Genomic DNA, 43,409 nt, shown 5'->3' with positions numbered 1-43,409 from the left:
TTGTTCGCGGCTTTGGGTAAACGAGATTCGATCGCGATTTTTGGCACGGATTACGAGACTCCTGACGGTACTTGCATTCGGGATTACATTCACGTTAACGATTTGGCATCTGGTCACATTTTAGGATTAGTATATTTGCTAAATGGTGGCAAATCTGATTTCTTTAATTTGGGCAATGGCGGCGCGTTTTCGGTGAAAGAGGTGATAGAAACGGCTCGTCAAGTGACGGGAAAAGAGATTAAGGCGGTTTCGTGCGGCGTCCGGGAGACCCACCTGCTTTGGTTGGCAGCAGCGAGAAAGCCATCAAAACCTTGGGCTGGTCTCCTGAATATCCCGACATTAAGAACATTATCTCCCATGCTTGGCAGTGGCACCAAAAACGCCACAACTCTTAGTCTGTAAGGTGCAGCGCACCTTACCATTACAGCAAAGTTTGATTGAATTCTTGTGGGGAGTAGGGGTTGGGCGTCCCGCCCGCCCCCAAAATACAATATGCTAATAATATCTGCTAAATCGGGACAACTGGGCAACCGACTGCTGCTTTTTGCTAATTTCATCGCTTGGGCGATCGAGCATAATTTGACTGTTCTCAATCCTGCTTTTGACGAATATGCAGAATTCTTTGTGGGAACCGCAGGGGATTTTTTGTGTTGTTATCCTCCTCCATATTTTACCGCAGCAGGTAACAAGTTTGTCAGAAGGAAATATTATAATTTTATTAAGTATTTAAGCAAACAAAAAATATTAAAAACGCAAGAAATAACCCGAAAACAACCTTTTAGTTGGCTCAAATATCAGGAGATCGAACAAATCAAGCAGGGTTCAATTGTTTTTTTTCAAGGCTGGCTATTTCGAGATGGCTGGTTTGTAGAAGATATCCCCTATTTACACAAGTACGCCGACCCGATTAGAGCATACTTTGCACCATTAGAGCGATATAGAATCAATGTAGATCGTTTGATATTGACTTTAAAAAATAACTCTGATATCCTAGTCGGAATTCACATCCGCCAAGGGGATTATGTTCAGCATCAAAAGGGTAGATACTTTTACACAAGTGAGCAATATTTAGAAGTCATGAATTATGTGATGAGGCTATTTGAAGGCAAAAAAATAAACTTTTTGATTTGTTCTAATGTTTCGCAAAATCCGAGTTTTTTTGACGATTTTAACTGTGGATTTGGCAGCGGTCATTTAATTGAAGATATGTATGCTTTGGCTGAGTGCGACTATGTTGTCGGGCCGCCTAGCAGTTATACTATGTGGGCTTCTTTTTATGGAGATAAACCTCTTTATATGATCCGCGATGTCAATAAAACAATTAACCTGAAAGATTTTGTACATTTTTATGAATGGCAAGGAATTTTTCACGGTCGAGATGACTGGAGTGAGAGCTTTTGGGAGTGGACACACTGAGGGAAATATAGCATTTCTCAGTAACATGAGGTACCCGACGTGCATGGGGCATAGGCCTCCGTGGGCATACCTCACCACGCTTGAGAACCGCTATAGCAATCCTAAATGATTCGTGTAATTCTTGTAGGGGCAAAACCCACGCCCGGTTGCCCCGCCTTGACTGGGGTAGGCACGGGGAGTAGGGGTAGCACTACCCCTACATATTTTTACAAATGATTTAGGATTGCTATATAAGTAAATCAATAAGTAAATTAATGAATTCAAATAAATTAGCAGTCAAGGGATTTATCACTATTTTAACTGGTCTTTACTCTTTCCAGGATTGCGTTCATTTTCTGGCGTCTGTCAGGAAGTTTCACCGGGAACCCATTATTATTTTAATAGATAGAGTTCCTCTAATTTTATATCCTTTACTTCACGTGTTCGGAAATGTCATATTGAAACCTGCGCCCTCTAATGAAAATCCTGTTTTAGCGTCGCGGCTAGCTAAGCTGGCTTTGTACGGGGAATCTCTGTTTGAGAAAACTATTTATATGGATTGTGATATTTGTTTGCTGTCGCCAATAGATGAGGTGTTTGATTTTCTTGATGGGGTGGATTTGTTGGTGACGGAAGATGTGCAGCCTGCGATTGCTAAAGCGGCAAATTTATTAAGAGTCAAGCAGGATATTCTGTCAACTTTGCAGTCGGTCGGGTTGCCGCTAAATGAAAATAGCATTCAATACAATGGCGGATTTATCGCTTTTACGAAAAGCAGTAAAACTCAGGAATTGTTTACAAACTTTAAGAAATATTTCGAGATGGTAGTGGCGCATCAAAATGTGCTACTGTTAAAAGACCAGGGCGCTTTTGCGGCTGCTGTGGAATCGGTGAAACCGAAAATGACAACTTTGTCCCCGGTTTACAACTACTTAGATAAGTGGAAAGATGTTTATACGATCGACAAACCGATTAAAGTAATGCACTGCACTTATCCTTACCGCCCTCAATACGCGAAGAACGTGACGCGATCGCTCTTTACTAGAATAGTCGATCGCACGGCTCAAATATTTTTACCAAATCAACTTAACAATCCCTGGCGTTTAAAATAATTAAAGTTTGTTGGCCAACTGCATCAAAAGCAACAAAATTCAGCCCACCATAAAAAAAATTAGCCTCAACATATCCGAAAATTTACCTATAAGAATTATTGCTGGCTTGAATAACAGTCCTGGGTGCATCACTGGTTGATTTTTACCAAAAGACGCGTTGCTGTCCTTTCCCCTGGTTAAAAACCCGGTTGCTTTGGTCGGGAGTGCGTGAGTCCCTATCGCCTTGACAAAAGCTCGGTTAAGCAGGAAAATTAAACAAATGTTTTAAACAAAATACTCAGTGAAAGTTTCATTAGTAGTGAGCGATTTGTCAGGAGGAGGTGCAATTCGTGCTTTTTTATTAGCTCAAGTCTTGATAGAGCTTAAATGTGATGTAGAAGTAGTGGGATTTCAGTTTGGCAAGGACTTGTATGCTATTCCTCCCAGAGACATCCCCGTATGTGCGATACCAGCTCAAAATTATCCGGGGTTTTTGATGGATGCTCAAAAACTTTGGAAAAAAATAGATGGGGATATTATTTATGCAGTCAAACCTAAACCGACAAGCTTTGGGTTATCGCTGCTAAAAAAACTGGCGAGTCGCCACTTTATAATTTTAGATATAGACGACTGGGAACTGAGCTGGTACGGGGGAGATGAATGGCAATACCGTCCCTCTTTCAAACAACTTTATCGAGATATTTTTAAACACAATGGTCAATTGAGAGAACCCGATAATCCCCTCTATCTCAAGTGGATGGAAAGTCTCATTCACCGTGCGGATGCAGTCACCGTTGATACTGAGTTTTTAAAACAGCGTTTTGGTGGTGTATATTTGCCTAATGGTAAGGATACTGCAATGTTCGACCCTGCTAAATACAATCCTGAATTGAGCAGACAGCGTTACGGCTTGTCCGGGTATAGAATCTTAATGTTCCCCGGTGCGCCGCGACCTCACAAAGGTGTTGAGGATGTTTTGATGGCCCTCGAACAGTTAAATGAACCCGATTTAAAATTAGCGATCGTCGGCGGGAGTCCTTATGATGATTATGATGATAAACTTGTGAAACAATGGGGGCGTTGGATTATTAAACTGCCAAGGTTTCCAGTGGAGATGATGCCGTCGGTTGTAGCGGCGGCTCATGTTGTCGTTGTTCCTCAGCGAGAAACTCTCACAGCCGTGGCTCAGTTTCCGCTCAAGCTGACAGATGGCATGGCAATGGCTAAGCCTGTTTTGTCTACGCGAGTGGGGGATATTCCAGAAATTTTAGGAGGAACGGGTTATTTAGTCGATCCTAGTTCTCCCGCTCAAATTTCACAAAAAATTCAATGGATATTTCAAAATTTTACAGTGGCTAATTTACAAGGAATGAAAGCTCGGGAAAAATGTGTAAAAGAATATAGTATTGAAGCAATGAAACCGATACTTTCAGATATAATCGCAGGTATGTAAATGTTATTTAAAAAAAAACTCACGGGAGGAAGAAAAGCTGGCTGTTATTAAAGAATATTTTGAGATGCCGTACTGTTTAGCTGGGAATGCTTCATGTCTGCCAATAAGCTACTCCTAAAATTTGCCAGACGATATCCCGGCAGGATTCTCTTAACTGTGATGCTGGGCTTTTCTGGCGCTTTATTCAACGGTATCAGCACTACTCTGATTGTACCAGTGCTTTTAAGTTTTTTAGAGCACGCTATCGAGCTGCGTGGTGCTCCACCTCTAATTAAAACTTTGATGTATCCCTTTGAGGGAATGCCCGAAAATCAGCGTTTAATGTTGATGACCGGGGCGGTTGTGCTGGCAATTTTCTTAAAAAATGTTGCGAGTTATATCAATACTTTAGTAGCTACTTCTCTGACGCGCTCTCTGACTTTTGATTTGCGAGAAGCAGGTTTGCGGTTGTTGTTAGAAGTAGATTTAGATTTTTACTCGAAAACTAAAGTCGGGGATTTAATTAATAGATTGGGCGGAGAGATTGGTCGGACTGCTAGTGCAGTTGGTACGGCCATCGGAATGTTTACTACGTCAATCACCGTTTTGGTGTTTGTGGGTCTGCTACTTTCTATCTCGTGGAAACTGACGGTGACAGCTACACTTTTGCTGGCCTTAGTTGCTTGGGCAAATCAATATATTATTAACCGTTCCAAGTATTTTGGCTACCTGCTTTCTGAAATGTCGAAAGATTATTCGGTTAGGGTGTTGGAAACGATTACTGGGATTCGGCTGGTCAAGTCAACGGGGAACGAGGAAAGGGAGTATCAGCGGATCAAGCATTTAATTCAAAGGCGAGAACAAGCGGATTTTCAGGCTCAGGTAAATTATGCGGCGATCGCCCCAATTAACGAAGTTGTTAATTTAATAGTTGTAATTTTGATTGTATTTATAGGTCGCACAATATTTGCTAATGAGATAGAGTCTATTTCGACAATTTTATTAACCTACTTATTGGTACTTTTTAGGTTAATTCCTTTAATTTCTCAGTTGAATAGCGGGCGCAGTCAATTTGCTAATACGTCGGCTAGTGTAGAGGTGGTTAATGATTTTTTGAGCTGCGAGGACAAGCCATTTATGCTGAACGGTTCTGTGCCTTACACTCATTTGCGATCGGGAATTCATTTTAATAAAATATCTTTTAGTTATCCTAACCACAAAAATTTAGTTTTGCAAGGAATTGATTTATTTCTACCTCACGGTACTACTTTGGCTTTGGTAGGAACTTCGGGTTCGGGCAAGTCAACTTTGGCAGATTTACTGCCGAGATTTTACGATCCTACTGAAGGTCATATCTCGCTAGATGGCAGGGATTTGCGCGAATTTGAGCTGAAAAGTCTCAGGCAAGCGATGGGTATTGTTAGCCAAGATACGTTTTTATTTAATGCTTCAGTGCGGGAAAATATTGCTTATGCTAAACCCCAAGCGACTGAGGAAGAAATTGTGGAAGCGGCGAAGGGGGCGAATGCTTACGAGTTTATCCAACTATTGCCGGAGGGGTTGGATACTCAAATTGGCGATCGGGGCGTGATCTTATCGGGAGGGCAGCGTCAGAGAATTTCAATTGCTAGAGCCCTGCTGCAAAATCCGGAAATCTTAATTTTAGATGAGGCAACGAGTTCGCTGGATACGGTTTCGGAAAGGTACGTGCAAGCGGCGATCGAGAAATTGAGCTGCGATCGCACAACGTTGGTAATTGCCCACCGCCTCTCCACAGTCCAAAAAGCCCACAAAATCGCCGTGATCGATCGCGGACAAGTAGTAGAAATGGGTTCCCACGAAGAATTGCTAGCCAAAGGAGGGTACTACACTCGCTTGTATTCAGTGCAATTTGCCGAAGAAACCGCTCGCGATGAAGCTCTAATTAGAGGTTCTTACGAAATTCGCACTCGCCTGACTCCCATGATAGCTTACCTCAAATTGCTCGTAGATGAAATGGTAGACTCTCCCGAAGAAAGAGACGAGTTAATCAGAGAATCATTTCACTCGGCTGCTAATATTTTCACTACTTTAGAATTTATAGAAAATACTATTAAGCGTCAGGCTGTTAAAAAGTAGTCAGTTGGCAGTTGGCAGTTGGCAGTTGGCAGTTGTCAGTTGGCAGTTGTCAACAGTCAACAGTCAACAGTCTGCACAGTCAACAATTACTAATTACCAATTACTAACTACCAATTACCATGTCCAAATATTATGTATTTTTTACCCGAAATATCTTGCCGCAACCCAATGTAGCGAGCTTAGTTCAAGTTGCACACTCTGCAAATGCCGCAGCAAATCTCGGTTTACCAGCAGTTTTGGTATATCTCCGCAAAGGCTGGAGTGCTTTGAATCCGGTTGATTTGCTTTTTCCTTTTCAACCCCGGAAACCCGATGACAAACTTGCCACAATTTACAATATTCAAGATAAATTAAAAGTAGCAGATTTACCGATGCCGTGGCCGATCGACTTTTGGGACAGCAAGTGGACGAGTTCCAGTACAATAGTATCAAAATACTATTTACCGATTCACCTGCTTAAATCCACTAAAATTGTCCACACCCGCGACTGGAACTTTGTCAAAGCAGCAGTTAAAAACGGAATTCCCGCTATCTACGAACAGCACCACCATGAAAACAAGCAATTTGAATCAGAAATTGTCCGCAATCCTCTGTTTCAGATTTCCGTAACTGTTGCAGATACAGTCCGAGACAGCATGATTAAGAATGGAATGCCGTCGGAAAAAGTAATTACGCTGCACAACGGTTTTAACCATTTGTTTCTCGCCCGACAAACAGAAGCAGCCCAGAATTGGCGAAAGCAATTATTAGAAGATGACAGACAGCATTTAGCAGTTTATGCAGGGGGACTTTACCCGTTTAAAGGTGTTGATATGTTGGTGGATGTGGCTAAGGAATTGCCACTGGTTCAATTTGCGATCGCGGGCGGTGATTCATCCCAAGTAACAGCATACCAGCAGTTAGCCAAATCCCAGCAAGTTAACAACATTAAATTTCTCGGCTACCTGCCTCAAAATCAACTGGCTAGCTTGCTGCAAGCAGCCGATGTTTTGACTCATCCTCACTGTTTGACAGAGGCCGCGACGTTCACATCTCCTTTAAAATTCTTTGATTACATGGCATCGGGAACTCCGATTGTGGCGACGGAGATTGCATCTTTAATGGAATTTAAATCGGGAAATATAGCAGCAACTTGGTGCGAACCGGATAACCCGCACCAGTTCGCGCAAAGCATTCGAGATTGTTTAACCAAATACCCGAGGAAAAGCGAAGGCTATGCAGAAACAATGGATTTTGTCAAGCAATTTTCCTGGGAAAATAGGATACAGAAAATTATGGGTTATGTAGATGAGCAAGTGCGATATCCGATAATTCAAAATTCAGTAGGGGCGGGTTTTACAAACAATCATCGCCTCAAATAAACAATCTCATAAACCCGCCCTGCCCACACGCAAAAACCACATTTATTATCAGTAGGGGCGGGTTTTACAAACAATCATCGCCTCAAATTAATAATCTCATAAACCCGCCCCGCCCACACGCAAAAACCCGATTTATTATTAGATATGAACCCAAAAATTATCGGTACAATCACCACATACCCAGGCATGAACCAAAGCGACTGGCTGTGGCAACAAACCCCCCACAACTTCGGCAAATGGGGAAACATTCAAATGCTAGCCAGCCACCCAGAACCCGACTTTTTACTCATGTATCAATTCGACTTTCCCCAACCGCATAAAAAGCAATCGTGGCTCGATAAAATACGTCGCTACAGGCATCAAAACCAAGAAAACGACTTTCAAGAAAAATTGCGCGGCGTCCCCCAGGAACGGATAATTTACCTAATCCGCGAGCCACCATTACCAGAAGTTATTGAAATTACCAAAGCCAACTACGAACAAGCCAAATTTTATTGCGGTTACGTTTCCGGGCCAGACGATTTCGCACCAAAACCCGATTATATGCCCGCGATTTGGTATCACTCTAACTCGTTTCGAGAACTAGATGAAATGCCTGCGCCACTAAAAACTAAATCCTGTTCTTGGATTACTTCAGGTGTTAGCCGCAGCGCCAATCACCGCCAGAGATTAGACTTTATCAAATTGCTGCAATCAGAAGAATTGGATTTTGACCTTTACGGGCGAAACTTGCCAACTTGGGCGCGCGGGAACGGGACTGTCAACAATAAATGGCACGCCGTGGCACCATACTATTACAACTTAGCTATTGAAAATTATGCCGAAAACGATTGGTATGTCAGCGAGAAGCTTTGGGATGCTTTGTTAGCTTGGTGTTTGCCGATTTATTACGGCGGTTCGGCGGCGGATAAATTGTTGCCGGCGGGGAGTTTTCTGAGGCTGCCGAGTTTGGATGAGAAAGGAGTAGAATTTATTAAAGAGGTTGTAGCTACTGCGGATTATTGGCATGAAGCGAGGGATAAAATTGCTGAAGCTAGACAAATCATTCTCCACGAATTGAACCTGCTTAATTGGCTGTCTAACTTTGTATCTTAGGAAATAGCGCAATGACAGAAAACCAAAATCAACCCAGAGAATACGATGCCGTCAAGGGCGGTGAATCTCAAGTGCCATTCGCTGCGGCTGTTTTAGGCGGGATTCCCGGTGTTAAGAGTCGTTTGGCTTCACCGATTGTCGAGGTGAAAATTGCTGCACTGTCTGAAGCGCTCAAATATGGAGATGCAGGTTTAGATTTAATAATTGGGACACTGCAAGATGAATCAATGAAGGTGAAGTTGGCTGCATACTTCCTCCTGCAAAAGATAGAAGATTTAAAGGAAAAGTTGCATTTACCAAACAATTTGCCTATCTTTGAGTTTGATGTCATCACAGTTGATCCTAAAGGAACAGAAAACAGTCGTAATACGTCCTCTGCTCGCTTCTTCCCAGAAGACTTAGGTAACGGAGTTATGCTGGAAATGGTTTATATTTCAGGTGGCACATTTATAATGGGTTCGCCAGTAACAGAGAAACTTATAGATGATTTTGCAAGGCCGCAGCATGAAGTCACAGTACCGGCTTTTTATGCAGGCAAATATCCCATCACCCAAGCACAGTGGCAAGCAGTGATGGGAAACCAACCCTCCTATTTCAAAAGTGAAAAACTTCCTGTAGAACAAGTATCCTGGAATGATGCCGTCGAATTCTGTAGCAAACTATCGCAAAAAACCGGGAAAAAGTATCGCCTCCTGAGTGAAGCAGAATGGGAATACGCCTGTCGAGCCGGCACAACAACCCCATTTCATTTTGGGGAAACTATTACATTCAATCTAGCGAATTACAAGCAAAATGAGTTCTGTCGTGTTCCAAAATCGCCAGTTAACCGTCGAAAAACAACTAATGTCGGGAGTTTTCCTCCGAATGCTTTTGGACTTTACGATATGCACGGGAACGTTTGTGAATGGTGCAGTGATAGGCGGCACAGTAGCTACATCGACGCGCCTTCTGACGGGAGTTCTTGGGAAACTGGTACAGATGATAACCGAGTTCTGCGTGGTGGTTCCTGGGAAGATGAGGCTCCCTATTGCCGTAGCATGAGTCGTTATTGGTATTTGGCAGGTGAGGGTCACAGATACTGGGGTTTTCGTGTAGCTTGTTCTTTGGATATTCCTATTTCCTAGCCTCCCCCCGATCGCCCTCCTCTACCATTTTACTAAATGATTCGGCGGTTGAAACCGCTTCTACACAAACAAAGTCCGCCTACGCGGACTAATAGATATGAATGGAATTTGCACGCTTGCCAACGATACAGTTTACGACCAACTAATTGCCTTGCTCAACAGTATTGAAGTTATCTTAGGCTCAAATACTCCTGTCTGTATTTATCCTTTCGACGACCAAATAGAGCAAATCAAAGCTGAAATTGTTAACCGTCCCAACGTCTTTATTTATGAAGATAGCGCATCTATTCAGCGATGGGACAAATTCATGCTAGCAGCCGCACCCGATCGTTTGAATCGCCAAAAATTCCGGCTTTACGGCGCACACCGGCGCTTTTGCGCTTTCGACGGCCCGTTTGAAAAGTTTATCTACATGGATGCCGATACTTTGGTGATGAATTCCCTTGATGCGGTTTTTCAGAAGTTAGAGAAATCAGATTTTGTGGTTTATGATTTTCAATTTCTATCCCCAACTAAAGTATACAATATTCACTCACCAAAACTCCTCGAAGTTTTTGAGCCAAATCGGATCGACTCGGAAATATTTTGTTCGGGATTTTATGCCAGCAAGCAAGGATTGTTTGAGCAAAACACTAGGGAATGGCTGTTAGCTCAACTGCAATCGGGCGAGGCGGAAATGCTGTATGAAGGTGCGGGAGAACAGCCGTTGCTCAATTATATGGTGATGAAAACGGGGATGAATAGCTATAATTTTGCTTACAGCCTCCCGGATGGCGAAAAAACTGGGTGTAGCGTCACTTCTAAACATTTTGAAGAGCAAGATAGAATTTTGTACGACAAGGGAAACCGACTTACTTACATTCATTATATTGGTGTGCCGCCGGATTTAATTCGGAGAGTTTGTGCGGGCGAAAATATTGAGTTTCCATATCGCGATTTGTTCCTGCATTACCGCTATCTCCGGGAACCGTCCAAGCGTCCGATTTTTGCCCAAGCGCCAAAGTCTTATACTGAGGTTTGTGCGCCGAATTTGTTAACAAGGGTATTGAGAAGGTTGAGGATAAATGTATGAATCGCGGTATTTATATTGTTGCGAATGATAAAGTGCTCGAAAGTGCGATCGCCCTTTTAAACAGCATACGTCTGTACAATTGTCAAGTACCAATTTTTCTGATTCCCTTCGACGACAATTATCAGCAAGTCGCAGCCGCACTCAGCAGTCTCCACGGGGTGCGATTGTTCCCAAATCTGGAGTTTGTGGAACAGTTTACCAGAGAAATTGGCCAAATGTTCGATCGCAACTTTTTAGCCCTCCCCAACAAAATGCGAAAACTCGCCGCCTGGTTTGGCCCCCTCGATGAATTTCTGTACATCGATACCGATATCATCGTCTTTGAAGACATCGCAGCCAACTTAAACAAACTATCAGAAGTAGACTTTTTTTGCTGCGACTACCACCACCTCAGCGAAAAACTGCGAAATGTATTTTCACCCGCTGTAAAAGAACAGAATATCTTTACCGACTCACAGCTTCAAGATGTATTCAACAGCGGTTTTTGGGCTTCCAGAAAAGGAAATATTACAGAATCGCAAATGTATGAAATTTTGCGAGAATGTTCGCAGCATCGAGAATATTTTGACTTTACTCAAAATGTCACAGACCAACCTATACTAAATTATATTACTCTTAAGCTGATTCCCAAGCGCTGCAACCTTGTTAAAGCTTCACCAAGCGAACCTGGAAGCTGGGCTGGTTCCAAACATTTTCAAGAAATAGATTATGTTCTTTATGACAAAGGCAAAAGGTTAAAATATATTCACTGGGCGGGAATACCAATTAAATCGGGTAGTCCTTATTGGCAACTTTGGAAACATTATCGTTATCTCAATGAGGAACAACCAAATTTAGTGCAAAAAATATTTCGGGTTTTCAGTAGGTGAGGATAAAATCATATGTGGTATCATGATCAACCAGCTTTGCAGAACAGGCAAGATGCCTGTTCCACAATTCATAATTTTGGGGGTGCTTTTGACACCCGACAAGCTTTGAATAACAGGCAAGATGCCTGTTCCACAATTCATAAATTCGGGGGTTTTTCTGACAGCCAACAAGCTGTGAATAACAGGCAAGATGCCTGTTCCACAATTCATAAATTTTCTTGTGTTTTTGACACTAAACAAGCTTTGGAGAACAGGCAAGATGCCTGTTCCACAATTCATAAATTCGGGGGTTTTTCTGACAGCCAACAAGCTTTGAATAACAGGCAAGATGCCTGTTCCACAATTCATAAATTTTGGCGTTTTTCTGACAGCCAACAAGCTTTGAATAACAGGCAAGATGCCTGTTCCACAATCAATAAATTTTATTTCTTGTGGTGTGGGCATCTTGCCCGCACCTAAAAAGCAATATATATGCGCTGGGTTACTTATTAACTAAAAAACTATGGCTGACGGCATTTATATTCTGGCAAACGATGTTGTTTTCGACCACTTAGTCGCTTTATTAAACAGCCTCGAAGTCAATGGGGCAAAAGATATTCCAGTTTGCATCATTCCCTATGATGACAGAATCACAAAAGTGCGAGTAGAAATTGCAACTCGTCCTCATGTCAGCCTGTTTGAAAATAGCGATTCCATCCATTTCTGGGAAGACTTTGCGACTCAAGTTTGGAAAACTCATGCAAAAGCTCAAAAAGTATGGAAATCTAAAGGTTTGAAACCTGTTCAATGTTTGGAGATGCACCGAAAATTATGTTGTTTCGACGGCCCTTTTGATAAATTTATCTATTTTGACGCAGACACTCTGTTAATGGGTTCTCTAGATTATATTTATCAAAAACTAGATGAATTTGATTGGGTAGCCAACGATTTTCAATACAAATCCGACCTCAATTATATATTTGATTTGTCCTCCGCCAAATTACCTCACATTTTCAATATTGACGAACTGCCATCTCATACTTTTTGTGCGGGTTGGTTTGCGTCAAAAGCCGGGGTTTTTAATCGAAATAATGCTTCTCTATTTTTAGAAAAATTAACATTAGGAGAAGCGGAAATTATGTCTTTGCGGGGCGCTGACCAATCTTTACTTAACTATTTAGTTGCCCGCAGCAAAATATCTTTTTACAACTTTGCATATACTCAACCCGAACAGGTGACGGGGAATCATTGGTCTTCTCAATTTGATGTGATAGATTATGTTCTATATGACAAAGGACTGCGGCTTACTTATTTGCATTACATGAGTATTTCGGCTGCAAAGTTTACTCGATTGTGTGCTGGTGAAGATGTGGAGATTCCCTACCGAGATGTATTTCTGCATTACCGTTATTTGAAGTCGCCGGAAAAATGCCCCAAACTCACATCCCCAAGTTTGCTAGTGCGCGGATACAGAAATGCCAAAACCTTTGTCAGGCAAAAAAATATCAACTTTAGGTATAGATTGGCAAATACAGAAATGAATATTTTCCGAAAAGCTGGCCGAAAAATTCGCAGTTTACAACTCGAAAAAAAAGTTTACCAACAGTATTACAAAATTATGATGGACTTGCGGACAAGCCTTCTAGGCGTTCGCTTAACTTCAATTCGGCGTCCGTCTGTGGCTAACAGAAGTAAAATATCTCTAGCTATTACCCATTTTAACCGTTCTAGTTTGGTTGTAGGGGCATTGTGCAATGCTTTGTATGACGATCGGATTGATGATATTATTATTTACGATGATGCTTCCTCCCCCGAAGAGTTTTCTAGGATGCAAGCAAATATAGCAAACTTGTCACCTAAGATTTCTATCTGCAGAGGTGAGCAAAATTTTGGTGCGTATAAAAGCAAAATTATGGCGATTTCCCACTGCAAAAATGAGTGGGCAATTATTCTTGACTCTGACAATGCCTTGAGCGAAACTTATGTCGATAGACTATACCACATAACTGCATGGAATCCCAACCTAATTTACTGTCCGACATCCGCAAATCCCTACTTTAATTTTAAATTATTTTCGGACACAGAAATCAATCTTGAAAAAGCACGAGAATTAATTCTAAATAATCCCAATCCTAAATTATTTCGCAATTTTATTAATGATGGAAACTACTTCGTCAATGTACAGAAATACCTGGATTGTGCCGAGGATAATCAAGATATTTGCGTGCAAGCTTCCGATGTCGCCGCTTTCAATTATTTGTGGTTAAAAAGTGGCGCCAGCTTGTATGCTGTGAGTAATTTAAGTTATTATCATCGGCTACATTCAGGCAGTTATTGGCTAAGTACAATGACTGATTCTAAAAAAGTTTTGAATAAAATTATCGAAGCCATTACTACTCACAACAAGTGCGATTTTTTCTAAAATATAATGCTATAATCGCAGCATTTCGATTGCAGATAAACCTCAAAAGTTGGCGAATTCAAAAAATCAACAATGTTCAATTTAAGTTGCGGAATTTCTGGGATAGATAGCATCTAACTGTACTCTAACTGTACTCTAACTGTACACAGACTGAATCCACTCCCATTCGCGCCTTAATCCTTCTTCTAAAGCAACCTGTGGCTGATAACCTAAGATTTTCTGGGCTTTAGACACATCCGCGCTAGTGTGCCGCGCGTCTCCCCTCGCAGCTTCGGTAAAATCTATCCGAATAGGTCGATCGACAATCCTCTCTATTGTATCAATAACTTCTTTCAAAACTACCCGACTTCCCCCACCAATATTAAAAACTTCCCCCGCAGCTTCCGCAACCTCAGCCGCCGCTAAATTCGCCGCAACGCAATCGCTGATAAACGTAAAATCCCGCGTTTGCAATCCGTCGCCGAAAATTGAAATCGCCTCGTCAAACAAAATCGACTTAAAAAACTTGTGAAAAGCCATATCGGGGCGCTGTCTCGGCCCGTAAACAGTAAAATAGCGCAGGGAAGTAGTGGGAACGCCAAAATTTTTGTAATAAAGTCCGCACAAACGTTCACCGGCTAATTTCGTAATTCCGTAGGGAGAAACCGGCTGCGGACAAGCATTTTCATTCGTGGGAAAAGATTCAGCATTGCCGTAAATTGAAGAAGAAGAAGCATAGACAAACTTTTGCAATCTTGGCGCATCTTTGGCCGCTTCTAACAATACTTGAGTGCTGTTAATATTGCGTTCGGTATAGCTGCGAAAACCATCGCCCCAGCTAGCACGAACTCCTGCTTGCGCCGCCAGATGAAATATTACCTTCGCATCAGATAAAAGACCTCGCCAATTTACAGACAAAATATCGCCTTCCACCAATTCAAAACCCGGATACCTTTCAAATCGTGCAATATTCTTGCGCTTGAGATCCGGATCGTAATAATCGTTGAACTCATCAACACCGATCACCGTCTCCCCTCGATTTAAAAGAGTTTCTACTAAATTAGAGCCAATAAATCCCGCCGCACCCGTAACAATTAAAATACTCATTCGATTTTAGATTTTAGATTTTAGATTTTATTTTTAAAAAAATACACAAATTATTGCCTAAGTTGTCATCTTCTTCTTTCTCTTCCTCTGCGTACTCTGCGTTCTCTGCGGTTCAAAAAGCATCAAATAGGATAATCATAGATAACTATCAACCCCCTTGCTTCTCACAAAAGAGGTTGATAGTTAACTTTCATTGTTCAAAAGAATCTAAATCCAGCGCTTGGGAACCTCCGCGTTCTAACTCGATCAAAAGCTTACCTAGCTGAGTCCAAACTAGCCAGCCCGTGAGTACCGTCAGTGGCAAAGCTAGGGCATAACAAAGTAGTTTTGGGAAGCCAAAAATCTCCATCCCAGAAGCTAAAAATACGCAAATTCCGCCAGCCATTCCCAGAAAAGGTATGACCAATTGCAGCCTTGGCAGGTTAGCCAAGGTGCGAGTAGAACGATTTTTAGACCACTGTTGTACCGATTGTTTGAGAGTTGCTTCAAATGCTACGCCGGAAGCCATACCTGCTAGTAATCCAGCCGACATTAAAAAATAGGGAGGTTCTGGAAAATAATACACGAATAATTCCTTAATTGGGGGAAGGGGGAATGGGGAATTGGGCATGGGGCATGGGGCATTGGCCCGCGCAGGGCATTGGGTATGGGGAATTAGTTATTAGAACCAACAACTAACAACCAACAAATAACCAATGACTAATGACTAATGACCAATGACTAATGACTAAAATCGAGTTAGCGCGGCTGCTCCTGCTGTGGAAAACTCCGTCAAAGCGCCTAGAGCAACGTTGAACAGGCGACCGGGCTGCAAATCTTCCTTGACTAAGTTCCACAGGCTGCGAACTTCTTCGGTGTGGATTCGATCGTCCTCAATCAAAGCTAACATTAGCTGGCGTCTCAAAAACGACCCTTCCTCGGACAGCAAAAATTGCAAGCCTAGTTGTGCTGTGGGGAGCAAGTCGAAACTGCGATCCGATCGGGCGATCGCGATCATGTCCTCTAACCTGTTCCACTGGAATTTGCCATCTTTGAATAATACCTCAATCAGACGCCGCCGCAGTGCCGGAGATTCTCCGTTCAACAAACGCCGCGCTACATAAGGATACGCCACCTCGACTATCTTGAAATTCGGATTCAGCGTCAGGGCCAAACCTTCTTCTGTGACCAGAGAGCGAATAATTAAGGCAAATTTCGCCGGCACCCGGAAAGGATAATCGTACATCAACTCCGAAAACTGGTCTGTAATCGTCTTGAAGTTAAAATCTGACACCTTTTCGCCGACGATATCACCCAGTACAGATTCCAACGCCGGGACGATCGGCATAATATCTGTATCTGGAGTCAAAAAGCCAAGTTTGACAAAATCCTTGGCTAATTGTAAGTAATCTTTGTTGATCAAATGAACGACAGAATCAACCAAAGTTTCTTTAGTTGTTTCTTCCATCTGATCCATCATCCCAAAATCAATGTAAGCCATGCGGCCGTCCGCTAAGGCAAACAGATTTCCCGGATGGGGGTCAGCGTGAAAAAATCCGTGTTCCAGCAACTGTCGCAAACCGCTGCGGACTCCGACTTCAATTAAACTATCGGTATCCAAACCTGCGGCTTTAACACTTGCCATATCTGTCAGCTTGATGCCGTCAATCCATTCGAGAGTCAGAACGCAGTTTGAAGTATAACGCCAGTAAATACTCGGAACTTTTACTGTCGGGTCGTCGGCAAAATTTGTAGCAAATTTCTCGGCGTTGCGGCCTTCATTGATATAATCAATTTCCTCGAACAATTTGATACCAAATTCATCGACGATCAAACAAAGGTCGTGACCGAGATTCAGCGGCAACAAGGGGCCCAACCATCCAGCGGCCCAGCGCATTAAGTAAAGGTCAAGGCTCAAGACTGGCAGCAAATTCGGTCGCTGAACCTTGACTGCTACTGCTTCCCCGGTGAGGAGGCGAGCTCGGTAGACTTGACCGAGACTTGCCGCGGCGACAGGTTCGGGGGAGATTTCGCTGTAGGTTTCGCTAATTTTGCGATCGAGTTGCGCTTCAATAATCTCGAAAGCGCGCACCGAGTCAAACGGCGGCAATTGATCCTGAAGTTTGATCAATTCTTCAAGAAAGTCTTTGCGGATCAAATCCGGTCTGGTAGAAAGGGCTTGGCCGACTTTAATGAAAGTTGGGCCCAAGCGAGTGAGTATTTGTCGCAGGTGGGCGGCCCGTTCCGGCTGGTGTGCTGCGACTTCGTGCTGCCAACTGTCCCACAGCATCCCTAGCACAAAGCCCGCAAAAGACCAAATAACGGTAATTGCGCGCCAAATTGCTTTCCAAGGACGGTTGCGGTAATACTGAGCGATCGCTTGTGGATCGTAGCGTCTAGCCTGAGTGAATTGATACTGAGGCACTCGTTTATTTTCCTCTTATCTTCTGAAAATTACAGGTTAAATTGAGAATTGGGCATCGGCCATCGGGCATCGGGCATCGGGCATCGGGCATCGGGCATCGGGCATCGGGCATCAGGCATCGGGCATCGGGGATTAGAAGTCGAAAGTTCCAACATTCTTTATTCTTTATTCTTCCTTCTTCCCTCTTCCCTCTTCCTGAAATCCGTTACCTCCGTTACATCCGTCGAGCGAATCCGTTGCCGAACTTCCTTTTTCATCATTGACCGATCGCATTTCAAGTTTTAGGCGAGCGGAAAATGCACCCGTTCGAGGCGGATTGCTAGCCTAAATTTGTTTCTTTTCATTAAATATAGTACATAAAAGTACAAGTGATCAGTCAAAATACTTAACAGCTCTCCCTGACCGCTGCACATTCTCACAGCAATGCAACCCTGCAATTCTTTTCTCCTCCTGCATTTCCCTCGCTGATGCCATCGCGCCAAAGCTACCGGATGCGATCGCCCTTTGCCAAGCAATCTTTCAGACCATAAATCGTCCGCTCTTGTTGATCCCTCGACAGTTCCGGGAACATCGGCAAAGACAAGACTTCGCGACAAACTTGCTCAGCCTGTGGCAATTGACCGACAGAATAGCCCAAAGATTTGTAAACAGGTTGCAGGTGCAAAGGTAACGGATAGTAAACCATCGAACCGATGCCAGCTTCCTGCAACTGAGCCCGCACCGAGTCCCGGAAATTGCCAGAGGGATTTTGCGCGTCTTCTGGACTTGTCAGCCGGATCGTGTATTGATTCCAAACTCCTTTTGCTTCGGGCAATTCTTTGGGGAGGGCAACTCCGGGCACGCGGGAGAGAAATTCGCTGTAAAGTGTCGCTTTCTCCTGCCGCTGGGCGTTCCAACTGTCGAGATATCGCAATTTAATGCTGAGAATCACCGCTTGCAGGGCATCTAAACGGCTGTTGTAGCCGATTTCTTCGTAGAAATACCTAGAAGACTGTCCGTGTTCTTTGAGCACTCGCATCGAAGCTGCGAGGGCTGGATCGTTTGTCGTCACCGCGCCACCGTCACCGCAAGCGCCTAAATTTTTGGTCGGATAAAAACTGAAGCAGCCGACATGGCCGATGCTGCCGACTTTTCGAGACTGCCACTGGGCCCCGACAGATTGGGCGCAATCTTCAATTACGGCTAAATTGTGCCGAGTCGCAATTTCCATCAACCGAGTCATGTCTACCGGTTGGCCGAAGATGTGCACTGGCATAATTGCCTTGGTTTTTTCGGTAATTGCCGCTTCGAGGAGTTCGACATCCAGATTAAAAGTCTCGCTGTCAATATCGACAAATACTGGAGTCGCACCGACGGCGCTAATTGTCTCAGCCGAGGCAAAAAAAGTAAAAGGAGTGGTAATCACTTCATCGCCGGGGCCAATTTTGAGAGCACGCAAAGCCAAAATCAGGGCATCGGTGCCGGAGTTGCAGCCAACGCACTCGGAAACGCCGATGTAGTCGGCGAACTCTCGTTCAAAACTCTTCACGGCCGGGCCGCCTACGTAGCCGCCAGAGGCAAGCACTTTTTGCACCGCAGCGGTTATCTCGTCGCCAATCTGCGCGTATTGGCGGGTTAAGTCGAGGGGGGGAACATTATTCACTCTTCACACCATAAATTTCAAGCATTATCAAAGCAAATTCTTGCAGCAAAACTGTTTCCCAGAAACGTTTATTCAAATATCTTATATTTGGACAGGCAAACAATCACGTTATCGAAAGGGTAGGCCGGTGTTAATTCTGCTAGATTTTACAGATTTGGGTTGGGCTTTGGGGATGGTGGCGATCGCGATCGGGCTTTCGGCGTGGCAGAAATTGGGATTGGAGGGGGCGATCGCGATCGCCGCAGGGCGCACCCTGATCCAGCTAATCTTAGTCGGGTACGTGCTCGCAGTCGTATTTGACCCGGAGGGGAAAAATCCTTGGCTGGTTTTAGCAGTTTTAGCAATCATGCTGACAACAGCTAGCATGGTTGCCAGCAACCGCATCAGCAAAAAAATCAAGAACTTACTGCCCTTAGTTTGGGGTTCAATTTTTATCAGTACGGCCTTGACTCTCGCCTATACAAACTTGCTAATTTTGCAACCTGACCCTTGGTACGAACCGCAATACCTGATTCCTTTAGCGGGTATGATTTTGGGCAATGCCATGAACTCCGGGGCGATCGCGGGCGAAAGACTTGTCAGTACAGTTAATAGCAGCCAGTTAGAAATAGAAACCCATTTAAGTTTAGGTTCCACGCCGCAGCAAGCAGTAAAGCAGTACCGCAAAGATGCCATCAAAGCTGGATTAATCCCACTATTAAATACAATGACGGTGGTAGGAATCGTAACTTTACCCGGAATGATGACAGGTCAAATGCTGAGCGGTGTCAGTCCTCTCGATGCAGCATCTTACCAGATTTTAATTATGTTTGTGTTAGCGCTGGCAACTGTAATCGCAACTCTGCTGTTGACTGAGGGATTGTCCCGGAAATTTTTTAATCAAGATGCACAATTGATCAAATGGTAATTGGGAATTGGGCATTGGGAATTGGCCAAACAGGGCATTGGGAATTGATAATATAATGTAGGTAGGAACTTGTATGTGGCAGTATTTTTATGAACAGGCAAGATGCCTGTTCCACAAAGAGTGAGTTATCTTGTGGGGTGGGCTTCTAGCCCGCCCTAGCCATCACTAAGGAGAATAACCATGATTCAAACAGCAACTAAAACGCTAACTTTTGAAGAATTTGCGGAATGGAAGCCAGAAAACGGACGTTATGAACTGCACAATGGAGAGATTGTTGAAATGTCACAGCCATTAGGAGACCATGAAGAAGTTATCGGTTTTTTAGCCTCAGAGTTAACTGCTGAGTTTAGAAAGGTAAAACTTCCGTACTTCATCCCCAAACAAGCATTAGTTAAGCCACTGGAAAACGAATCAGCTTATTCGCCCGATCTTCCGATATTAAATCGCCCCAACTTAGCGTCAGAACCTATGTGGAAAAAATTCTCAACCGTGACTCAAGGCGCATCAATTCCGCTGGTTATTGAAGTAGTTAGCACGAATTGGCAAGATGACTACATCAAAAAAGTAGGCGAATACGAACTAATTGGGATTCCTGAATACTGGATTGTGGATTATCTCGGTTTGGGCGGCCGTAGGTTTATCGGGAATCCCAAGCAACCAACGATATCGGTTTATCAGTTGGTTGATGGCGAGTATGAGGTGAGTTTGTTTCGGGGAAATGATAGGATTGAGTCGCCAACTTTTCCAGAGTTGAATTTGACGGCTAAACAAGTTTTTCAAGCTGGATTGACGGGGGATGAAATTGCTGGGGATACCGATTAGTTTTGAAGGAACAGGACTTAGGGAAGAAGTGATTTTACGCCCTACCCATAGCGGTAAGGCGCGCATTGCAAACCTGCAAGATAGAGGTTATGCGTAAATCCTGAGTTACTCTTTTACTCAGATAAAAGAATAGGAATTAATCGTTCCTCGATTTCATCAATATAGGCTGTTAAGCCTGTATAAACACCCTTTTTTCGTAGAAATTCCACAGGCGTGTCTTCCCAGCACTGTTGTTCGCGTTCCATCTTGCCACCTGTTAGCTTTTCGACAACAACTTTAGGATTTCTAATGCGATCGGGTTCTGTCAATGAGTTAGAGCGTAGTCTGTGTGACTCCTCGCAAGGATTAAACGTCAATTCGGTCATTATCTCTTGAAGAATTTGTTTTTCCTGTTGATTAGATGGAATAAACCCATTTAAAACCCAAGCTTCCCGCATTCTGTCGGCTGTACCCATAATAATTTCTAATTTAGGTTGTCGTTCGATTTGTTCTGAACGTGCTTGCTCAATACCTTCTCTTCGCTGAGGTTGATTGTCTAAATCGCGGATCAGGAGAACTGCTTTAATCTGTCGTGTTTTTTGAATAAATCGTACTAAATTAATAATTTTTATAGCTGCTGCACCATCAGCTTTTAAGGCTCCATCTTTACGATGACCTAAATACCTTGGAGGACGAAATCCTAAGCTTTGTTGGAAATTATCTATAATTTGATTAATATTTTTCCAGCAAGAATTCTCCGTGCCAGCTTCTAAACCACTCCATTGAAATAGATGTTGCAGCATCTCAGGTTCTAACCAATCAATTTTTTCTACTAAAACGCGATCGGCTAATCTAGTAGCGGTTCGTGCGTCTGCACTACTTTCTACAATCACCACAAACTCAATCATTTATTTCTCCTGCAACCACCCAATCTTCTCCCTCAGCATCCCAGAATTCTCCAGTGGTTAAAGTTTGTTTTGCCCATTCTACATCAGGATGTTCATCCAATCGTTTGCAACGAGTCACACCTGAATAGTTGTTACTTAATACATGAACTTGAGAAGGAAGAAGTTCATCCACAATGTAAGGAGAATGGGTAGAAAAAATAATTTGCAGATTGCTGTTGTATTGAAGAATTTCCTTGAAAACAGCGATTAATTCTCGTTGCGCTTTGGGATGGAGTCCCTGTTCAACATCATCTAATAACACTAAATTAGGTTGATTGGGATTCATCAAAACAGTCAGTAATCCGAGAGCGAGCATTGTGCCTTCGCTAATGGCATGGGCTGGTATGCGCTTACCAGTATTCATGTCTAGGACAACTTCTTGCCCTGCAATTTCCTGACTTTCTTCGTAGGAGATAGATTTGCCATCGACTTCGATTAAGCGTTGGCGATTGACCATAACTTTAGCTCGCCTTACCCCTACCTCGCGGACACCTGGTACAATCCGTTTCAACATTTTCTGTAAAGATTGAAATTTATCTGGATCTTCGTCACGAAGATAGTCTAAGGTAGGTGCTAACCCTGAACCATCGAACTCAACTCGCGGTGTAATTGCATCACTGTAAGCTGCTTTAGCAAGATTAGTAGCTACGAGCTTAAGATGAACTGCGTTTCTCAAAGATTGCTGAATTGGCTCTTCCGTAGTCATTAAGGAAGTTTCAGACATTACTTTCCTATATTCCTGGTTTTTATCTGCCTTCCATAATGCTGTAAACTCCCACATCTGATTAACGTTTCGTCTCCACTCATAGGAAGCTTCCCAATTATTTATATCTGGGTTTTTCCAAAAACCACTTGCAGTAACAGACATATTATCTTGCCCAATTGTTGTAATAAATTGAGGCTCTTTTTCATGCTGAAAAATCTTGTCAAATGATGAATTAGCAAGCCGACTGAGATAATGCACTGCTTGCAAAACTGATGTTTTACCCGAACTGTTTTGTCCTACGAGTGCGTGTAGGCGTGAACTATCTAAACTAAGTTCTGTATCTTTATGACTTTTGAAGTTATGAAGTTTGACCTTTTCTAGCATTTGATTGCTAATATTATTTTATACAGTTTGATTGCCGAGCTTGTAGTGTGTGTTCGGATGTTCTAAGTTGTTAGCGCGCATTTAATTGTAACAATCATGTTTCTTGAAACAATGAGTGGGGCGTTGCTCCTAGCCCGCCCCAAAAACTAAAATTAAATGCCGTAACAGCTTACTTCGGTTCGTGACTCCCAATCCGCTTGCCTTCGCCATCGTACACCTGCATCGGGATTTGGGCGTTTTCGGCGATCGCCTCCAAAGCTTTTTGCAATGTTTGAACGTGCTTTTCTACAGCTTGGCGAGACTTCACAGCATTGTTGTTGTTTGCTTGAATGAAAGTTTGTTGCAGTTTCTGCACGTAACCTGGAGTCATCTGCACCGCAATCAAATCTTTGCTAACAGTATAGTCGCAAATCTTGGGGTTGCCTTTGCAAGTTCTATCTAAATCGGTGCGGGCTTTTTGCAGGTTCCTTTCTTCCTGCAACTTTACTTCTGCTTGCTGCAATGAAGTTTTGTAGGAAGCGATCAGCGGTTGGGCTTTCTGAGAATAGGCAGTTGCCGCCGGCACTTGCTCCGCGTAACTCAAAGCTCTTCGCCAGGATTCTGATGCTTTAAACCAGGCGTTTTTGCCCTCAAAAATTCGAGCTTCCGCTGCTAAAGTCACAGCTTGAGTATAGGCATTTTCCGAAATTCCTTCGACATTTTTGCGCTCGCGAGCTTCTGAAAGTTTGGTTTCGTATTTGGGAACTAGCAGTTTAGCTTGTTGGTAAGATGTCGTGCCCGTGGGAATTTCTGATAGGATTGCGAGGGATTCTTCCCAACCTGCTTGCACTTGATCCCAAGTCTCGGCAGTAGTCGCTACTGCTTCGCGAGCTTCTGCTATTTGGGCTGTATTTTTGGCCGCGAGCAGCGTTTTTTCGGCTTTTTTCTCTGTGCTTAACTGCCGATTTCCTGTTGCTACATTCTTCCGGTATTCCTTCGTTTTTCTCTGAGCAAATGGATACACTGGGCTGTCTGTGGGGATTTCTCCGAGTTCGGCGATCGCACTTTGCCACAGAGCTTGCGCTTCCTGCCCGTCCTCGGCAGAATAAGGCGGATTTTGGGTTTTCTGGGCTGCTGACTGTGCGAGGCGCGCTGCATCGATCGCAGAGTTTAAATTCTGATTTTGCGAACGGTAGCTTTCCAGAGCGCTTTGAGCTTCACCGCGATGAATTGACCATGAGGGAATCGGTTCCAAAAGGGCGATCGCCTGTTTTAACTGTCGCTGCGCTTCTTGGGGGCTGTTGGCAACTTTTGACGTTTTCAGCGTCTTCGTCGAATTCTCGCTCAACTGTTTGGCATTAGCTAAAGCACTACATCCTCCGATGACGCAGGGCCGGCTCAGCATATAATAACCGCCTGCCAAAATTAGCGCCGCCATGCTGACCATTCCTGCTGCAGCCAGCATCGCCAACGGTGAATGCTTAGGTTTTTGGGCAACTGTTACCGCTTCCATATCCAGCGGATTGAAGGGATTGTCTGCAATATCTGCCGGGATTGCTTGCACGCTGAAGGCGATCGGCTCGGAATTGCTGGAACTCTCAGACAAATTGGGAAAATATTCTTCATCCCACGCATCTTTCCCATCCGTTTCTAACGGTATCTCCTCCTCTACATCCGCCGTCTCGACCACATTTTCTGTTAAGACTATCCCGGTTTCTTCGGCAGGGGGATTCTCGGTTTTTTTGAACAACAGCACTGCTTTTGGTCTTGACAAAACAGGGTTGTGCATGGTAAAAGAATGGAAAGCATAAGGCTGTTTTTGCCCGGTAATTTTTAGGCAAAGTCCAATCTGTTGAATAGATTCGGGTTCTATTTCGAGAATTGCTGCTTCTAGCACCGCAAAAGTCGGTTTGGCTTTGAGAACTACACTGCGCGGGTGTTCTCCCACAACCGTTAAAGATTCATCTCGAAAATCACAACTAATATAAAGCGGTAAGTTTTTAAATCCGGCTGCTTGCAAGTGTTGCTGCAATTTAACTTCTAGAATTTGTGCGTTGCTTTGTCGCGTTGCTGCTGTCATATTTTCTCCTCTGTCTAATCTCACCACTTTCGATTTTAGATTTGGAATTTTAGATTTTAGATTGCAGAACAGTCGGGATTTTTGATCTGTTTGAACTTTGACCCCGATTCATTCCAAATCTTAACTCTGAAAATTCAAGTCGCCACAAAATCTTAACTCTCAAATCTCAGCTTGCAAAGCCTGTCCATAACTTTCGCTGTAATAAACTTGAGTCACGTCAAAACGTCCGCCATATTGTTTCAAAGGTGCTGCTGCATAACCAAGCGGCAGCAAACAGCAAACATCTACTTCTTCGGGAATTTGAAAAGCTTCTTTCACCTTAGCGCTGACAAAACCTTCCATCGGACAACTGTCTACCCCAAAGCTTTTAGCTGCAATCATTAAGTGGGCTACTGCGAGCATTGTATGTCTGTTTGTCCAAGCTTCTAGGGACTCGAAGCAGGGACGGTTCTCGAACAATTGCGGGATTGCTTGTCGCATATAACCGGCTAAATTGTCATTCATTGCGCCTGTGGTTTTGCCCAAGTCGATGACGGCTTCGGTGTTTTCGGGCCTGGCGGCGCGCCGATCGCCACAACAGATTAATACTGTTGGGGCTTCTACCACTTGGCGCTGATCGAAGGCGCAAGCTTTTAATTTTTCTTTGCTGGCTGCGTTTTGAATTACGATAAACCGCCAAGGCTGCAAGTTGTAACCAGAGGGCGATCGCACTCCCAATCGCAAAATCTCTGCCAATATTGCTGGGGGAATCGGATCGGGTTGGAAACTGCGCGCGGCCCGCCGGCTTTCGATCGCCGTTTTAACATTAATTGAAGGTTGGATTTCAATTGTCATGGGTTATTGGTTATTAGTTATTGGTTATTGGTTATTGGTTATTGGTTATTGGTTATTGGAAATTAGAACAACAAATAACAACTGCCAACTGTCAACTGCTAACTATCAACTGTCAACTATCAACTGTCAACTGTCAACTGTCAACTGTCAACTGACTTACCCCAAGCCCAACTCGCGCTTGAGCAAATTAATCGACTTAGATCCGATGTAATTTTCGGAGCATATCAGTTGCGGGGGACGAATAATATCTTCTCTAGCCGCATTGATGGCAGCTTTTACTGTAGCAAAACTCGGTTGGTCGCAAAAAATTGTTCTGGCCGATCGCACGATCGAGTTAATCTTGTACTCGTCTGACACCAAGGCCGTCATCACCAGCAAATCCTCTCCCCGGATGCTGTGGATGATGACTTCGGTCGATCGTAGCATTCCCGGACTCAGGCTAACGAGACCCAAATAACTGTCTTTCGGCAAACCCCCGACTAACTGGATTTCCTGGCTGTAGTCGTAGATGTCTACGGGAATCACTCGCACCGAACGAGGTGCCGAAATCGATTCTGCTTCTCCGATAAAATATCGGCTGGTGATCACAGTTCCCGAAGAGATTTGATCCAAAAAAGTACCTAGCTGTTCCATCGGCACTAACTGTATGGGAATGCGGAGAGCTTGTTCGAGTTCTTTCGCCATCAGTTCACCCACGCCGATGTCTTCTGTGGGGGCTGTGACGACCACGCGGGCGCTGCACCTGAGCCGCCAGTCAATTTCGGCCAAAAATAATTCCCTCGCTTGGTTGAGCGTACAGCCCTGTCCCAGCAGTTGATCGATACTTCCTTGCACTATTTTGTTGGCAAGGGGATATTCTTCGAGGATCGGAGATTTGAGTTTGTTGCCGCCTTCGTTGCCTAGGGCGCGGACGTAAATGCCCGATCCTGCTTGGGCTTCTACGAGTCCGGTATTTTCGAGCTGGCGGTATACTTTGCTGATGGTGTTGCGGTGCAAACCCGTCTGCATGGCTAGCTGTCTGGTGCTGGGCAAGCGGTGTCCGGGCGGAAATTGTCGCGAGGCGATCGCAAACCTAATTTGATTGAATAGTTGGGTGGATGCTGGAATATCGCTATCGGTTTGAATATGAAATTGAACCATTATTAAAGGCTCCGACGACTTCAACTTAGTATTTTTATAAGGTCGAGTACCGCGCCTAGGATTGCTGCGATATCTCTGTCTATAGCATAATCTTATTTGGTTGATCTGCAGCAGCCGTTCTGCCGAGCGGGCGATCGCACCTTCGAGGCGATCGATCGCAGCCTCCGGCATTTCCTCAACAATCAGGTAGTTTCAAGTCTTAGTTTTATTTACTCTGCAATTTTGAGATCGCTTCCTGTTTTTCTCCCCGTCAGTAAATAAGTTTGCATTGGCCCTTTACCTTTAATCTCGATCTCGCCGCGATCTTCAAATTCATATTTATCCTGCAGCAACTTATGAGTATAATGGCTGACTTGAATGCGGCCTGTTATGCCGTGAGATTCCATACGGCTGGCTGTATTTACCGCATTTCCCCACAAATCGTAAATAAATTTTTTAGTGCCGATTACCCCTGCTACCACCGGGCCGCTATTAATCCCGATGCGGAGCTCAAATTTCGCGTCTAGCTTCACATTTAATTTCTCAATTGCTACTAGCATATCCAGCGCCATTTCGGCGATCGCCTCTGCGTGGTCTGGGCGTTCAATGGGAATGCCGCCTGCTACCATGTAAGCGTCCCCGATCGTCTTGATTTTTTCTAAGCCGTGCTTCTCACTCAGTTGGTCAAAAGCTGAGAAAATTTCATTCAGCAAGTACACTAATTTAGTTGCGGACATGGTGGTAGAAATTTGGGTAAAATTCACCAAATCAGCAAAAAGAATTGTTGCTTTTTCAAACTTGTCTGCAATTACCCCCGGTTCGTGCTTCAACCGATCCACGATCGGTTCGGGCAAAATATTTAGCAGTAAACCGTCAGTTTTTCTCTGTTCTTTCTTGAGTGCAGCTTCCATCTTCTTGCGCTTGGAAATGTTGTGAAAAAACACAGAAAGGCCGTCGTGACCAGGAAAAACCCGGACTTCCAACCACACTTTTAAGGGAAGATAATATTTTTCAAAACTCACTCCAACTTGTTTCGCTACCGCTGCATGATACTCTTCATAAAAATCAGAACTCACTAATTCGGGAAACTCTTCCCAAATATTTTTACCATAAATTTCTTCCGGCGATCGCTGCAAAAATTGCCCTGCTTTGTAATTGACGTAAGTAAATCGCCACTGGGTGTCTAAAGCAAAAAAAGCATCGCTCATTCCTTCTAAAAAATTGACAATTTGCTCGTCTGTAGAACGGAGTTTGGCTTCTACTTGTTTGTTCCTGATCTGTGCGCGCTTTAATTTAGTTATATTTATTCGCAACTCCATTTGGTTAATAATTTGCCGTCCTAAAGTCCGCAGCGCTTCTAGCTGTTGTGGGGTGAGATTACGAGGAACTGTATCTATCGCGCACAAAGTGCCGATCGGATAACCGTCAGGAGTTACTAGCGGGGCTCCAGCATAAAACCGAATATTGGGATCGGAAGTTACTAGCGGATTGCCGACAAAGCGATCGTCATCTAAAGCATTGGGTACAACTAGCAATTCGTTGGGATTTAAAATAGCGTGGGCGCAAAAAGCTGACTCTCTCGGAGTTTCGGGCGCTTCCAGGCCGACTTTGGATTTAAACCACTGTCGGTTAGAATCTATTAAGCTTACTAAAGCAATAGGAGTGCCGCAAATATAGGATGCTAAAGCTGTTAGATCATCAAAAGCTGCTTCGGCTTCTGTGTCGAGAATGTTGTAGCGGTGAAGTGCTTCTATTCTCTCTTCTTCGTTGCTGGGCAAAGGTGCAGCTTGCATCGGCGGCCGCGAGGATATAGGTTTGCGAACAATGCGTGGAAGTATTAGTGCAGCGAATTTTCTGACTTGCGAGACCACTTTTTTAACTAATATCAAAAGACTTGTTGGCCAACCTTTATTCATCTTTATTTATTTTTTTTCACCCCTGATGGAACTGCGTATGTGCGATATCATTGGTGTCAACTTAAGCCTGAAACCCCTGATCAATGTCGCTTTTAGGTAAAGTCTAGATCCCCCTAAATCCCCCTGATTGTTGGGGAGTAGGGGTTGACTTTGAGAAGACTCCTGTCCCCCCCTTATTAAGGGGGGCGCCAGGGTGATCTAGCCTTAATAGTCAAACATCAGTCTCTAACTGGGTTTGACGTTAAGTTGACACCAATGGTGCGATCGAACTCGGCTCTACTTACGTATTTACCGCAACTAACTCCTCAATCTCCGGAGCTTTTGTGGGCAATTTGCCTGTCAATACTTCTCTACCCTCATCGATGACAAGTATATCATCTTCTATGCGTATCCCCCGCACATCGGCGAATTTTTCCAACTCCTCCCACTTAACAAAATCTTCATATTTAGCGCGGTTTTCTGGGTTATTTAAGATGGCCGGAACTTGATAAAATCCCGGTTCGATCGATACCAGCATTCCCGGACGCAAAACTCGATTCAACCGCAAAAATCCCAACCCAAACCGACTGCTTCTCGTTCTTCCTTCTTCATAGCCAGCCAAATCTCCTAAATCTTCCATATCGTGAACATCTAAACCAATTAAATGTCCGATTCCATGTACAAAAAACAGCGCGTGAGCATCCATTTCTACCAAATCTTCAACATTGCCCCGCAAAATACCTAAATCAACTAATCCTTCCGCCATAATCCGAGCAGCTAACAGGTGAATGTCTCGATATTCCACCCCCGCACTAACTTTATCAATACAAGCATCGTGTGCTGCCAAAACTACATCATAAATCGCTCTTTGAGTCGGAGAAAACTTGCCAGAAACCGGCCAAGTGCGAGTCACATCAGCCGCCCATCCCGTTGATGTTTCCGCACCGACATCTGCTAACAGCAAATCTCCTGTTTGTAGGGGATTGTGATAATGTTCGCTGTGCAGCACTTCTCCATGCACCGTCACGATACTAGGATAGGCATAGGTCATATTTTTGGAGATGATGACACTTTCCATTGCAGCGCGCACCCCTGCTTCAATTTGAGCATTTCGGGTTGCCGCCATTCCCGCTTTGTGAGCTTCTACAGTGACAGCTGCAGCTTGACGCAATTCGGCCAAAGTGGCTGCATCGTGGCTCAGGCGCAGAGATATGATGGCCTTGGTTAATTCTAGGTCGATTCCGGTTGGCGAGTTGGGCGGTGCCAGAGGGCGATCTAGAATTTGAGACTGTTGCAACTGAGTCCAAGAATCCTGAATTGCGATAGTTGCTGCATTTGTTGAGCGCGCTTTCAATTCCGTCATTGGAAAAGCAGCATCAGCCCCAATTAGTTCGGCAATTTCTGCTCTTTTCGGCATTTCTCCGTGCCAAAGAGTGCTGCTAGCAGGTGCGTCATCTAAGAACAATTCTAATTTGCCCGATTCTAAGCGAATGGCAGCATTTTCTAAGGGCAAACCAGCAAAATATAGAAAGTGACTGCTGGCACGAAAGGGATAAGTAAGTGCCGGATAATTGCGAGGAATGCTGCGCCCCGACCATAAAATTACCGGAAAATTAATTAAACTAGCCAGTTTTTGCCGCCGTAGGTGTAGAGTATTAGTTAACAAATCATCACCTTGTGTAATTGTCATGGGTAAAAACCTATAATTTAGAGTTGGGTTTGCAGTCAGCCACAAGTTTTTGCATTCTCAGCATTAAAGCACTAAAATTCTGACTGCCAACTTGGCAGGCATTTTTGAGAAAATTCTCATCGGTCACTTCTTTTTTGCTAGCATTTATAGGCTGTCTTTTTTATAGTCTTGGTCGTCATCACCCGGATGATTGGGTTAAGCTGTAAGCCCGATCCCCAGTCAGTAAAAACAGGCTGAAACGGCTACTCCGCAGGCAATTAGCAGAAAGGTCACAACCCCCGCAATTAGTCAAATTCCTGGGTCTGGTTTTTGTTGATTGGGTGACGTGAGCGAGATCCTCTATTGACTGTTTGATATATGAGACTTTAAAGTATAAGTAAAATTAACAGAAAAAACATGAAAATTTCTCATAAAGCTCCTCAAACTTCTGTGCAAGTAAGCGACTGGCCGATAGCACATTTACCGGGATTGAGCAAGGAAAACCAATCTCAACTGGAAGAGTGCAGCATCACCACAACCGGACAACTAATTCGCCTGACGAAAACGCAGGCGGCGAAAGTGTTGCTAGCCAATCAATTACAGATTAACATTCAATATGTTAATAAATGGGTAGCGATGGCAAATTTGGCTCGAATTCCAAGTGTAGGGTGTCAGTATTGCGGGCTGTTACTTCACGCCGGCGTTGCTTCGCCGGCTCAATTGGCTCAAATGCCCGTCGAGAGATTGCACCAACAAATTTTAAGGCTGCACGTAGCGACAATGCAGCGCAATGACTTAACTCCTTCAGTCGATCGCGTGCAAAAATGGGTTCAACAAGCTAGATTAGTCAGTAGTCATTAGTCAGTTGTCAGTTGTCAGTTGTTAGTTGTCAGTTGTCATTTGTTAGTTGTTATTAGCCAACAGTCAACAGTCAACAGTCAACAGTCATTAGTCAGTTGTTATTAGTCAACAGTCAACAGTCAACAGTCAACAGTCAACAGTCAACACTCATTATTATGTCAATTCAAGTTTACGGAATCCCGAACTGCGGAACCTGCAAAAAAGCTTTCCAGTGGCTCAAAGATAGCGATGTTAATTACGAGTTCATTGACACAAAAGAACAGCCGCCGACTCGCGAAACAATCCAAAGCTGGGTAGCTGCTTTGGGTTTTCAACCCATGCGAAATACTTCAGGTCAATCCTACCGCGCTTTGGGCGACGACAAGAATAATTGGACTAGCGAACAGTGGGTAGAGGCTTTTGCTAAGGATGCGATGCTGCTGAAACGTCCTATGTTTGTTAAAGATGGAACGGCTGTTTTAGTAGGCTTTAGAGAGACACCAGATGTGATGCGAGAAAAGTTGGGAATTTAGAAGGGCCCTTATGGGCGCACCTTACGGCTACGAATAAATGCAGATGAAAGAAAATTACTAATCTCAGGACTTTTTTCGTTTCATAAATTTCCTCTCGCCCACATCATCACTGAAGCCCCACCGTTCATAAAATGGTATCATCTTCGGCAAACAGTGAAGTCCTAATGTTTCAACAGCTTGCAATTTAGGATGATTTACAACTGCATCCATCAACTTCACACCTAGTCCCATCTTGCGGTGCGTTGGGTTGACGATGACATCACAAATTGTTGCTCTGTACACAAAATCGGTGATAACGCGAGTAAAAGCAATTAGCCGATCGCTCTCATCGACAAAACCAATGATAACATCAGTCGCCGCCAGCATTTTCACAACATCCTCCCGCGTCCGCTTGTCACTCCAAAACTCGTTTTTGTACAAATCCATCAAGTCGGAAACCTGGCTTTCGGTCAAAGTTTCGACAATTCGGTACTTATCCATTTGAGCGGTCATACTCTACTTTACCGTAATCTAGTTTAATTGCGCGATCGGCAATATCAAAATAGCGATCGTCGTGACTAATCACAAACACCGTTTTCCCCCGCCGCTTCAACTCTGGTAGCAACTGCTTGTAAAAAATATCGCGGAAAAACGGATCTTGATCCGAAGCCCATTCATCAAACAAATAAATCGGTCTATCTTCCAAATACGCCGTCAGCAAAGCCAGCCGCTTTCGCTGTCCCTGAGACAAAGCCGTAGTTGACAAAACTCCATCTTTCACCTGAACTTTATTGTCCAAATGAAACTCTCGCAAATATTCAGCAGCCTGCTTGTCCAAATCGTGATTAGTCATCCCCAAAAGCCTTTCAAACAGATAGAAATCCGAAAAAATTGCCGAAAAATTCTGCCTGTAGCACTCACGATTCTCATCAGTAATTGGCTGACCATCTAGGAGAATTTCTCCCGATTCAGGAATGTACAAACCAGTGATTAACTTAGCTAAAGTAGACTTACCGCTGCCGTTACCGCCAATTATAAACACCAATTGACCCGGATGAAACTTCAAATTCAGCTCGCCCAAACTAAAATTGCTGTCTTCTTTTTCTCCCGGATAGCTGTGAATTATTCGATTTAACTCCAGCGTCTCCCACTCAGCAGTTTGAAACGGTTTAACCGCTGAATTTATCTCAGCTTGACTTGCCAAGGCCAATCCCATCCTCTCTATCTTTTCGACAGAAGTATTAGCACGAAAAATCGCCGGCAACCTTTGCAAAATATTGTTAAACGGAGACATCAAATAGGTACTTGTCAGAATGTAAGCTGACAAAACCGGAGTTGAAACCGGCACAAATTTCGGCAAAGCAAACAGCAGCAAACCCATCAGCATAAAAAATAGCAACTGACCCACTCCAATCGCAACTGCACCAGTATTCAAAGCAGTCACGTTATAATCGCGGGAAGCATCAGCACTCACCTGCAATTCTTCCGTAAAAAACTCTTGGCGGCGCAAGGAATGCAGTTTAAGTTCCTTAATTCCATCAGTAATACTGCGAAAATGCTTAAATAATATATCTTGTTCTTCTCTGGCTAAATCGAAGAATTTCCGCATTTTGCTGAGCAACAACTGCACCGTGCCAATCATCAGCACCAGAAAACTAAATACAACAACAAAAACCGTACCCGAAATCGTGCTTAAATAAGTTAAGCAGCCCACGACAACAGCGATATCAACACAGAGAAAAGGAATCAAAAATATAGTATTAGAAAGCGTTCCCACATCATCCGTGAGAGTTGCCAGCAAGCGGTTAGCACCCAACTCTTCCAAATTCCGCAAAGGAGTAGACAAAATGCCACGGCTCAAACTCAGCCGCAGATTGTAAACAGCTTCTTGAGAAAGGTAGATTAACAAAAATTGGGATACAAAGCCACTCAAAAGAGCCAAGATTGCTAATCCCGCAAAATACCAGACTAAATTCCCATTGGAATTGTCGCTGATTGCACGATTAATTAGGGAAATTAACATAGCGCTGCAACCGCCGCTGATTAAGCCTGTGAGTATGGCAATGGAAACATTTAACCAAGAAGCCTTTAACAGTAACCAAATTACATTCATCTAATTTTACTCTTAATTTAAATTTGGAAACTCACGTGCAAACCAACGAAATCCCCGACTTCTTGGTAACAATCTCGATTACTACTGAATAAATTTGATTCAGCAGTCGAGTCTCTTGATATTCGCATCCCCCAATAGCATTAATTTTCTTCTTGTACTTCCGTTTCCTGGGTTTCAAATACAACCAGCTCATAAATATCGAGCATCGACATTTGCACTTCCACTGAAGCGAAGGAAACTATTGCTGATTCTCCCTCATATTCCCGAAACAACCATTCATTTGATTCGGTTTTAATATATTGTGCGACTAAAAACTCAGATTGATTGACTAACACATATTCACGGAATTCAGGGATAGATCGATAAAACCGAAACTTATCCTCTCGATCAAAATCCTTGGTAGACTTAGAAAGCACTTCCACAATCAGCACAGGATTGAGTATTTCATCTTTCCGTCCCTCTGTGCAAACTAATTCTCCTTCAACTACCATCACATCTGGATAAGTCCCGCGTCGATACCGAGGAATCCACAACCGCAAATCGCTCATAAATGGTCTGGCATTCTTTCCCCGCAAAGCAGATTTTAAGAACGCATAAATATTACCGATGATCTGGCTGTGATTAATACTACCACCCGTCATTTTTACAATTTCTCCATCGCGGTATTCATTTCTAAACTCAGCAGTTTCCTCTAACTCCCGGTACTCATCTGGACTATAAAACTTTGCCTTACTTTGTACTAACATTGTTGCCTCTGTACTAACTTTTATCTGCGTTAATCTGCGTTAATCTGCCTACATCTGCGGTTAAAAATCATAATTATAGCGGTTCTCAAGCGTGGTGAGGTAGGCCCTATGCCCACGGAGGCCTATGCCCACGGAGGCCTATGCCCTATGCCCATGAGTACCTCATATGAGAGCTCGAAAGGCTATAACAGTATATCACAACAAAAAAGAAACGCCCAACTGCAAAGAGTCAGGCGTTTTCTACTATTTCAAAACCAGGAAAAATTAATCCCCGCGAGACACCAAATTCGAGTCAATTTTAGCAGCCACAACAGGTTGCACATGACTCAATGCCGACTGCAACATGGGAGTTTTGGTAATAGCATCATTAGCCAAATTAAACAAAGGATTCGACAAAATTCCCGCCAATGTTGTCGCCACCAAAGTGAGTACAACGCTGACTTGCAAAGGGCGCATTCCCTGAAGGTTCCAGCGAATTTCGGGATAATTTTTCACCGCGTCTGACATTTCTTGAGGTTCTTTTACAACCATCATCTTGACAACACGGATGTAGTAGTAAATCGAAACTACGCTGGTAATTAATCCCAGAATAACTAAGCCGTAAAGTCCTGCTTGCCAGCCCGCCCAGAACAGATAGATTTTGCCGAAAAATCCAGCCAGGGGCGGAATTCCACCGAGAGAAAGCAGGCAAATACTTAAGGCTAAAGTTAACAGCGGATCTTTTTGGTACAAACCTGAGTATTCGCTAATTTGGTCGGTTCCCGTCCGCAGCGAGAACAGGATGATGCAGGCGAAAGCACCCAAGTTCATAAACAGGTAAACCAACATATAAAATATCATGCTGGAGTAACCGGCTTCTGTTCCTGCAATCAAACCCAGCATTACAAAACCGGCTTGGGCGATCGACGAATAAGCCAAAAGCCGCTTCATGCTAGTCTGGGCGAGGGCAACCACATTTCCCAACACCATGCTGAGAATGGCTAAGGCCGTGAACACGAACTGCCACTGTTCGATAAGTGCGGGGAAAGCAGTTGTTAACAAGCGGATTGCTAGGGCAAAACCTGCTGCTTTGGAACCGACAGAAAGAAAGGCAACAACGGGTGTAGGAGAACCTTCGTAAACGTCAGGAGTCCACTGGTGAAAGGGAACTGCAGAGATTTTGAAGGCGATTCCGGCGATCGCAAAAACCAAAGCAATCACCAAACCGAGAGATTGACCTTCATTCACCGTAGAAAGGTTAGCCGCGATCGCACTCAGCTTAGTTTCGCCACCAGACAAGCCGTACAGCAGCGACAGCCCGTAGAGAAACACCGCCGAAGAAGACGACCCAATTAACAAATATTTCAAAGCAGCTTCATTGGAACGCGGGTCGCGTTTTGTGTAACCCGTCAGCAAATAAGACGAGATACTCAGAGTTTCCAACGAAATAAAAATCATCACCAATTCATCAGCGCCGCTGAGGAACATTCCCCCCAAAGTAGCGGTCAGCAAAATGCCGATAAATTCCGCTAAAGCGGTACCCGTTTGCAGTACATAGCGGACGGATATCAAAATAGTGACAGCCGTACTCAAAGCGATAATTCCGCGAAACACTAAACTCAAGGCATCGCTGTTAAAACCGCCCAGAAACGAGATGGTATCCGTGTTATCCCACTGCAAACACAAGGCAGCGACGGCGGCCAGCAAACCCGCAACGGCAACGTAGGGAGTCCAACCCGAGGAACTGCGGCCTACGATTAAATCGCCGACGAGAACCACCAAGAGGGTGATGATGACAATTCCCTCTGGCAAGATAGTTCCAGCATTTAGCTGGGCAGCAAGAGTAGCAAAATCCATATTTTCAGGCAGGTTGGGTAGTACAAGCCGCAAAGGCTGTAATGGGCTGTGAACTTGTAAAAATTCTTTACCAAACACAGATTGTAGCGGATTACAGCTTCGCGATCCCACTTGGGCGGGTGTTTGTTGCCGGAGAGTCGGCGGGGAGTCGGCGGGGAGTCGGCGGGGAGTCGGCGGTTGAAACCGCGTCTATACAAACAATGTCTGCCTCCGCAGACTGAAGAATTTAGAGGAATATCATGTCCTAAGAGAACTACCACAATCAGATGGGTTCGATCGTTTGGACTTTACTCAACCGTTATCGATATAGAATTACTGTACATAGATGGTTAACACAATATAGTGCTCGCCGTCTGTCAGATAAGTGATGCCCAATAATAAAAATGTAGGCACACTATCTATTAACTTTAATCTATCTTACGTTTTTTTAGGTGGAGCTACTTAGAAGATGGTTTGGGAACTGCAACGGTGGTAACACGGACATTCGGATCGAGGGCGTCACCTTGAGAGTAAATATAATCAAATGCCGATCGATCTTTAAGCATATTTGCCCGCAAAAACAGGGCGCTCCAACGGGCGATCGTTTCAATACCCACGGCTCGCTCTAAGGTAGCAGTATTGCGATCGGGCATCGCACCAGCGGGGTTATTAACATTGGTAATGCCGAAGTGATTTGCACCCATAACAGTAATCAAAGCTTTGGGTGGTGTTTGAATTTGGTCAAAGGTGCTTTGAGCTCGATCGGGCAGGGCGACACCATCGATAGATCCTTGAATCAACGCCACTGCAATGCCATCATTAGCGATGGGTACAAATTCATTAGCAATGGGATTCCGCAGGTTAGCTCCAAAAAATGCACCCGCTAATAGTTCTTTCGGGCGCGTAAATGGCTCTTGACACAAATACAATTCTGGGAGACATTTGTTAGCAATAACGGATAACCCCACTGCACCACCAAAAGAATGACCCAATAAACCAAGGCGCTGCGTATCGATAACAGACGCGATCGGAGATGTGGGCTTTGTGTTTTCGATCGCCATTTGAGACAAAACCGCCGCAATTTGCGAAGTTTCCGACGCCAAATTAGGCGGTGAAGTGGGATTGAAGGGCGAAGGGCGCAAATGATTCGGAACAACTACCACAAAGCCGTACCGCGCCACATGGCTAGCGTAATCTGAATAAAATGATTTATCTACAAGCGCACCTTGCAATAACAGTACAATGGGGAAAGAGTAATTACCCGAATTAAGATCGGATGGTTTAGGATAATAAATATCAGCTAAATCGTTATTAGCAGATATAGTCGTACTGTAAAAGCTAGTTTCTTTAAATGGCGGTGCATAATCGATTGTTGTGGCAAGGACTTTGCCCCCAAGGACAACCAACGCAGCAATTGCACAAACAATTGCTAGGGTTTTTACGGAAAAAAGATCGGGGTTTAAATTCATCATTATTTTGGGTTTGAGAGTGCGTGCATAAGCTACTAAAAAAAAGCAATTTGGCGACTTGCCATTAAGGGAAATTTGTGTAAAGATTGCAAATCATAATGATATCATGTCCCCTCGACCGCAATTTTTGTAGGGGCGGGTTCACCCACAATACCTGCCAATAATTGACAATCTCAAAAACCCGCCCCGACCGGGATATTATGGTTAATCGATCGGGCATGATATGACTCCTAAATAAACACGATTCACGATTTTAGACCCTTTTTGACTACTTTTATTTTAGCGTGGATTATACCCCGACCAAATCTGCTTTAAAAAAAACCTTTTTTAGAGTGGTAAATCGGAATTTCGACGGCTAATGTCGCCCCTTGATCCGGTATCGAAAAACAACGGAGTTGCCCCCCGTGGTTGTCCACTACAATAGTATAGCTAATCGATAACCCCAACCCCTTTCCTTGACCCACTTTCTTCGTTGTAAAAAATGGCTCAAATATGCGTTGTTGAATATCTTCGGTTATGCCGGGCCCATTATCAGTAATATAAATACCCACTTGAAAGTCGGAGAGTAATTTCGTGCAAATAGTAATAGTAGGGATTGGGCTGGTATCATCTACATCATTTGCCAAACATTTTTGGGATTGCAACGCCTCAATCGCATTAGTCAGAACATTCATAAAAACCTGATTAATTTGCCCTGCGTAGCATTCTATCTTTGGCAGATCCTCATACTCTTTTACCACTTTAATTATCGTTTGGTCTGCTTCATCTTTCAGCCGATGCTGCAAAATCATCAGCGTACTTTCAAGCCCTTCATGGATATCTACCGCTTTCAACTCAGCTTCATCGAGGCGGGAAAAATTCCGTAGCGAGTGCACTATTTCTCCGATTCGGTCAGCTCCTATGCTCATAGAAGCAATTAGCTTCGGCAAGTCATTCCTGAGAAAAGTGAAATCGATTGCCTCCAGTTGTTCCTGGATAGCTGCTGTGGGATTGGGGAAATCTTCTGCGTAGAGTTGCACCAGCCTCAGCAAATCTTCAGTGTACTCCCTTACGGGCGAGAGGTTCCCTTTAATGAAGCTAATCGGATTGTTAATTTCGTGAGCTACTCCTGCTACAACATTCCCCAAACTTGACATTTTCTCGCTTTGGATGAGTTGAGCTTGTGCATTTTGTAACTGTTGTAGAGCCAGCTCTAGTTCTTGGGCTTTCTCTCGCTCTTTAGCCTCTGACTCCTGCAATCGCGCATTTTGCTCGTGCAATTTTTTTTGCAAACGCTGAAGAGTTAGTTGATTTTCGACACGAGCTAAAACTTCTTCTAAATGAAATGGCTTGGTGATGTAATCTACTCCTCCAACAGCAAAGGCTGTGACTTTATCCAACACTTGATCTAGGGCGCTCAAGAAAATAACTGGAATACCCGAAGTTCTGCCATCCGCTTTTAAATGTTGGCAAACTTCGTAGCCATTCATCTGGGGCATCGTGATGTCGAGCAAAATTAAATCTGGTGGGGTTGAACGTGCTGCTTTTAATGCCATTTCCCCGTTTATTACGCCCCGAACTTTATATCCTTTGTCGCTCAACATAGTGGATAAAAGACGCAGGTTGTCTGGGGTATCGTCCACCACTAAAAGATTTGCAACATGAGATTCTAATTGCTGGCTGTTCATGGAATATTTTCTTCAGTTAAGTTAGTAATTTTATCAAAACGAAAGTTGTTAGCCCAATCAGCGATAGCCTCCGCAAAAGAAGTATTAGATTCAGGAATTGCGGCGACCAAACTTAAAATCAGCTCTGCATCAGCATCGATAGCTGCTTGATGTAACTGTATCACCCACTCCGCAGGCATTGTCCCCAAAGTTGTCCTTAAATTTTCAGTTTTTTCCCCTTCTTTTACACTCAAGTCTTGACCCTCAAGCTGAGATAATGTAAAGTTCGGTAAATCTTCATAGATATACTGTACCCCTAAATGTTCAGCCATTTTGGCAAAAATAACTTCTTCTTGGAAAGGCTTGCTCACAAAATCGTCACAGCCTGATGATAAAACAATGGCTCGCTCCTCCTCAAAAGCGCTAGCGGTCAACGCAACAATCGAGGTAGCCTCATCTTGAATCTTGGCTTTAATTTGTCTGGTGGCCTCATACCCATCTATCACAGGCATTTGCATATCCATCCAAATTAGGTGGGGTTTCCAAGTTTCCCAGATTGTAATAGCTTCTTGACCATTTACTGCTTCGCGTACCTCCAAGCCAAGCGGTTCGAGAACATTAACCAATAGCAAACGGCTCTCCCATTTATCATCAACCACCAAGATGCGATACGAGGGTTGGTTGGGTTCTAAACCAATTACCCGCCTTCTTGATTGTCGAGGTTGAATTTCAGCCATATCAGGGGAGCTAATTTGGATATCAAAACTAAAAGTTGTTCCTCGATTCAAGGTACTGCTGACGGTAATGTCTCCTCCCATCAGTTGTACGAATTGTCTGCTGATGGGTAAACCCAAGCCTGTTCCTTCTTGAGATTTCCGACCTGCGTCAGTTTGCACAAAAGCCTTAAATAGAGAATCTAGCTCAGTAGGAGCAATGCCGTAACCAGTGTCTTCCACTTCAAACGTAAGAGTCCGTGGTTCGTTGTCTATGGGGGACTTTTGTTTCGCACTAATTGCTGCAACCCGAAGCGTTACACTTCCCTTTGTAGTAAACTTTATCGCATTTCCTAGCAGATTAATCAAAACTTGACGCAATTTACTTTCGTCAGTTTTTACATACTGAGGAATGTTAGAACTGATGTGCCAACTGAGCTGTAAACCTTTAGAATCAGCTTTGAGTTTGAGCATTTCTTCGAGAGAATGGAGCAAATGATACAGGTCAAAGCTAGTAGGATTTAAGGTAATCCGACCTGCCTCGATTTTAGACATTTCCAGCACGTCATTAATCAGCGTCAGCAAATGCTCGCCAGAACGACTAATGATGCCAATCTGTCCCTGCTGTATGTGAGAAAGGGATGAGTCGCGGGCTAACACTTGGGTAAAGCCGAGAATTGCATTGAGGGGAGTTCGCAATTCGTGACTCATTTTTGATAAAAATTCGCTTTTAGCCTTGTTAGCCGCATCTGCTACTTCTTTGGCTTGTTGTAAGGCTGCCTCTGCTTTTTTACTTTCCGTAATATCGCTTGCTGTGCCAGTTATTCCTAGAATATTTCCCTCGGAATCCCGCACTACAATTGAATTAAGCCGGAGATTGATAGGTCTGCTGTCTTTAGCTAAGTGTATAGTTTCATACTGAAAGACGGACTCTCCGTTCAGCATACGTTGGAATATCTCGTGATCTTTGGGAAGTTGTTGAGGTGGTTTGAAATCAGTGAATTTTCGCCCTATCATTTCTTCAGGGCAGTAGCCAAAAATCTGTTGGACGGCAGCGTTGACGAAGGTATAACGCCCTTCAGCATCAACTGACCAAATCATATCCTGCGATGTTTCAACTAAGTCACGGTATTTAGCCTCGCTTTCTTTGAGCGCTTCTTCTACCCTTTGACGATCGGTAATGTCGTTAGTGACTAAGAGAATACACGCTTCTCCACCCAGCTCAATAATATCTGCTGATACCAGCATCTTCCTCACCTCGCCTGCGGAAGTACGGCAATCGAATTCCTGATTGCGAAGCACTCCTGATTCTTGCAATAGCTGTTTGTATCTGTCACATTCTTCTAAATTAACCCAAAAATTCAACTCACTTGCTGTAAAACCAATTACCTGTTCGCGAGAGTAACTAAAAGTGCTGAGGAAACTGTCGTTCACTTCGATGTAGCGTCCATCTGCAAACCGGGCGATCGCGATCGGGTTAGGACTGGAACGAAAGGCTTTAGAAAACTTTTCCTCAGACTTGCCCAAGGCTCTTTCTGTCTGCATCCTAACAGCGATTTCCTGTTGCAATTCTTGCGTTCTTTCTATAACCTTACGTTCCAGCGTTCGCGAGTATTCCCCTAATTGATCGTAAAGTTGAGCATTCTCAATGGAAATAGCAATTTGGGCAGATAAAAGTTTTAACAATTCTAGGCGATCGGTAGTAAAAGCCCCTTCAGTCAGGTTATTTTCCAAATAAAGAATGCCAGTCAGCTTACCTTGGTGCAGCAGAGGAGTACAAAGAATAGACTTCGGTTGAGTGGCTGCAATATAAGGATCGCGGGTAAATTGTCCCTCTTGGGCCGCATTATTTAACACCACATTTTCCTGGGTGCGAATCACATAATTGGCGATCGCACAAGCCAGCAAAGGAGTGCCCCCAGAAGCTGCTATCGGATTGAGAGGAAGCGATTGCAGCACACTAACTTCATCCTCCTGCACCGAACCTTCCGCCTCTAGCGCCCAGTTTCCCGCTTTTTCTAAAATCAAAAAACCTTTTTGTGCCCCCGCATTCTCGATCGCAATTTTCATCAATCTTTCCAGCAACCTACTCAAAACTATTTCACCCGAAATCGCGCTCGTTGCTTTCATCACCGTAGCTAAATCTAGCGTCTCACCCAAATTGCTGCTAGTAGTCGCCGTCGTTGTGCGGTTAACCTTTGTTTGAGTAGTTGTCTTCCCTGATGTTCTCACTATTAATTGGGGATACTTTTCCTCCAAACTCTCAACTTTACGTTTAGCCCCCCAGTATTGGTAGCCATAGTGGGCTTTAGTCAGGTAGATGTGGGCAAATTCTTCTTTATCTTTCCCCAACCAGAACTTAGCAGCCAGCTCCGCCGCCAGCGCTTCATTCTGAATAAAATCATGCTCTCTAGCCTCAGCTATCGCGCGATCGTACAAATCCATCGCCGACAAATCTCGACCTGAAATTCTCGCCATTTCTGCCGCCACTAGCGAGAATTTATGTGCAAAACTTTCCGAGCAGTTGTCCGCCCAAACTTTGATTTGTTTCTGATTAGCTTCTAATTGCTGCCAGTAATCTTGTCGCTCCGATTCAGAAACCTCTGAATACAGAGCCGTTAAGATCAGACAACGGTAAAAATAATGGTGAGCACTAGAAATATGGCCCATCAAATAATCAATCAGCTCTGCCGCGCGTTCAGATGCTTCTAGCGCCTCACTATACTGTTCGTAAAGATAGAAAGTCTGCGCCTTTAAAACATAAAACTCACACAGCGCTGCCATGCTTTTACGGTCATAAAAATTTTCTAAATGCTCTTTTTCGCTAACTTCATCCTCTTCACCCATCAGATTTAAAATTGCTATCTTATTAGCAATAATAATATCAATAGCCCAGAAATTTTTAGTGTGATAGCAAAAATGGAGCGACTTGCCAATATCTTCCAAAAGACTATTCAAATTCATGCCTTGGAAGAAATAGGTAATGGTTTGAAACATCCGGTTATAACCCGTCCATTGCAAATTCCCCGATTGCAAGCCAACTTTATAACCTTCGTTATTAATTTCAGCCGTAGTTTTGAGCGGTCTCACCCAGCAGTTTAAGTAATTGGCAAAAATCACACTATCTTGGCAGTTTTGAGACAA

General features: G+C 43.9%; 34 protein-coding genes and 1 pseudogene. 17 read left to right on the top strand and 18 right to left on the bottom strand.

Annotation, left to right across the window (positions count from 1 at the left end; translation table 11 throughout):
• The 12 genes and pseudogenes from QT990_RS27190 to QT990_RS27135 all read left to right on the top strand — a co-directional run.
• Window positions 1-395, top strand: a pseudogene (locus QT990_RS27190) (UDP-glucose 4-epimerase GalE); the annotation flags it as partial.
• A 97-nt stretch (window positions 396-492) separates the two neighbouring features.
• On the top strand, window positions 493-1,416 hold the full coding sequence (locus tag QT990_RS27185) for an alpha-1,2-fucosyltransferase (protein ID WP_333306727.1): 924 nt from the start codon (window positions 493-495) through the stop codon (window positions 1,414-1,416).
• Window positions 1,417-1,670: 254 nt separating this feature from the next.
• Window positions 1,671-2,507 (top strand): hypothetical protein, encoded by an 837-nt coding sequence (locus tag QT990_RS27180; RefSeq protein WP_333144825.1) that lies wholly within the window; start codon window positions 1,671-1,673, stop codon window positions 2,505-2,507.
• Between the two features lie 280 nt (window positions 2,508-2,787).
• Window positions 2,788-3,939 carry a glycosyltransferase family 4 protein gene (locus QT990_RS27175; protein WP_333144826.1) on the top strand — a complete coding sequence of 384 codons (1,152 nt, stop codon included), beginning with the start codon at window positions 2,788-2,790 and terminating at the stop codon, window positions 3,937-3,939.
• A 93-nt stretch (window positions 3,940-4,032) separates the two neighbouring features.
• Complete coding sequence (locus QT990_RS27170) at window positions 4,033-6,036, top strand: ABC transporter ATP-binding protein (protein ID WP_333144827.1); 2,004 nt, start codon at window positions 4,033-4,035, stop codon at window positions 6,034-6,036.
• A gap of 119 nt (window positions 6,037-6,155) precedes the next feature.
• Window positions 6,156-7,397 (top strand): glycosyltransferase family 4 protein, encoded by a 1,242-nt coding sequence (locus QT990_RS27165; protein WP_333465964.1) that lies wholly within the window; start codon window positions 6,156-6,158, stop codon window positions 7,395-7,397.
• A gap of 144 nt (window positions 7,398-7,541) precedes the next feature.
• Complete coding sequence (locus QT990_RS27160) at window positions 7,542-8,492, top strand: glycosyltransferase family 10 domain-containing protein (RefSeq protein ID WP_333465963.1); 951 nt, start codon at window positions 7,542-7,544, stop codon at window positions 8,490-8,492.
• Window positions 8,493-8,503: 11 nt separating this feature from the next.
• The gene (locus QT990_RS27155; RefSeq protein WP_333144830.1) at window positions 8,504-9,616 is read left to right on the top strand and encodes a formylglycine-generating enzyme family protein; all 1,113 of its coding nucleotides are present in this window, start codon (window positions 8,504-8,506) and stop codon (window positions 9,614-9,616) included.
• A 97-nt stretch (window positions 9,617-9,713) separates the two neighbouring features.
• Entirely contained in the window at window positions 9,714-10,688 is a 975-nt protein-coding gene (locus QT990_RS27150) for an Npun_R2821/Npun_R2822 family protein (RefSeq protein WP_333465962.1), read from the top strand.
• Complete coding sequence (locus QT990_RS27145) at window positions 10,685-11,557, top strand: Npun_R2821/Npun_R2822 family protein (protein ID WP_333465961.1); 873 nt, start codon at window positions 10,685-10,687, stop codon at window positions 11,555-11,557. The genes QT990_RS27150 and QT990_RS27145 overlap by 4 nt, the downstream gene beginning before the upstream one ends.
• 12 nt (window positions 11,558-11,569) lie before the next feature.
• A complete protein-coding gene (locus QT990_RS27140; protein WP_333465960.1) occupies window positions 11,570-12,016 on the top strand; it encodes a hypothetical protein in 447 nt (148 codons plus the stop codon).
• Window positions 12,017-12,059: 43 nt separating this feature from the next.
• The gene (locus QT990_RS27135; RefSeq protein WP_333465959.1) at window positions 12,060-13,958 is read left to right on the top strand and encodes an Npun_R2821/Npun_R2822 family protein; all 1,899 of its coding nucleotides are present in this window, start codon (window positions 12,060-12,062) and stop codon (window positions 13,956-13,958) included.
• Window positions 13,959-14,093: 135 nt separating this feature from the next.
• Here QT990_RS27135 and QT990_RS27130 read toward each other — a convergent pair whose 3' ends face one another.
• The 4 genes from QT990_RS27130 to QT990_RS27115 all read right to left on the bottom strand — a co-directional run bounded on the left by QT990_RS27130 (window position 14,094) and on the right by QT990_RS27115 (window position 19,090).
• The gene (locus QT990_RS27130; protein ID WP_333144835.1) at window positions 14,094-15,044 is read right to left on the bottom strand and encodes an NAD-dependent epimerase/dehydratase family protein; all 951 of its coding nucleotides are present in this window, start codon (window positions 15,042-15,044) and stop codon (window positions 14,094-14,096) included.
• 190 nt (window positions 15,045-15,234) lie between these two features.
• Complete coding sequence (locus QT990_RS27125; protein WP_333047934.1) at window positions 15,235-15,609, bottom strand: hypothetical protein; 375 nt, start codon at window positions 15,607-15,609, stop codon at window positions 15,235-15,237.
• A gap of 162 nt (window positions 15,610-15,771) precedes the next feature.
• Window positions 15,772-17,448, bottom strand: a complete 1,677-nt coding sequence (locus tag QT990_RS27120) for an AarF/ABC1/UbiB kinase family protein (RefSeq protein ID WP_333144836.1) — start codon at window positions 17,446-17,448, stop codon at window positions 15,772-15,774.
• Window positions 17,449-17,932: 484 nt separating this feature from the next.
• Window positions 17,933-19,090 carry a DegT/DnrJ/EryC1/StrS family aminotransferase gene (locus tag QT990_RS27115; protein WP_333408618.1) on the bottom strand — a complete coding sequence of 386 codons (1,158 nt, stop codon included), beginning with the start codon at window positions 19,088-19,090 and terminating at the stop codon, window positions 17,933-17,935.
• A gap of 127 nt (window positions 19,091-19,217) precedes the next feature.
• Here QT990_RS27115 and QT990_RS27110 point away from each other — a divergent pair, with 127 nt between their 5' ends.
• Window positions 19,218-19,997, top strand: coding sequence for an ABC transporter permease (locus QT990_RS27110; RefSeq protein ID WP_333408619.1), 780 nt, complete (start codon window positions 19,218-19,220; stop codon window positions 19,995-19,997).
• Between the two features lie 180 nt (window positions 19,998-20,177).
• Complete coding sequence (locus tag QT990_RS27105) at window positions 20,178-20,819, top strand: Uma2 family endonuclease (RefSeq protein ID WP_333144840.1); 642 nt, start codon at window positions 20,178-20,180, stop codon at window positions 20,817-20,819.
• 113 nt (window positions 20,820-20,932) lie between these two features.
• Here QT990_RS27105 and QT990_RS27100 read toward each other — a convergent pair whose 3' ends face one another.
• The 4 genes from QT990_RS27100 to QT990_RS27085 form a co-directional block, all read right to left on the bottom strand.
• Window positions 20,933-21,706 (bottom strand): hypothetical protein, encoded by a 774-nt coding sequence (locus tag QT990_RS27100; protein WP_333144841.1) that lies wholly within the window; start codon window positions 21,704-21,706, stop codon window positions 20,933-20,935.
• Entirely contained in the window at window positions 21,699-22,835 is a 1,137-nt protein-coding gene (locus QT990_RS27095) for an AAA family ATPase (protein WP_333144842.1), read from the bottom strand. Before QT990_RS27095 ends, QT990_RS27100 begins: the two co-directional genes overlap by 8 nt.
• Before the next feature lie 169 nt (window positions 22,836-23,004).
• Window positions 23,005-24,894, bottom strand: coding sequence for a hypothetical protein (locus tag QT990_RS27090; RefSeq protein ID WP_333144843.1), 1,890 nt, complete (start codon window positions 24,892-24,894; stop codon window positions 23,005-23,007).
• A 159-nt stretch (window positions 24,895-25,053) separates the two neighbouring features.
• Window positions 25,054-25,728: a nitroreductase family protein gene (locus tag QT990_RS27085; RefSeq protein WP_333144844.1), complete on the bottom strand. Its 675-nt coding sequence runs from the start codon at window positions 25,726-25,728 to the stop codon at window positions 25,054-25,056.
• Here QT990_RS27085 and QT990_RS27080 point away from each other — a divergent pair.
• On the top strand, window positions 25,727-25,939 hold the full coding sequence (locus QT990_RS27080; protein ID WP_445305454.1) for a hypothetical protein: 213 nt from the start codon (window positions 25,727-25,729) through the stop codon (window positions 25,937-25,939). The genes QT990_RS27085 and QT990_RS27080 overlap by 2 nt on opposite strands.
• On the opposite strand, the gene QT990_RS27075 is transcribed toward QT990_RS27080, so the two are convergent.
• The 3 genes from QT990_RS27075 to QT990_RS27065 form a co-directional block, all read right to left on the bottom strand.
• Window positions 25,885-26,868 (bottom strand): GntR family transcriptional regulator, encoded by a 984-nt coding sequence (locus QT990_RS27075; RefSeq protein ID WP_333144854.1) that lies wholly within the window; start codon window positions 26,866-26,868, stop codon window positions 25,885-25,887. The genes QT990_RS27080 and QT990_RS27075 overlap by 55 nt on opposite strands.
• Before the next feature lie 209 nt (window positions 26,869-27,077).
• The gene (locus QT990_RS27070; protein ID WP_333465958.1) at window positions 27,078-28,640 is read right to left on the bottom strand and encodes an adenylate/guanylate cyclase domain-containing protein; all 1,563 of its coding nucleotides are present in this window, start codon (window positions 28,638-28,640) and stop codon (window positions 27,078-27,080) included.
• 403 nt (window positions 28,641-29,043) lie between these two features.
• A complete protein-coding gene (locus QT990_RS27065) occupies window positions 29,044-30,432 on the bottom strand; it encodes an aminopeptidase P family protein (protein ID WP_333144846.1) in 1,389 nt (462 codons plus the stop codon).
• A gap of 396 nt (window positions 30,433-30,828) precedes the next feature.
• Here QT990_RS27065 and QT990_RS27060 point away from each other — a divergent pair, with 396 nt between their 5' ends.
• Window positions 30,829-31,272 (top strand): DUF4332 domain-containing protein, encoded by a 444-nt coding sequence (locus QT990_RS27060; protein ID WP_333144847.1) that lies wholly within the window; start codon window positions 30,829-30,831, stop codon window positions 31,270-31,272.
• Between the two features lie 155 nt (window positions 31,273-31,427).
• Window positions 31,428-31,784, top strand: a complete 357-nt coding sequence (locus QT990_RS27055) for a Spx/MgsR family RNA polymerase-binding regulatory protein (protein ID WP_333144848.1) — start codon at window positions 31,428-31,430, stop codon at window positions 31,782-31,784.
• A 63-nt stretch (window positions 31,785-31,847) separates the two neighbouring features.
• On the opposite strand, the gene QT990_RS27050 is transcribed toward QT990_RS27055, so the two are convergent.
• The 7 genes from QT990_RS27050 to QT990_RS27020 form a co-directional block, all read right to left on the bottom strand.
• Window positions 31,848-32,276: a GNAT family N-acetyltransferase gene (locus QT990_RS27050; protein ID WP_333104348.1), complete on the bottom strand. Its 429-nt coding sequence runs from the start codon at window positions 32,274-32,276 to the stop codon at window positions 31,848-31,850.
• Window positions 32,257-33,876 (bottom strand): cyclic peptide export ABC transporter, encoded by a 1,620-nt coding sequence (locus QT990_RS27045; RefSeq protein ID WP_333144849.1) that lies wholly within the window; start codon window positions 33,874-33,876, stop codon window positions 32,257-32,259. Before QT990_RS27045 ends, QT990_RS27050 begins: the two co-directional genes overlap by 20 nt.
• Before the next feature lie 140 nt (window positions 33,877-34,016).
• Window positions 34,017-34,622: a Uma2 family endonuclease gene (locus tag QT990_RS27040; protein ID WP_333144850.1), complete on the bottom strand. Its 606-nt coding sequence runs from the start codon at window positions 34,620-34,622 to the stop codon at window positions 34,017-34,019.
• Between the two features lie 264 nt (window positions 34,623-34,886).
• Window positions 34,887-36,458 (bottom strand): NAD(P)H-quinone oxidoreductase subunit N, encoded by a 1,572-nt coding sequence (locus QT990_RS27035; protein ID WP_333144855.1) that lies wholly within the window; start codon window positions 36,456-36,458, stop codon window positions 34,887-34,889.
• Between the two features lie 437 nt (window positions 36,459-36,895).
• On the bottom strand, window positions 36,896-37,909 hold the full coding sequence (locus QT990_RS27030; protein ID WP_333144851.1) for a poly(ethylene terephthalate) hydrolase family protein: 1,014 nt from the start codon (window positions 37,907-37,909) through the stop codon (window positions 36,896-36,898).
• Between the two features lie 308 nt (window positions 37,910-38,217).
• Complete coding sequence (locus tag QT990_RS27025) at window positions 38,218-39,573, bottom strand: response regulator (protein ID WP_333144852.1); 1,356 nt, start codon at window positions 39,571-39,573, stop codon at window positions 38,218-38,220.
• Window positions 39,570-43,409 (bottom strand): PAS domain S-box protein (locus tag QT990_RS27020; RefSeq protein ID WP_333465957.1); only part of this gene is annotated, 3,840 nt, incomplete at its 5' end. The genes QT990_RS27025 and QT990_RS27020, both read right to left, overlap by 4 nt.

Source organism: Microcoleus sp. T3_B1, assembly GCF_036700445.1.
GTDB lineage: Bacteria > Cyanobacteriota > Cyanobacteriia > Cyanobacteriales > Microcoleaceae > Microcoleus.
The sequence above is the reverse complement of the archived record's forward strand: the minus strand, read 5'-3'. Positions and strand labels throughout refer to the sequence as shown.

What these genes read in the sequence shown, in the direction of transcription:
- QT990_RS27160 (WP_333465963.1), top strand. Translation starts at nt 7,542, where the DNA reads ATGAACCCAAAAATTATCGGTACAATCACCACATACCCAGGCATGAAC.
- QT990_RS27095 (WP_333144842.1), bottom strand. Translation starts at nt 22,835, where the DNA reads ATGCTAGAAAAGGTCAAACTTCATAACTTCAAAAGTCATAAAGATACA.
- QT990_RS27050 (WP_333104348.1), bottom strand. Translation starts at nt 32,276, where the DNA reads ATGACCGCTCAAATGGATAAGTACCGAATTGTCGAAACTTTGACCGAA.
- QT990_RS27185 (WP_333306727.1), top strand. Translation starts at nt 493, where the DNA reads ATGCTAATAATATCTGCTAAATCGGGACAACTGGGCAACCGACTGCTG.
- QT990_RS27135 (WP_333465959.1), top strand. Translation starts at nt 12,060, where the DNA reads ATGGCTGACGGCATTTATATTCTGGCAAACGATGTTGTTTTCGACCAC.
- QT990_RS27075 (WP_333144854.1), bottom strand. Translation starts at nt 26,868, where the DNA reads ATGGTTCAATTTCATATTCAAACCGATAGCGATATTCCAGCATCCACC.
- QT990_RS27085 (WP_333144844.1), bottom strand. Translation starts at nt 25,728, where the DNA reads ATGACAATTGAAATCCAACCTTCAATTAATGTTAAAACGGCGATCGAA.
- QT990_RS27165 (WP_333465964.1), top strand. Translation starts at nt 6,156, where the DNA reads ATGTCCAAATATTATGTATTTTTTACCCGAAATATCTTGCCGCAACCC.
- QT990_RS27080 (WP_445305454.1), top strand. Translation starts at nt 25,727, where the DNA reads ATGGGTTATTGGTTATTAGTTATTGGTTATTGGTTATTGGTTATTGGT.
- QT990_RS27055 (WP_333144848.1), top strand. Translation starts at nt 31,428, where the DNA reads ATGTCAATTCAAGTTTACGGAATCCCGAACTGCGGAACCTGCAAAAAA.
- QT990_RS27140 (WP_333465960.1), top strand. Translation starts at nt 11,570, where the DNA reads ATGTGGTATCATGATCAACCAGCTTTGCAGAACAGGCAAGATGCCTGT.
- QT990_RS27060 (WP_333144847.1), top strand. Translation starts at nt 30,829, where the DNA reads ATGAAAATTTCTCATAAAGCTCCTCAAACTTCTGTGCAAGTAAGCGAC.
- QT990_RS27035 (WP_333144855.1), bottom strand. Translation starts at nt 36,458, where the DNA reads ATGGATTTTGCTACTCTTGCTGCCCAGCTAAATGCTGGAACTATCTTG.
- QT990_RS27145 (WP_333465961.1), top strand. Translation starts at nt 10,685, where the DNA reads ATGAATCGCGGTATTTATATTGTTGCGAATGATAAAGTGCTCGAAAGT.
- QT990_RS27090 (WP_333144843.1), bottom strand. Translation starts at nt 24,894, where the DNA reads ATGACAGCAGCAACGCGACAAAGCAACGCACAAATTCTAGAAGTTAAA.
- QT990_RS27150 (WP_333465962.1), top strand. Translation starts at nt 9,714, where the DNA reads ATGAATGGAATTTGCACGCTTGCCAACGATACAGTTTACGACCAACTA.
- QT990_RS27155 (WP_333144830.1), top strand. Translation starts at nt 8,504, where the DNA reads ATGACAGAAAACCAAAATCAACCCAGAGAATACGATGCCGTCAAGGGC.
- QT990_RS27170 (WP_333144827.1), top strand. Translation starts at nt 4,033, where the DNA reads ATGTCTGCCAATAAGCTACTCCTAAAATTTGCCAGACGATATCCCGGC.
- QT990_RS27030 (WP_333144851.1), bottom strand. Translation starts at nt 37,909, where the DNA reads ATGATGAATTTAAACCCCGATCTTTTTTCCGTAAAAACCCTAGCAATT.
- QT990_RS27070 (WP_333465958.1), bottom strand. Translation starts at nt 28,640, where the DNA reads ATGCAAGCTGCACCTTTGCCCAGCAACGAAGAAGAGAGAATAGAAGCA.
- QT990_RS27105 (WP_333144840.1), top strand. Translation starts at nt 20,178, where the DNA reads ATGATTCAAACAGCAACTAAAACGCTAACTTTTGAAGAATTTGCGGAA.
- QT990_RS27100 (WP_333144841.1), bottom strand. Translation starts at nt 21,706, where the DNA reads ATGATTGAGTTTGTGGTGATTGTAGAAAGTAGTGCAGACGCACGAACC.
- QT990_RS27180 (WP_333144825.1), top strand. Translation starts at nt 1,671, where the DNA reads ATGAATTCAAATAAATTAGCAGTCAAGGGATTTATCACTATTTTAACT.
- QT990_RS27040 (WP_333144850.1), bottom strand. Translation starts at nt 34,622, where the DNA reads ATGTTAGTACAAAGTAAGGCAAAGTTTTATAGTCCAGATGAGTACCGG.
- QT990_RS27025 (WP_333144852.1), bottom strand. Translation starts at nt 39,573, where the DNA reads ATGAACAGCCAGCAATTAGAATCTCATGTTGCAAATCTTTTAGTGGTG.
- QT990_RS27065 (WP_333144846.1), bottom strand. Translation starts at nt 30,432, where the DNA reads ATGACAATTACACAAGGTGATGATTTGTTAACTAATACTCTACACCTA.
- QT990_RS27045 (WP_333144849.1), bottom strand. Translation starts at nt 33,876, where the DNA reads ATGAATGTAATTTGGTTACTGTTAAAGGCTTCTTGGTTAAATGTTTCC.
- QT990_RS27130 (WP_333144835.1), bottom strand. Translation starts at nt 15,044, where the DNA reads ATGAGTATTTTAATTGTTACGGGTGCGGCGGGATTTATTGGCTCTAAT.